This window comes from Falsochrobactrum shanghaiense (genome assembly GCF_003149535.1).
Taxonomy (GTDB): Bacteria; Pseudomonadota; Alphaproteobacteria; order Rhizobiales; family Rhizobiaceae; genus Brucella; species Brucella shanghaiense.
Genome location: NZ_QGDB01000007.1, coordinates 54,789 through 108,458, shown reverse-complemented (window position 1 = coordinate 108,458; position 53,670 = coordinate 54,789). Strand labels below are relative to the sequence as shown.

Sequence of the window (53,670 nt, the reverse complement as noted above, 5' to 3'; positions counted from 1 at the left end):
CGGTCTCGCGATCGTCGAACTGGCGCTCGGGCGGAGTGGTTGGCACCTACGACTTCAGAATCGCGATTGCGGAGGGCTGCAAGCGGTGATGGCGAACGCCGCGTGACCCGTTGCACATACATGGTGCGGGGCGCAGCCAACTCATCTTCAAGAAGATGGAGTGCCAGCAGGATGCGCCAACGCAGGGAGTGATCTTCTCGCCGCGCGACGAAGCTATCCCACCAAAAGATGCCCCATAGCCGGATCTGCTATCACAACCAGCGGGCTCCCGTCGCGAACGTTGTCGGCGAGGTGGATGACATCCTGATTGATCATCCGGATGCATCCTGATGAAACGGCCTGGCCGATGGTCCAGAATTCCGGGTTTCCGTGGATGCGATAGATCGTGTCCCGGTTTCCTTCATGAATGTAGAGGGCGCGTGCTCCAAGTGGATTTTTCAGCCCCGGGTCCATGCCGCCATTGGCGATTGAGTAGGGCTCTAACTCGGGTTGGCGCGCAACCATTTCATCGGGAGGTGTCCAGCGCGGCCATTCCCGCTTGTATGCGATATGACGCCCTCGACCAGCCCACGAAAAACCGTCCCTGCCGACACCCACACCGTATCGGGTTGCGCGGCCGTGAGGCTGAACGTGGTAGAGGTAACGGTTTGGCGTATCGACGATGACGATTCCGGCTCGTTCATCGGTTGGATAGTCGACTTCCGTCCGCCACCATTTCGGATCGACCTTGGAAACGTCGACTTCCGGGATCGGGAAGCGCTCGTTCGGCAGTGCGTAGTACATCGGGGGCGTCGGCGGCGGAGGAGGCATCGAGACCGGCTGCGCGACTTGCGGTGTTTGCCTCGTGGAAACGCATCCGGCGAGAGTCATTGCGCTGGCGCCAATGAGGAAAGCGCGTCGCGCGATTGCGGGTGTCGGTAGCTTGCTCACGTTTCGTACGCTCTCTGCTTTGCGATCAATCAGGCCGCACAGCACGATGCCCATCTTAAGAGCAGCTTAAGGTAAGCGCGGCCGAAGATAGCGAAGCGGCGGGGACTTCAGGCGCCGGCCTGCGGCTCAAGTGATCCGGCCGAACAGGTTTTCGATTGGGTGGGGGCACTTTGTTGGAAACGCGGGCTTGCGTCGCAGGCGAGGAGCACTTTTCCGCCCTTAAGCGGGCCTTAAGGAACGCCCGCTTTGCCGCCGGTCCTGTGAAGGAGACGAGGATGCGGACGCGACTTTTAAGAAACAACGCCGTAGCGTCCGCGGAAGGTGTTGGATGCGGCATCGATGCTGATGCTCGACGCAAGAATGACCAATGGACCCGCCGCGAGCTTCTGCTCGGGGGCCTGGTGGTGCCGGTAGGATTGTTGGCGACTCCCAGCGGGATGGCCGCCGCCAATCCGGCTGCAATGGTCACGGACGTCGCTTCCTACCGGGAGAGACTGGAGCAGATCGCACGAACACATAGCTTCGCGCTCATCGACATCCGTGCGGATTGGTGCGCGGTGTGCCACCGCATTGAGCGGGAAATCCTCGCCCACCCTGCTGTGCTGCAACACCTTGAGGCTGTCCCTCTCGTCAAGGTGGACGTCACGGCGATGGACGAGGGAAACCGCCAGCTCCTCTCCCACCTTCGAGCGAGCGGCCCGCCGACATTCTTCGTCGTGGATGCAGCCACCGGACAGGAATACAACGGCACCCGTTCGGTCGGACCGTTCAGCAGGCGCGATCTCATGCGGCGGTTGCGGCCGTTCACCCGATAGTCCGGAGTCAGGATAAACTGCCGTCGCATCTTCGGCTCAATGCGGTCCTTAAGACTGTCTTAAGCTCGGGAGAGTGCGCTCGCTTCAATATCCATGATCTGGAGCTTTGAGACCATGCACGATCGGCGCCTCTGCACACGTAGACCTCATCCTTTCGCTATGGGTAGGCCGCCGTTCCGCGGTGCATTGAGTCGGCGGACCTTGCTCTCGGGCCTGGCGGCGCTCGCTGCCGCCGGCTTTGCCATGCCCGTGCGTGCCGACGACATGTCAGCCGAGATGATCCTGAACGACCCGGAGGCGCCGGTCGGCGGCAACCCGAACGGCGACCTGACGATCGTCTCGTTCTTTGACTATAACTGTCCTTTCTGCAAGCGCACCGTCGAGCCGCTGAATACGGTGCTGGAATCGGACGGCAATGTGCGTCACGTCTACAAGGACTGGCCGATCCTCGCGCAGTCTTCGGTCTATGGCGCAAAGCTGGCGTTGGCGGCCGGGTATCAGAACCGCTACGAGGAAGCCTATCTGGCGTTGATGGGTATCGAAGGGTCGCGGGTGCCAGAAGAGCAGATGCGACAGGCATTGGAAGGTGCCGGCTTCGACACGGCGGGTCTCGAGACCGAAGCCAACCGCCGCGACGCCGAGATCACCGCCTTGCTTCAGCGCAATAACGCGCAGGCCGAGGGGCTCGGTCTGCGTGGCACGCCCGTGTTTCTGATCGGTCGGTTTCTCGTCGCCTCCGCCCTCGACGAGGACGGCTTCCGCCAGGTTGTCGCAGACGCTCGCGAAGCGTCTTGATGCATCCCGATCGCGATCATCCGAGTAATTTCATGTCCTCAATGCCCATACTCCGCCTCCTTGCTGGCCTGTTCTTCGTCTTCCTGTCGCTGCCCGCCGCGGCGCAACAGGAGGATCTCCTGCAAGCCGAGGAAGCCTTCCGTTTCTCGGTTGAGCGGAATGCGGATCAGCAGATCCAACTCCGGTGGGAAATCGAGGAAGGCTATTACCTCTATCGCGATCATCTGGAAGCGAAGGATGCCGCGACCGGCGAGCCGATCCCGCTGTCGACTGGACCGGGCGTCGTGGAGACAGAGGATGCCAACTTCGGTCCTTCGGAGGTCTATTATCTTGAAGCGGTGGCACGTCTCGGCACTGAAGCGCCCGGGCAGGTCGCAGTCACCTATCAGGGCTGCAAGAAGGATTCGATCTGCTATCCGCCGCTGACCCTGACGGTCAACACGGCAAACCTTCAGGTTTCCGAACCCGTTGTCGGCTTTGGCATAGGTCCAACTCCGGCCGCCCCTGCCGGAGGGACGGGAAACGGCGGCTTCAGCCTGGCTGAGGACACGCAGGACGGCGGCATGGTCGGCTCGCTTCTCGCCAGCGGCGGTGCGATCTGGGTGATCGTGAGTTTCCTCGCCTTCGGGCTGTTGCTCGCCTTCACGCCCTGCGTGCTGCCCATGTATCCGATCCTGAGCGCGACCCTGGCGCGCGAGGGCGAGGCATTGACGGCCCGGCGCGGCTTCATCCTGTCTTTGGCCTATGTGCTGGCAATGGCCGCAGCGTTTGGCCTGCTTGGCGTGGTTGCCGCGTGGTCCGGCCAAAACCTCCAGATGGTGCTGCAATCGCCCTACGCCATTGGCGCCGTCGCAGCGCTGTTCGTCGTGCTGGCGACGGCGATGTTCGGCCTGTTCGAACTGCAACTGCCGACCACCTGGGTCAGCCGGATGGCAGGGGTACAGGCCGGCACGCGCGGCTCGGTGGGCGGAGCCGCCGGAATGGGCTTCCTTTCCGCGCTGATCGTCGGTCCCTGCGTCACCGCGCCGCTCGCCGCGGCACTTCTCTATATCGCACATACGGGCGATGCCTGGATCGGCGCGAGTGCGCTGTTTGCCCTCGGGCTCGGCCAAGGCATTCCGCTGATCGCCTTTGGCACGATGGGGAGCCGCGCTCTGCCGCGTGCGGGGGCGTGGATGGTGCAGGTCAAATACGCGTTCGGCTTCGTCTTTCTCGGCGCGGCGATCTGGATGGTCTCCCGAATCCTGCCGCCGCAAGTGACGCTGGCGCTTTGGGCGGGCCTCCTCTTGATTGTTGCGGTCTTCATCGGCGTCGCTGATCGGCTCCTGGCCGATGCGGGTGCCTGGCCACGTTTCCGCAAAGCCGCCGGACTTGGGGTTTCCCTCGGCGGCGTCATCCTGGCGATCGGGGCGGCGTCGGGCGGGACCGACCCGCTACGTCCGCTCGCCCACTTCGTCATGACCGGTTCGGGCCAGCAGATCGCCCAGTCCGAGATGACATTCATCGAGGCAAACTCGACGCCGCAGGTCGAGCAAGCGATTGCCTCTGCCAACGGACGTCCGACATTGGTCTATTTCACGGCCGACTGGTGCGTCATCTGCAAGACGATCGAACGCGACGTCTTTTCGAGCACGGAAATCGTTGCCGCACTGAACGACTTCCAGCGTGTCAAGGTGGATCTGACCGGACTGGATGAGGCCAGTCAGGGTCTGATGCGCGATCTTGCTGTGGTCGGCCCACCGACCATGATCTTCTTCAACCGAAATGCCTCGGAGGCAAACGGCTCCCGCCTCATCGGCGATGTGACAACCGATACGTTGCTGACATCGGTCTCTCAGGCGAGGCAGTGAGATGAACGCAGTCGCCATCGGGCCTTTCGTCTTCGCACCCGACCGCTTCGCCGCGATCCTCGCCATCGCCGCCTTTCTCCTGCTGAGCGAGATCCTCGCCCGCAAGGTCGATCAGCGCTTTTCGTCCTGGGCCTGGGGCGCGACCGTCGCTTTCGTGGTCGGCGCGCGCGTCGGGCACGTCATCCAGCACGCGAGCAGTTTCCTCGCCGAGCCGCTGCGCGTATTCTACATGTGGCAGGGCGGCTTCATGATCGAAGCCGGCATTGCGCTGGCGTTCGCCTACACGTTCTTTCGCTTCCGGCGCGAATTGCGGCTCACATTGTGGACGGCCCTGCCGAGCGCCGCTGCGGCCTATGTCGCGTTCTTCGTACTGCAGCTCAGCGCCGGCGTGCCGGCGACACCGCTGCCGACCGGAGACATCTACCGCACGCTGGCCGGAGAACGGTTCAATCCAAGTGAACTCGAAGGTCAACCTGTGGTCATCAACCTGTGGGCGACGTGGTGCCCGCCCTGCCGCCGTGAAATGCCGATGATGGCGGACGTTGCCGCAAATACGGACGCTGCCGAACTTGTCTTCGTCAACCAAGGTGAAGGCCAGGAGATCATTCAGCGCTACCTCACAGCCGAGAATCTTGAGCTTGAGCATGTGGTGCTCGACGGACTCGGTGAGTTCGGTCGTCATTACGAGGTACCGGGCCTGCCGGCTACGTTGTTCCTCAAGAGCGACGGGACGCTGCAATCGGTACACATGGGCGAGATCTCAAGAGAAGCCCTCGTGAGCGGCATTCAAGGTCTCGAATAGCCGCCGCAGGTCCGGCACGGCTGGCTTTTGCTGACGACCGTGACGAAGCTGCGACCATCCTCATGATGTTTTGTCATGCAATCCTCATTGAGCCTGCCATTCTCGGACGCTATTGGGCAAGGCAACAGGTCTTAGGGCCTTTGATCGAGACGAGCCTTAATTGTCTCCATCTGCTCGATCTCGCTGCGCTGGGCTGCGATGATTTCTTCGCAAAGCGTCAGCAATTCAGCATCGCGCAGGTCTGCTTCCCGGCACATGAGGATCGCGCCCGAGTGGTGCGGGATCATCGAATCGATGAACTGCCCGTCACCGATCAGGGTTTGGCTTCGTGTGGCTGCGAATGAGGCGATCGTCAAGACGAGGAAGACGGCGTAGAGGGTGATATTGAGCCCTTTTCGCGGAAACATGCCGGGCATCGTTGCCAGCATGAAGATGCCCATCGGCGCCCACATGGTCACGGCCATGTAGAACATGTTGAGATTGTTTCGGAAATCTTGAAATCCGTCGATCATCGAGAACATGACGACGTACATGACGATCAGGCCGAGCGCCATGTTGATCCAGAACATCAGGTAGGGACGTCCTTCGCCGTGATCGGCGTGTTCGTGCTTGCCATTATGGGACGATTGGGTCATCTCGTGGCTCCTTGGTTTTCGCTTAATGTCCGAGACCGATGCCCATGGGCTTGAGTAGCATCCAGATCGCCATTCCGACCATCATCAGGTTCTCCGTCAGCGAGACGAAGCCGAGCGGAACGTTGCTGTCACCGCCAACGCAGGCGCATTTGAGTTCGCGCTTGTCGATATAGACCGCCTTGAAGACCGATACGGCTCCGACAGTGCCGATGAAGAGGGCAACGGGGATCGACAGCCACATCAGCGCGCCGGCCATCATCAGGATGCCCGCCAGCGCTTCGGCGAACGGATAGACGTAGGAGTAGCGCACCCAGCGCTGGGCGAACAGATCGTAGTTGAGGAACATGGTAGCGAAGCTTTCCACGTCCTTGAGCTTCTGCAGGGCGAGCAGACACATGGCGATGGCAATGAACCATTCTGCCGCCGCAACGGTCGCAAGGGTACCGAACGCGGCCCAACTCGTCGCTAGCGCCATCAACGCAGCCATCGCGAACAACGCGATCACCGGCGTATAGGTGGTGGCGTCCTTGTCCTTTACCTCCTTGCCGAAGAAGGCGAGAAGATCGTCGTAGCCGCCGATGCGATTGCCGCCGATAAAGGTCTGCGGTGTGGTGTCGACGCCGTGCGTTTTCTTGAAAGCATCGATCTCGGCGCGCGACGTCAGCTCATGATCGTTGACCTCGTAGCCCTGCCGTTTCAGGAGGTCGAGCGATTTGAGACCGTAGGGACAGGTATGTTCGTGGGTCACCATCCTGTGCAGGTCGGCGCGTTTTGCGGTGGAAGTGGCCATGTCGTCAGTCCTTCGATTTCAGAGTTTTGCTTTTGCGAACACCTCGACCAACTCGCTGAATTTGCGGCGTTGCGCGTCCGCATCACCTGCCGCTATCGCTTCCTCGACACAGCAAGCGGCGTGGGTCTTGAGGATTTCGGTCTCGACCTTGGCCAGCGCCGCCTTGATGGCGTGGATCTGATGCAGGATATCGATGCAGTAACGGTCATCGGCCACCATCTGGCTGACCCCTCGCACCTGTCCTTCGATTCGCTTGAGCCTCGCGCGGAGGGCTTTGTTGTCCTTCTGGCACATGGCCGTAAAATACCCCGTATGGGTATATTTAAGGTTCGAGAGCCATCTTGGTTCCCTCCGATCAAAAAATCTCGCCGGCGCTTTCTGTCTGCTTTGCACCATTGTCGCGATCATCAGTGGGGTTGACCTTCCAATGGTTGGAACCCTCATCTTGGAGGGCCAAACGAAGGAGATGGACATGAAGATCAGAGCCGAGAATCTGATCGCCGCAGTTGGAGAGCTTCGGGTCGGGTTGCTTGCGGTCAGGGATCTGGCCGATACGCTGTTATCCCTGGTCGAGGCCCGCGGACGCATCACCATTTTCGAAACAGGGTTCCAGACGTGGTTCAGCGTCCACGCGAGCCGTTTGCCTTGACCGAAGGCGCACCGATGGGGCGCTTGTCGCCTTCGCGGTGGCAACCGTCCTCGTGCTGATGACCGGCAAAGGAAAAGGGCGGAATTGATCCGCCCTTCACCGTCTCATTGGCTGCGCTTGGCCAGCCATTCCTGCATCTGCGCGATTTCCGCCTCCTGGGCGGAGATGACCTCCTCAGCAAGTGCTCGCACCTCGGGGTCTGATCCGTGTTCGAGAACGACACGAGCCATGTCGATGGCGCCCTGGTGATGGGGGATCATGCCGCGCATGAAATCCTCATCCGCATCGCCCGTAAACTCGATCGCCATATCGGCATGCATCTTGTCGTTGACTTGCTGGTAGGCGCGAATGACAGGGTTATCCGAAGGCGCGGTGGCGCCGTGTCCGGCATGTTCGCCGTGATTCATGGTCGCTCCTTGGCCTTGCTCGTCCATCTGAGACTGTGCGTAGGCGAGTCCGCCAGCAATGACGAACGCGCCGGCAATGAAGATCGGGGTGAGCTTGTTCATGACACAGCTCCTGGTCAGTTTACAGTTGCAGGATAGCCGGCTTCTTCGAGAACCTGCTGAATAGCCCCCGCACTAGCAGTCGTCTCAACCTTGACCGCCCGCGCCTCCGGATTCGTCTCCACCCTGGCGGTGGGGTCGACTGACTGGATCGCCTTGGTGACGGATTTTGCGCAGCCACCGCAGGTCATGTTCTCGATTCTGAGTTCCATGAGAATTCTCCTTGTTTGGTCTCACGTTGCCAAATGTGGGGCTTCCAACCATGGGAAGGTCAATGGCGATTTTTCTCTGTTTGTCCTCTTGACCTTCCCATGGTTGGAAACCCCATCTTCTGTCCGAACTGGAATTTCGGGACAAAAAAGGAGGCGGCTATGAATGCCCCCGTTCGAGCAACAGACCTGTCTGGAACGATATCACTCCCCATTGAGGGGATGACCTGTGCATCCTGCGTAGGTCGTGTCGAAAGAGCCCTCAAGGCCGTGCCTGGCGTCGCCGATGCGGTCGTCAATCTGGCGACCGAAAAGGCGAGCATCACCACGAACGCTGCGGTCGATCCTGCCACTCTCGTCAAGGCCGTGGAGGATGTAGGCTATGAGGTTGCGGCAAGCTTCTCCGCGCCGACGGCAGCCTCGCTTGAAGTGGCGATCGAGGGCATGACCTGCGCATCCTGCGTGGGACGCGTCGAAAAGGCGCTCAAGGCCGTACCCGGCGTCACTAATGCCGTCGTCAACCTCGCGACCGAGAAGGCCACGATCCAGGGCAGCGCCGATGCGGCGGATTTGGTGGCTGCCATCGAGGGCGCGGGATACGACGCCAGGGTGATCGCCACGGCGGCAGGAACCAGCCAGGGCGAGACGGATGATCGTACCGAAAAGAAGGAAGCGGAACGTCGTGAACTGACCCGCGATTTCACCATCGCGGCGGTGCTGACGGTGCCTGTCTTCATCCTGGAGATGGGCTCACACGTCATTCCGGGCATGCATGACCTGATCGCTTCAACCATCGGCATGCAGACGAACTGGTATATCCAGTTCGTGTTGACGACCATCGTCCTGTTCGTTCCGGGTATCCGCTTTTACGACAAGGGGCTGCCCGCCCTGTGGCGGCTCGCCCCCGACATGAACTCGCTGGTCGCGGTCGGCACGCTCGCCGCCTATGGCTATTCGCTGGTCGCGACCTTCGCGCCCGGTTTCCTGCCTGCCGGAACGGTGAACGTCTATTTCGAGGCTGCCGCCGTCATCGTGACGCTGATCCTGCTCGGCCGTTTGCTGGAGGCTCGTGCCAAGGGACGCACCTCCGAGGCGATCAAGCGTCTCGTCGGCCTTCAGGCCAAGATGGCGCGCGTGCGCAGGGACGGCAAGACGATCGAACTGCCGATCGACGCCGTGCTGTCGGGAGACATCGTCGAGGTTCGTCCCGGCGATCGCATCCCGGTGGATGGCGAGGTCATCGAAGGCCAGAGCTATGTCGACGAATCGATGATCACGGGCGAACCGATCCCGGTGTCCAAAACGAATGGCAGCGAGGTCGTGGCCGGAACGGTGAACCAGAAGGGCGCCTTTGCCATCCGTGCGACGGCGGTCGGCGGCAACACGGTGCTGTCGCAGATCATCCGCATGGTCGAGGAAGCGCAAGGCTCAAAGCTACCGATCCAGGCGCTGGTCGACAAGGTCACGATGTATTTTGTGCCGGCGGTGTTTGCGGTAGCGATCCTCACCTTCGCCGCATGGATGTGGTTCGGCCCGTCGCCCGCGCTGACCTTCGCTCTGGTCAATGCCGTCGCCGTCCTGATCATCGCCTGCCCCTGCGCCATGGGTCTGGCGACGCCGACCTCGATCATGGTGGGCACGGGCCGCGGTGCGGAACTGGGCGTGCTCTTCCGCAAGGGCGAAGCGTTGCAGCTGCTCAAGGACGCCAGGGTCGTCGCCGTCGACAAGACGGGCACACTGACCGAAGGCAAGCCTGCGCTCACCGATCTGGAACTGACCATCGGATTCAACCGGGCAAATGTCCTCGGTTTGGTTGCGGCCGTCGAAGCGAAGTCGGAGCATCCGATCGCCCGTGCGATCGTGGATGCGGCCGCCGGGGAGGACATCCCGCTGCCGGCCGTGTCGGACTTCGAGTCGGTGACGGGTTTCGGCGTCAAGGCCATGGTCGGCGGCAGCCAAGTCGAAATTGGCGCTGACCGCTACATGGCAGACCTCGGCCACGACGTAGCTGCCTTCGCCAAGATTGCCGAACGTCTCGGCAATGAGGGCAAGTCACCGCTCTATGCCGCCATCGACGGCAAGCTCGCGGCGATTATCGCCGTGGCCGATCCGATCAAGGAGACGACGCCCGCAGCGATCAAGGCGCTGCACGATCTCGGCCTCAAGGTCGCGATGATCACCGGCGACAATGCCCGCACGGCAAAAGCCATCGCGGCTCGGCTGGGGATCGACGAGGTGGTGGCGGAAGTGCTGCCGGACGGCAAGGTCGACGCTGTACGCCGCCTCAAAGCCCAGCATGGCAAGGTCGCTTTCGTCGGCGATGGCATCAACGACGCTCCGGCGCTGGCCGAAGCGGATGTGGGCCTTGCCATCGGCACGGGTACGGACATTGCCATCGAGGCAGCCGACGTGGTGCTGATGTCGGGCAGCCTGCAAGGCGTGCCGAACGCGATCGCACTGTCCAAGGCGACGATCGGCAACATCCGGCAGAACCTGTTCTGGGCCTTTGCCTACAACACGGCTCTGATCCCCGTTGCCGCCGGTCTGCTCTATCCGGCCTACGGCATCCTGCTGTCGCCGGTCTTTGCCGCCGGCGCGATGGCCCTGTCGAGCGTCTTCGTCCTCGGCAACGCGCTGAGGCTCAAGACCTTCCGCGCGCCCGCGCAGGCGGAAAGCGGCGCAGTCCGGCCCCGTCAGCCTGAACTTGCGCCTGCGGAATGAGAAACAGGCGAGCCTGCTTCGGCAGGCTCGCCACATGTAAAGGAATGAAGCGATGACCAATACGGGAACTCCGTCAGTGGTGCTGTATACCACGCCAACCTGCCCCGATTGCCATGCCGTCAAGCGATGGCTTGCTGACCAGGGTGTCCCATTCGAAGAGCGTGACCTGTCAGATCCGCAGATCGCCGAAGAGGCGAAAGCGCGGACCGGCGTGCGCGTTGCCCCGATCACGATTGTCAACGAACAGGTCTTCTATGGCACCTTTGCTGACCAGAAACCTCGTCTGGCGGAAGCCCTGTCATCGGGCGCCGCCTGAGGGAGATTGTCATGGGAAGACAAATCGAAATTCGGCAGGCGGGGCGCATCATCGACGTGCCGGATGGCCGAACCATTCTGGAGAGAGCGCTAGAAGAAGGGATCGCATATCCTCATGGATGCCGTTCGGGCCGCTGCGGCTCGTGCAAGTCCCGACTGGTCAGCGGCGAGGTCGATCTTCTGCCGCACACGCGCTTTGCCCTGACGGACGATGAGCGGTCTCAGGGACTGATCCTTGCATGCCGCGCGCAGCCGCTCACGGATTGCACGGTCGCATGGCTCGATGAGGAGGAAGAACAGCTTGATCTTCCCGTCCGCACCTATCGCACGCGGGTTGTCGCGATCGATGACGCAACCCACGACATCCGGCAAATCAGGCTGGAGGTCGAAACGGGAGAGGCCGTCGCGTTCAAGGCGGGCCAGTATGCGCAGGTGACGTTCGATGGCGTTCCGGCGCGCGACTATTCGATGGCGAACCAGCCGGGTCGAGACCATCTCGAATTCCACATCAGGCATGTGCCCGGTGGAGCGACGAGCGAACACGTCGCCAGGTCACTCAAGGTCGGCGACGAGGTTTCGGTTCGCGGGCCGCTCGGCAGTTCGTTTCTGCGCGAACAGCATACGGGTCCAATTCTGGCGGTCGCCGGCGGATCGGGACTGGCGCCGATCAAGTCGATTGTCGAAACGGCGCTGGCAAGCGGCCTGCGGCAGCCGATCCATCTCTATTTCGGGGCACGGACGGAACGTGATCTCTATCTCGTCGATCATTTCAGTCTTCTGGCGAGCACCTACGACAACCTCACCTTCATGCCCGTGCTTTCGGAGGTGAGCCGATCCGATCACTTCCGAACCGGCCTGGTAACGGATGCGATCGTGAGTGACGTGCAGGACCTCAATGGCTGGAAGGCATATATGGCCGGACCGCCTGCCATGATCGATGCTTCCGGCATCATGCTTCGCGAACTGGGCTTGCGCGGCGAGGACATACATGCGGACGTGTTTTTTACGCCCGAAGAAGCGCCTACATAAGTCGAAGAAAGGAACCAGCGATGAACATCGGTAAAGCAGCGGCGGCATCAGGCGTCTCGGCGAAGATGATCCGCTACTACGAATCGATCGGATTGATCGCGGAAGCGTCGCGGACGGATAGCGGATACCGGGATTACTCCGATAAGGACGTGCATACGTTGCGTTTTATCAGGCGTGCGCGCGATCTCGGTTTCTCGGTCGAGAAAATGACGGAACTGCTTGCGCTCTGGCGAGACCGAGACCGGGCGAGCGCGGACGTCAAGCGCGTGGCGCTCGAGCATGTCGAAGAACTTGAACGGAAGGCGCGTGAACTCAGGGAGATGAGCATGACGCTCAAGCACCTTGCCGAGAACTGCCGGGGCAATGCCCGGCCGGACTGCCCGATCATCGATGAGTTGGCGACGACTGATGACCCTGAGACCAGCCCCACACACACCCGCGATCGTTCCGGCGCGACAGGGAACAGGTTCGAGCACACGAGGCCCGTCGTGTCGGCGAAGGCGGAAAGAAGCGGTCACGGTGCCAGGGAGCAATAGCCATGACGCTTGCCGGCGAAATCCTGCACCTGTTCAAACGGGCATGTTCGGACGGCGACATGGAAGTTGCCGAGAAGCTATTGCAGGCTCTTGAACTGATTGATGCGCGAGGGCTCGGCGTCGCAGCTTCGCACAAGCCGTTGTCTCAAGCTTATCTGGCTATCGGAGAACTTCCTGTGCCTCCGAAAAAATGTCAGCGGCATCACTAGGACATCATCCGTTCAATGAGGCCCAAGGATGGATGAGCCGGAAACGGGACGGGTCAATGCCGACTTCGCAGGTCAACAACTGCCCGCGTAGGCGGGACTCCGAAACTCAGCGGCGGCGGGAGACCTCCTCCTGATATCCGCGCTCTCGTTCCGGCCAAGTACTCTTAATAAAAGCGAGGACAGCCCGGATCTCGCCGTCGCTCAGGGCATCGGCAAAACCAGGCATGTCGCTCTCATAGCTCCCTCCGACGATGGCCGCTGTACCCTCCTTGACGATGCGGAACAGCATCTCATCGGCATGGTGCCAGGTGTGGCCGCTCTCGTCGTGCGGCGGTGCGGGCAGCCGACCGGAGGGAGGCGGCGAGCGCCAGTCCGGCTGCCCTTCGAGATTCGCACCGTGGCAAGACGCGCATTGATCCGCATAGACTTGTCGGCCCTGCTCGACGACCTCCGCTGATGCCGCAGCGATGGATTCGGAACGGGCGTAATGCCACCCAGCCAATGTCGCCACGATCGCACCTGCGAGGAGCGACCCTGCCCAGAATGTATTTAGGAGCTTCTTTCGCATGGCACGCATGTTCAGTAACGAGGAATTGCAACGCACGAGATGGCAAGGAGGATTTGCCAGTGGTGCGACACCATTTGCAATAGACATTCCGGTGAGTAGTACCTATCGTTCCAGTATGTTTGCGCGCGTTGTCTCCATGCTTGCCATAATCGGCGTCGCCGTCATGACGATGGCATTCTCCGCGCACGCGGCACGAATGAGCATACCGCCGGAACAGGCTGTGCATGTGGGCGAGATTACAAACTCTGCAGCCGGCATTGAGCCTGCATGCACCAGCAAACACTGCGGATCGGCAGACATGGATGCGGGAACCTGTGAACTGGTTTGTGCAGGTTTTTCAATCTTTCTCGTATCACCGAGCGGTGGTTCTGGAAACCAATACACGTCAACCGCCTATGTTCTGCCGCCTGATGCCAGCATTCCCGGTCGGGCGCTCGGACTGAACGAACGCCCTCCGAAGATCCGTCTCCTCTGATCGCGCCCGGGCATTCGGCCCGCGGCCTTCCGACAGCTTTGAGGAACGGGACTGCGGTCCCGAGGAGACGACCATGAATACCCTTTCACGACGCGGCTTTCTCGCCGCTGGCGCGGCCATGCTGGCCTACGCTCAGGTGCCCCGGATGGCGGCAGCGCAGGACGCCACGCCGCTATCGCTTCGCGCCGCCAGCCGCACGCTCGACATCGACGGACGCGCCGCCACTGTCTGGGGCCTTGCCGGGCCATCCGGACAGGGCCTGACACTCGATCCCGGCATGCCGTTCCGGGTGGATCTAACGAACGAACTCGACACCGCCACACTGATCCACTGGCACGGCCAGATCCCGCCCAATGCGCAGGATGGCGTGCCCGACATGCCCTTGCCGATGCTCGCCCCCGGCGAGACTCGCGCCTATGACTTCGCACCGCTGCCCGGCACCTATTGGATGCACGCGCATGTTCCGCTGCACGAGATGCGCCTTCTGGCCGCGCCCCTGATCGTGCGCAGCGCCGAGGATGTCGCCGCTGACCGGCAGGAGGTGGTACTGTTTCTGCATGATTTCTCATTCAAGGCACCCGAAGAGGTGATGGCGGAGATCAAGTCCGGCCATGGTGCCACGGGCAATCACGGAAGCGGCACAGGCACAGGCACGGGCGGAATGTCAGGTATGAACCACGGCGCGATGGGAAACATGCCGATGACTGGCATGGATCACGGCGCCAAGGGCGGCATGATGGGAATGGGGACCATGGACGGCATGACGATGGACCTCAACGACTACGACTGGGACGCCTATCTTGCCAATGATCGTACGCTCTCGGACCCGGAAGTGGTGCAGGTCGAGCGCGGCGGGCGTATCCGCCTGCGGGTCATCAACGCCGCTGCGGCGACGGTGTTCTGGCTCGACACCGGCGAAGCGCAGGCCCGGCTCGTCGCGGTTGATGGCCATGCCGTTCAGCCGCTCTCCGGCACGAGGTTCGGTCTGGCCATGGGCCAACGGCTCGACCTTGAGATCGACCTGCCTTCGGAGGGCGGTGCCTGGCCGATCCTCGCGCTGCGAGAAGGCGCGCGGGAGCGCACCGGTCTGATCCTTGCCACTCCGGGCGCCGAGATACGGCACATTGATGCTTTGGCAGAGACCGAAGCACCGGCCTTTGACACCGACCTTGCGCAGGAGACGCGCCTGATCGCTTCCGAATCCTTGCCGGAGCGGCCGGTGGACCGCAGCCACATGGTGATGCTGGGCGGCTCGATGCAGCCCTATGTGTGGACGATCAACGGTGCCGTCTGGGGCCAGCATCGCCCGGTTACCGCGAGGCGCGGCGAACGGATCGTGCTGTCCTTCCACAATATGTCGATGATGGGTCACCCGATGCATCTCCACGGCCATGTGTTCCAGGTCGTCGGGCTGAATGGACGTGCGGTCACGGGCGCGCAGCGGGACACGGTGTATGTGCCGCCGATGTCGATGGTCGACGTGGCACTCGATGCCGGAGAAGCCGCGCGCTGGATGCTGCATTGCCATCACATGCCGCATCTTGAAACAGGCATGATGACCGAATTCGCGGTCAGCGCATAGGCAGCGTGCTGGCAGGAGGACGCCGGCACCGGCGTCCTCCTGTGCAACAAGGAGGTGAACCCTATGTCAATGTCTCACGGCGGTCATGCCGGCCACATGCCGGCGAGTGGTGATCGCAAAGCGCTCGTCATTTCGGGCTGGCTTACCGGCCTTTACTTCATCGTGGAACTCGGGATCGGCATCTGGACGGGCTCAGTCGCCGTCATGTCGGATGCCTTCCACACCTTCTCGGCCGTGGGCGGCGTGCTCATTGCGCTGGTCGCCATGCGTCTGGGTGAGCGAAAATCCAGCCCCTCGCGCACCTTCGGCTACATTCGGGCGGAGATCCTGGGGGCCCTCTTCAACGGCCTCTTCCTCGTCGCCATGGCTCTCTACGTGCTGTGGATGGGCGCGATGCGCCTCATGGAGCCCATCGAACTGGCCACGACGCCGATGTTGATCGCCGCAGCGGGCGGCATCGCCAACGAGCTTGTCGCGCTCTGGCTCATGTACGAGCGCCAGAAGGACAACCTGAATATGCGGGGTGCGTATTGGCACATCCTGCAGACCTTCGTCGGCAGCTTCCTCATCATCGTCTCGGCGCTGGTGATCCGATTCACGGGCTTTGTGGCCATCGATCCGCTGCTTGGCATGGCCTTCGGACTGCTGCTGCTCTGGGCTTCCTGGGGTATTATGCGCGAGGCATTGCACATCCTGCTGCAAGGCACGCCCGAAGACCTCGACTTGGAGGCCGCCATCGAGGCCATACGGCAGCTAGAGGGGGTTACCGACGTGCACCACGTCCATGCCTGGAGTCTGACATCCGGGCGCAATGTATTCTCAAGCCACGTCTGCGTTGGGGACTTTCAGGAAGGCGAACGGGTGCTGCGACAAGCAAGCAATCTCCTGCGCGAGCGTTTCAACATCTACTTCTCGACGTTGCAGATCGAGGAATACTGCCTCGACGGCGAGGACTCTGCGGCCGAGATTGACATCATGCAGTCTCAGACGGGGCAAGAACGGACCAGCATCGGAAAGATCCACGACAATCACTGATTGGCAGGAACCCCGGATTCCGATCACCTCTTGACCTTCCAACGGTTGGAAGGCGCAGAATAGGCGAAGAGCAAGCTTAGGATAAGACGCCGAGGAGGCGTGAAAATGGCCAGCAAGACCGAACACGATCACCAGAATCAGAGTCACGCTCATTCCGCCCAAGGTCATGCGCATGATCACGGGGCCGTCGCGCAGGACGACACGCACAAGGTCAAGGACCCGGTCTGCGGCATGATTGTCGATCCCCACACGGCCCAGCACAAGGCCGAGCATGCGGGCCGGCCCTATTATTTCTGCTCGGCCGGGTGCCGCGCGAAGTTCCTGGCCGAGCCCGAAAGCTATCTCGATCCGGCGGCGGCGGAGGTAGTACCGATTCTCGAGGGGACGGTCTATACCTGCCCGATGCATCCTGAGATCCGGCAGGACGGCCCCGGATCATGCCCGATCTGCGGCATGGCGCTGGAGCCGGTACTGGTCAGCCTTGAGGCCGAGCCCAATGTCGAACTGATCGACATGACACGCCGCTTCTGGATCGGCCTCGTTCTGGCGATCCCGGTGTTCATTCTCGAGATGGGCGGGCATCTGTTCGGGCTGACTCATGCCATCGGGCAGCAGGTCTCGAACTGGCTGCAACTGATCCTCGCAACGCCGGTCGTTCTCTGGGCGGGCTGGCCGTTCTTCCAGCGTGGCTGGCAGTCGCTCGTCAACCGCAGCCTCAACATGTTTACACTGATCGCCATGGGCACGGGAACGGCGTGGATATACAGCGTCGTCGCCACGCTGGCGCCGGGCATCTTCCCAGATGCATTCCGCCAGCATGACGGCTCGGTCGCGGTCTATTTCGAGGCGGCCGCGGTCATCACTGTGCTCGTGCTGCTCGGGCAGGTGTTGGAATTGCGGGCGCGCGAGAGCACCAGCGGCGCGATCCGGGCGCTGCTCGACCTCGCCCCCAAGACCGCCCGGATCATTCGTGACGACGGCACCGAGGAGGAGGTTCAACTCGACACCGTTCGGGTCGGCGACCGCCTGCGGGTGCGTCCCGGCGAGAAGGTGCCGGTCGATGGCGAAGTTCTGGAAGGACGCAGCGCCGTCGATGAATCGATGGTGACTGGCGAGTCGATGCCGGTCACCAAGGAGGTCGGCGCCACCGCCATCGGCGGCACCATGAACCAGTCCGGCGCGCTGGTGATCGAGGCGAAGAAGGTCGGCCGCGACACCATGCTGTCGCAGATCGTCCAGCTCGTCGCCGAGGCGCAGCGTAGTCGCGCGCCGATCCAGCGCCTCGCCGATCAGGTGTCGGGCTGGTTCGTGCCGGCGGTGATCGTGGTCGCAATCCTTGCCTTCATAACCTGGTCGATCTGGGGTCCGGAGCCGCGCTTCTCCTTCGGTCTGATCGCGGCGGTTTCCGTGCTGATCATCGCCTGTCCCTGTGCGCTCGGGCTGGCAACGCCGATGTCGATCATGGTCGGCGTCGGGCGTGGCGCACAGGCGGGCGTGCTGATCAAGAACGCCGAGGCGCTGGAGCATATGGAGAAGGTCGATACCATCATAGTCGACAAGACCGGTACGCTGACCGAGGGACGACCCGCCGTCACCGCAATCGTGCCGGCGCCGGGGTTCACCGAGGACGAGGCTTTGCGGCTTGCCGCCAGCGTGGAGCGGGCCAGCGAGCATCCGCTGGCGCTGGCCATCGTTCGCGCTGCCGAGGAGCGGGGGATCGTGACCGCACCGGTCGCGGATTTCGACTCGCCGACCGGCAAAGGCGCCTACGGCACGGTCGAAGGCAAGCGCATTCCCCTTGGAAATGCCAAGTTCCTAGCCGAGCAAGGCGTTGATGTCGCCCCACTGGCGGATGAGGCCGACCGGCTGCGCGAGGACGGGGCAACCGCGATCTTCATGGGAGTGGACAACCGCATCGCTGCCATCTTCGCCATCGCCGATCCGGTCAAGCCCTCGACGCCCGAGGCGCTTGCCGCGCTGAAGGCGCAGGGAATCCGCGTTGTCATGCTTACGGGTGATAACTGGACCACGGCCAAGGCGGTCGCCCGCCGGCTCGGCATCGACGAGGTCGAGGCCGAGGTCCTGCCCGACCAGAAAAGCGCGGTCGTGCAGCGTCACAAGGCGGCAGGCGAGGTGGTGGCGATGGCAGGCGACGGCGTGAACGACGCACCGGCGCTGGCGGCGGCCGATGTGGGCATCGCCATGGGCACCGGTACCGATGTGGCAATGGAAAGCGCAGGCGTCACATTGCTCAAGGGCGATCTCACGGGCATCGTCCGCGCGCGCCGGCTCTCGGAGGCTGTCATGCGCAACATCCGCCAGAACCTATTCTTCGCCTTCATTTACAACGCGCTCGGCGTGCCGGTGGCGGCCGGGGTGCTCTACCCGTTCTTCGACATCCTGCTGTCGCCGATCATCGCGGCCGCCGCCATGGCGCTGTCGTCGGTGAGCGTCATCGCGAACGCCTCCCGGCTGCGGGTCACGAGATTGTAGGAGGCTGACGTGGGCGAAGGTCCTCCATCTGGAAAAATTGGTGACGATGGTGGCGCCAACAGCCCGGATACCGTCCCATCCTTGCGCTAAGTCAAAGTCTGCGGCGAAGGGGGCCGCTATGAGTATCTTTGCGACGGAAGGGCAGAACAGGCCATGATGCAATGTCATGATGTCGGGCGGGATGATGTGGGGCATCGTTCTTCTGGTGCTCGTGCTCCTTACCGCCGCCGCTTTGATCAAATACGTATTTTTCCGGTGATCCAGCTTTGACGAAGTTGCGGCCCAGATGGAGGAACTGAGATGCAAACCATCCATATGATCAGCAGGCGCTCCTTCCTCGCCAGCGCCACCGCGTTCCCCCTCCTGCTCTCAACGGCGGGAACGGTTCGCTCGGCAGGACTGCCTCTGGTGACCGTCACCAAGGATACGAATTGCGGGTGCTGCGGCGCATGGGTCGAGCATATCGAGGCGGCCGGCTTCCCGGTGAGCGTCGTGGAATCGAGCGAGGTCGAAAGCCTCAAGCAGCGGCTCGGCGTCCCGGCGGCGTTGTACTCCTGCCATACGGCCGAAGTGGACGGCTATGTCATCGAAGGACATGTGCCGGCCGCCGCGCTTCGCCGCCTCCTGGCCGCGCGCCCGCTCGCGACAGGGCTTGCGGTTCCCGGAATGCCCGCCGGCTCCCCCGGCATGGACTTTCCCGGCGTGGTCCCCGAGCCATACGAGGTGTTCCTGTTCGGCCCTTCCGTCCAGAAAACCTTCGGGCGTTTCCGCGGCGCGCGGGAGATCTGAGTGGAACGGTGCTCATGATCCATCCGGTCGCCATCAGTCCGATCCAGAACCGGGCCTGCGGGGCAGACCCTGCCTTTGTCAGGAGCTCTGGTTGCCTGGGCTCGGATACTGACGGCCGCAAGGATGTCATCTGGTGCGTGGCAACTCTCCATCCCGACCTCGACAAAGAAGCCAAGCCATGAGCAGGAGCTCGACTGCGGCTTTCGGATCGAAAGGCGACTGGCTCCGCCAGTTCCTGACAGGCCTGCTGCTGCTTGCGTTCAGCGCTTTTGTTTTCCTGGCAGCGGCGCATGCCAGCCCGGGCACACACGGCTCGTATCAGGATCAGACCGTTGCGGGTGCACAGCATGAGGCCCATTCGAATTACTCCGACGACCGAAGCAAGGCTGCGGACGAACGATGCTGTCACACTGAAACGGCGCCGGACCGCGATTGCGGCCAGCTCTGCACCATTGTTGCCCTGCTACCCGAGGCGCCGCCTGTGATGCCATCCTCGGACGGCGAGCCATTGCTCGGTTTCCAGGCCAGCGATCTGGGCCGAAATCCTTCAGTCCTCCTGACACCACCGCGTCTGACCGCCCCTGCGTAGTGAACGCATCGGCCGGGAGGTGTTCTTCTCGGCACTCAAGCAGCAAACAGTCAGACGAAGCCACGGTAGGCGCGCGTCCAGAAATTAGACGCGGCTCTCCGGTGCCAAAGGATGAACCATGACGTACCGAACAATAGTTGCCCTTTCTGCCAGTCTCTTGATGGGAGTCTCCGGCGCTGCTCTGGCGCAGCAGGCAGAGCATGACGCCCATCACCCTCAGACGCCGCAGGCCCAGGAGGAACGGGCCCCTGCCTCCATGTCCCCTTCAGGACAGATGCCTTCGATGCAGGACATGCCGAAGGAATGCCGGGCCATGATGGAGACCATGCCCCAAGCGTGCATGGACGCCATGCAGCAGATGATGCAGGGCGGCATGATGCACGGTGGGATGGCCGCTCCCCAAGGCGGAGAGTCGGCTCCAGCCGACGCCGATGTCGCCGACTTCACCAAGGCCTATGTCGATGCGATGGAGGAGATGCACGGTCCGATGATGGAGGGCGTCATGGCCGAGGACCCGGACGTCGCTTTCATCCGGGGCATGATCCCGCACCATCAGGGTGCGGTCGACATGGCGAAGATCGTGCAGCGATACGGAGATGACCCGCAGACAAGAGAGTGGGCGTCTCAGATCATTGAAGCACAGGAACGTGAGATCGCCGAAATGCAGGCGTGGCTGGACAGGAATGCCGGCCAGCAGCCTGCCGGCTTGGTCGAGACAGGCGGAACCGTGTACTCCGCCAACGAGGGCGACAATTCGATCAGCGCCATCGAACTCGGCACGGGTTCGGTCGAGACGGTGCAGATCGGAGTCTCACCGCACAATGTCGATCGGACACCGGACGGGAGGCTGTTGCTCGCCGTCGGGAGCGCTGCCTCCGATCACGCTCACGGATCGGATGACCAGGGACATGCCGATGCCGGCAACGGGCTTCTGGTGGTGCTCGATCCGCAGCAGCTGTCACAACCCGTCGGCACTGTAGAAGTCGGTGCGCATCCGGCGCATGTCGTCGCCGATCGTAGCGGCCGCGCCTATGTTTCGCTGTCCGGCGGGAACGAGATTGCGGTCGTTGATCTCGCAGCGGCTTCGGTGATCGAGCACATCACGACCGGAGCCTATCCGCACGGGCTGCGCCTCAACCCGGATGAGAGCGAGCTCTATGTGGCCAATGTCGAGGACGGCTCGGTCTCCGTCATCGACACGCAGGAGCTGACCGAGGTTGCGCGCATTCCGGTGGGCGCAGCGCCTGTTCAGGTCGGGTTCACGCCCTCGGGCGATCAGGTCTACGTCTCTCTTCGAGACGAGAACCGGGTGGCCGTCATCGACACCGCATCCCGCGAGGTGACGAACAGGATCGACGTCGGGCCGAACCCGATCCAGATGTTCGCCACCCCGGATGGAGCCTACGTCTATGTGGCCAATCAGGGCACCGAGGCGGAACCGAACGACACGGTCTCCGTGATCGAGATTGAGTCCGGAAACGTGATCGAGACGATCACCACCGGGAGCGGCGCCCACGGCGTCTCGGCATCGGCTGACGGGGCATTCGTGTTCGTAACGAACATTGCCGATGACAGCGTTTCGATCATCGACGTGGCGAGCCAGGAAGTGCTCAAGACCGTGCCGGTCGGCGATCGCCCGAACGGCATAGTCTACGCCGGATCGAACCAGTAAGCAGCGCGGCGCCGGAGCGAAACAGCTCTGGCGCCAGACTTGAGAATTGAGAATAGCTATTGGCGTCGATGAGCAGAGCCGGCGTGCATGACGAACTTCGAGGCAGCACGGCATTGGTTGCAGACATCGGAACTGATCTTGTCGCATATGCCGCCCTTTTCGTAAGCGCGTTCACGTCGGCGACCCTCCTACCAGGGTCGTCCGAGGCAGCGCTCCTGACTCTTCTAACAATGGGACAGGCCAACCTCGTCACCCTAGTGGGCGTCGCAACGGCAGGAAATGTGCTCGGCTCCTTGGTGAACTGGGCGCTGGGCAGGTTCCTCTCAGGGTTTCGAGACCATCGCTGGTTTCCGATTGACGACAGGTCATTTAGCCGTGCATCAGATTGGTACGGACGTTATGGCGTGTGGTCTCTACTCTTGTCCTGGCTGCCGATTATCGGCGATCCGCTGACAGTTGTGGCAGGAGCACTGCGAGTTGACCTTTCTCGTTTTCTCATATTCGTGTCGATCGGCAAAGCGGCACGCTATCTCTTTGTCGCCGGCGCATTTCTCTGGTGGAGCGGTTCTTGAGTGTACTTGCACGTCGAGTCGAGCTGTTGAGAATGGCGGAGACGAAGGGGCGCAGCCGAGCCGCCACCGCGCCCAGAAGCCTCACGCGGCCGCCGACTGGTCCTTGCGTTCGGCCGGATAGCCTGCCTCGGTTAAGGCGGCGGGGAGTACCTGCTCGTCCACCTTCGTGGTGACCGTCACTTCGCGGGTGGGTGGATTGGTGGTGACATCAGCCGCCGGATCGACGCTCAGAAGCGCGTTGTTGACCCGGCGCGCGCAGCCGCCGCAAGTCATGTCGGGAGCAGTGAATCGGAACATGCGAACTCTCCTCTGTTGGGCGTTCACGGACAAATCTGGTCCTTGCCACGTTGGCAAGGTCAAGGGTCAACGAGGAAAAATGATATCGCGGCCAAGGCGGCCTTGACCTTCCCATTGTTGGAAGCCCCATCTGGGGTGCAATGGATCAGGAAGGAAGCATGTCAAGACGAACCTTGTTCCGGCGAATTTGCTGCTAGGACCGTCTGACCGCCGCCCGTTCCTGCCGCGCCAGGCCGCTCGGCCCGTCCGTGAACGACGAATCTGGTCATGTCATGGCCAGCTAGACCACTGATCGCCATTGCCTGATCGGCGCTTCTCGCATGCAAAATGTGGGCGATGTGCAGCTCATCGGCTTATAGATCAAGTTTCAGCGGATTTGGGAAGCAATTTGTTCTTGACCTTCCAGCCGTTGGAAGGATTAGGGGTCTGCGACACCTGAACGCCCCATGAAAAATAACAGGAACTCCGGATGTCTACGCTCTCCCCCCAAACGCCGAAGCCTCCGGTGGCTTCGTCACCTGCAAGCACGACATTGCCGCTGGCCGTCATTGCGACGGCTCAGCTCATGGTGGTGCTTGACGATACCATCGCGAACATCGCCCTGCCGACACTCCAGAACGAACTCGGAATGTCGGCTGCGAGCCTGCCTTGGGTGATCAACGCCTACGTTCTCGCCTTTGGTGGACTGCTGCTGTTCGGCGGCAGGTTGGGCGATATCTATGGCCGGCGGCGCATGCTGCAGGCGGGCATGGCGATCTTCACCATTGCTTCCCTGTTCGTCGGGCTTGCCCAGGACAGCATGAGCATAATCGCGTCACGCGGTCTACAGGGCGTGGGTGCGGCGCTGACGGCCCCCAATGCTCTTGCCTTGATCGCGACGACCTTCCCCGAAGGCAAGGCGCGCAACGGAGCGATGGCCGTTTACGGAGCAATGTCCGGCCTTGGTATCATCGCCGGGCTGATCCTCGGCGGGCTGCTGACGGGGCTGCTGGGCTGGCGCTGGGCCTTCTTCATCAACATTCCCATCGGCCTGGCTGTGCTGGCGGGGTCAAGAACGCTTGTCGAGGCGGAACTGCACAAAGGCCGCCCGGACTTCACCGGCGCGCTCACCAGCATTGTGGGCATGGCCGCGCTCGTCTATGGGATCACCCGTGGCGGCGAACATGGCTGGACGGACAGCATCACGCTCGCCTCGTTCGCTACCGCCGCGATCCTGCTGCCGCTGTTCCTGATCTTGCAGTCGCGCAGCAAAGACCCGCTTCTGCCGCCACGTCTGTTCAAGGAGCGCAACCGGGCGGGTTCCTACCTCGCCATGCTGCTGCTGGGCTTCGGTCCGATGGGGATGATCTATCTGCTGACGCTCTATTTGCAGCACATCCTCGGCTACAGCCCGATCATGACCGCGCTGGCGTTCCTGCCATTCGGTGCGGGTATTATCGTTGGGGCCATTGTCAGTTCCAAGCTTGTCACGCGGTTTGCGCCGCGCGAGGTGGCAGCGCCCGCCGCACTAATAGGCGGCGCTGCCTTGTTCTGGCTCGCCAATATCGGACAGGAACTCAACTATATGTGGCACTTCATGCCCGCGGCCTTCCTCACCGCTTTCGGTTTCGTGGGGGCCGTGATTGCACTGGCGCTGACCGCCGTCAAAGGCGTGCAGACACAGGAGACGGGCATCGCATCGGCGCTCTTCAACGCCTCGCAACAGATCGGCGTCGCCTTGGGGCTGGCCGTCCTTTCGACCATCGCAGTCTCTGCCACGGCTGGCAGGTTGCCGGGTGCACTCGCCGCCCTCTATCGCGGGCGGGAGACGGGTGACGCCGGGCTAGTGAGATCGGCCAGCGATGCGCTGATCCACGGTTATGGTCTTGCGCTTGCGGGAGCTGGAGCTGCCCTCGTGATTGCCGCAGTCATTGCCGCGGTTCTGGTCAACGCTAAGAGGGGACAGGTTTCTACCGGCACGATCGCTGTCCATTGACAGGATAGTCATTAAGCCTACGGCGCGGTTCCGTGGCGCGCTACCCGCCGTAGGCCTTGCGCAGACGCCTGCTTGGACGAATTGCAAGCGGAGCGGTTGACATACAACATATGAACACATATTCATGTGTTGTATGTCAACCGCATGAGCCCTGAAATGTCCCATTCACACAGCCATGGTCATTCTCATGATGACCATTCCCATGATCACTCCCATGCGCCGACCGTCACGAGCGATAATGAGCGCAAGGTCCTTCTCTCGTTCTTCCTGATCCTCACGTTCATGATCGTGGAGGTGATCGGCGGTCTGATCTCAGGATCGCTGGCGCTGCTCGCCGACGCTGGACATATGCTGAGCGACGCGGCTGCGCTGGCGCTAGCTTATGCCGCCTTTCGGTTCGGACGGCGGGCGGCAGACTCCAAGCGGACCTTTGGCTATCTGCGTTTCGAGGTCCTTGCCGGTTTTATCAACGCAATCACGCTATTCGCGATCGTCGTCTGGATTGTCTATGAAGCCTGGCAGCGCTTTCAGGAACCGCATGTTATCCTCGCGGGTCCGATGCTTGGCGTCGCCATTGCGGGGCTCCTCATCAATATTCTCGTGTTCTGGATTCTGACGCGCGGAGATACCGAGCACGTGAACATCAAGGGTGCCATCCTTCATGTGTTGGGCGACCTCCTCGGCTCTGTGGCAGCGGTTTCAGCCGCCATCGTGATCATGTACACGGGTTGGACGCTGATCGATCCTATCCTCTCGGTGTTTGTCTCCCTGCTGATCCTGCGCGCCGCGTGGAATCTCCTCGGCAAGTCGATACATATCCTGCTTGAAGGTGCGCCAGATAACGCGACGCCCGAGAAGATCGAACGCCATCTTGTCGAGAACATCGCTGGCGTGGCGTCGGTGAGCCACATCCATGTCTGGTCGATCACGTCCGGGCGGACCTTGGCCACCCTACATGTGCGGCCGAAAGCCGATGTCGATGCTCGCTCGGTGATGCGCGCGGTCGAGCGTGAGTTGAAGTCACAGTTTAAGATCGAACATCCGACCATCGCCATCGACTGGAATGACGATGCGGACGCGTGCAGCCTGTCGCAAGCCTCTGCCTTGACGGGGCACGCGCATGGGGATCGACACGACCATGATGGGCATCACCACAACCATGGGCCTGAGCATGTCCACAGCAAGCAGGAGCATGAACGTTGAAGCAAGCCCCGTCCCTGTCGCAGAACGACGTAACCGTACTGGCAGAGACTTTTCGCCTGCTGGGCGATCCTACACGGCTGAGAATTCTGCTCTTTTGCCTGCCGGGTCCAAAGTCCGTCGGCGACATTGTTGAGAGCCTGGGACTGTCGCAGACACTGGTTAGCCACCATTTACGCCTGCTCAGAGGTGCACGGCTCGTCAGGGGGGAGCGTCGGTCAAAGCAGGTTTTCTACGAAGTGGCAGACAGTCACGTGAGCGACATGCTGATCGACATGGCAACCCACATCGACGAGGAGCACTTTGATGACTGACAAACAAGGCTTCTTGGCGATGTGATGCCTGTACCGCTGAAGAGCGGGCCGCTAATGCGTTCGTTGAAGCAGGCAGCAGCACTTATCGCCGACACGGCAATCTTCACGCTGCGGTTAAGACCGGGACTTAAGCAATTTCGGTCTTGACCTTCCAATGGTTGGAGGCTGCACGATCTTGCTTGATACCCGTTTCGTCAATGCAAGGCGGCAGAAATGAAGGACCAAGCGAAGAACCGTTCGTCCGTCGACAAATTATTCGGCTCGCTGATCGCGGAAGGGTACGTTTATGCAGATGATGCCGCGGACCTCGATGATGGTGCCGACATACGGATTCGTTTGGGCTTTCTCCAGACATTGATGTTGGCGACCAGAAGCAAGGTGGCCGCATAATGCGGAAAGGGGTCAAGTGTTCGGATAAAGTCGAGCTTCGCCATCTCCGCTATTTCGTGGCTGTGGTCGAGCATGGCAGCTTTCGCAAAGCAGGAGCTGCGGTTGGACGGTCGCAAGCTGCAATCAGTCGGTCCATTGCCAAGCTGGAAGACGAGATTGGCGCCTCCTTGTTTCACCGGCATACATGGGGCGTATCGCAAACCTATGCCGGCCAGCGATTCCTCGTACACGCCCGCAGGGTCATCAGGACTGTTGGAGAAGGCGCTCGAGAGGTTGCCTCCGCAGGTCGTTCTGAAAAGGGACGTGTCCGGATCGGTATTTATTCCTCGATCGCTTCCGGCTTTTTGGCGGAGTTGCTGGAAGTTTACGGCAGGCGACATAGCGCGGTGAGAATCGAAGTGGCTGACGGGAACCCCGCAGAGCATGTCGCAGCGATCCGGCAACTCAATCTCGACGTCGCCTTCATCACTGGAACACGAGACTGGCCGGATTGCGAACGCGTCCTCTTGTGGTCGGAGCGTGTGTTCGTGGTCTTGCCTGACCATCATGCCTTAGCCAACAGGGAGGAAGTCGTATGGCGCGATCTGGCCGACGAGTCCTTTATCGTCAGCGAGACTGCTCCGGGACAGGAAATTTACGATCATCTGGTGCGGCGGCTGGCGGATCTCGGCAGGCATCCCGAGATCCAGGTGCAATATGTCGGTCGGGATAATCTGGTGCCGCTTGTCGCCCTCGGCCGAGGGCTGACTTTGGTGAGCGAAGCCATCACCGTCGCACAATTTCCGGGTGTGGTTTACCGACCGATCCTCGGCGAGGTTCTGCCCTTTTCGGCCGTCTGGTCGGCGAGCAACGACAATCCCGCCTTCCGTCGCTTTCTCAGTCTGGCGAAAGCAATGGCCGTCAGACCTGCGACTTCGGAGACAGGACGGAGCGCCGTGCTTTCGTGAACCCCCTGTCAGTGGCGATAAAGCGCTCCAACATTGGCACGATCAGCCTGACAGGATCAGCGGCGGGTTGGCCGGTCTCGCGGGCCAGCACCTCGGCATAGGTCGCAAGATCGCGATGAAGCGGCCCCGGCAGCTCTACCGTAACCTTGACGGGCTTGTCCTCGACGATGGGACCGAGTTTCAGTTTTGTCATGCTCAACCTCCTGCGGGCTCGAATACCAGGTCGCGGGTCACAATAATCCTGACCGGAAAGCCGGGCCGGATGGTGAGCGTCGGCGCGACCTGCAATTGGCGCTGGACGATCTGCTGCCCGGCCTGATTGACGGTATCCTGTGCGCCGTCGCGAATGGCGCGGATCAACCGGTCCTCGTCGCTGGTCGCCAGCTCTGTACCGACCGCGAGCAGTGTGGAAAGCCCTGCCGCTTTCATCAGATCCCACCAGTGATAATCGACGCCATCCTCAAGCCCGGCGTAACCGGAAGCGTCCGCGCCCGGCAGGCGCTCCAGAACGATGGAGCGGCCGCCCGGCAGGATCAGGCGATTCCACACCAGCAGGACGCGGCGCTGGCCGAAGGTCACGCCGTCATCATATTGGCCGATGATGCGCGTTCCCTGCGGGATCAGAAGCAGCGAGCCGGTCGGGCTGTCATAGACGTTTTCGGTGACCTGCGCGGTGATCTGGCCCGGCAGATCGGAGCGGATTCCGGTGATGAGTGCGGCCGGAATGACGGCTCCAGCCTGAAGGATGTAGGGCGATGCCGGCGGCGTGACGCGATCTGGCGCAACCGTCTGTCGGTCGACCGGGCTATTGAGGAAAGCCGCGTGCCTGTTCTGCCCTGTGCCGTCCGGCTGCAAGCCTATCCCGGCTATTCCTGGCATGGCCGTTCCCGCTGTCCCGCCAGAACGCGACCCGGACTGGAAGAACACGTTGCTCAAGCGCGCGGCCTCTTCCTCGGCGCGGCGGCGCTCCTCTTCGGGATCGACGGCTGGTGTGGTGATTGCCGGAGGCGCGACTGGCTGCCCCCGGTTCTGCGCGTCGAGGATCGGACGGCCAAGGTCGCCCGGCAATGCCGGTCCCAGGACGGGGCCGGTATAGTCGCGCGGCAGACCGGCGAGGCCGTCAGCCGTGGGTCGGTTTTCGGTCGAATAGAGTTCGCCGCCACCCGGCCCCGCATCGCGGGTCTGGAGCGCATAGATCAAGGTTCCGGCGATGCCGAGAAGCGCGACCGCGCCAACGCTTGCCAGCAACTTTCGGGACAGGCGGGTGACACGAGGCGGCTCGGCGCGCAGGCGCATGGGGGCGGCGGTATCGGTATCGCTCATGACGACGATCCTCCCGTGGTCGTGCTGGCTGGTTCTGCTGCGGCCTGCGTCGGGTTGATGCGGACGATCCTGACCACTTGCTGCCGATCGCCGCTGCCAAGGCGCAGTTCGGCCGCACCGAACAGGCGGTCCACGATCAGGACATTCTGGTGGACACGGCTGTTGACGATCTGCGTTTCTCCGTCCGACCCGATGACGAACAAAGGCGGCATTTCGCCCTGCACGATGCCGCGCGAGAAAATGACATAGACGCGGCGGCCATCGTCGAAGACGGAGAGCGGCCGCCATGGCGGGCTGTCGCCCCGCACCTGCAATCCGTAGCGATAGTTCCGCGCCGCCTCGGCGGGGATGATGGGCGCGGCGGGCGTGGTGGCACGGCTTCCCGCCGGCGCCGCGGGATAGGCCCATGCGACGGAAGGCATGTAGAGCGATTCCCGCGCGCGCAGCTCGATCATGTAGGTGCGCCGGTCGGTGGTCACGACAAGGTTGGTGGAAATGTCCGGGCGTGTCGGCTTCACGAGGATGTGGACGCGGCGGTTCGCGCCCGAACCGGATTCGGTGTCGCCAATGATCCATCGTGTCGTATCCCCGGCCGCAATAGGTCCCGCGCCGGTCAGGCTTTCGCCCGGCGCCAGCGCGATATTTGTGATCTGGCCGGGGGCCGCATAGACCTGATAGAGCGCGCCTTCGCTCCACGGATAAATCTGGATGGCGTTGTAATAGCCCTCACGGCGAGGTTCGACACGGGCGGCGGCATTGGCGTTTTCGACACGGCCGTCCGGAGTGCTGGCAGCAGTTCCGCCCCGCGCGACCGTCCAGGCCGGCGGCGTGTGAAGCGGCCGGGGCCGGTCGTCGGTGGCGACCGTCTGCACGGTGGGCAGCGGCGGCACGTCGGCGTCATAGTTGAATTGCGGCGTCCGGTTGGTCGCGCAGCCGGCCAACATGGTCGCGGAAAGCAGCAAAGCCGCGAAAGCGGGTTTACGGAAAACCGGAAAACCGGCTCTACGGAAAGTCGTGCGGGTCATTGGCTCATCTCCCGCGACCATGAAATTGCGTTGATGTAGATTCCCAGCGGATTGGCGCGTAATCGTTCGGCATCGCGCGGGGGCTGGATCACGACAGTCAGGATCGCGGTCCATCGCTCGGTCGTGGAAAGCTGGCCGTTCTCGAAATGGCGTTCGGTCCAGGCGACGCGGAAACTGTCCGGCGAAGCCCGGATGACGCTCGACACCTCGACGGCGATCTGCTGGCGGCCGACCTTGGTGAAGGGATCGTTGGCCCGCGCATAATCGTTCAAGGCCGCCGCGCCCCGGTCGGTGGTGAACTCGTAAGCCCGAAGCCAGTTCTGCCGGACGATGATCGCGTCCGCCGGGATCGCGCGGACCTGCTCGATGAAGCGGCCGAGATGGAAGGCGATCTGCGGATCGGTCGGGCGATAATCGGCGTTCGCGGGCGCGACAGCCTGCGCCTGACCGAGATTGTCCACCTGCACCACCCAGGGCACGACGGTTCCACGCGCCGATTGCCAGACGAGCGCGGCGGCAAAGCCGGCCGAGAGGATCAGACAGCCGAACGCCATATAGCGCCAGTTCTTCGCCTGCACGCGGGCCGAGCCGATGCGTTCGTCCCAGACCTGTGCGGCTTTTTGATAGGGAGTCTCGGGTTCCGGCACCTTGCCGTAATGGGTCGTCGGTCGTTTGAAGATGTTCATGTGCGGTCACTTTCGGAAAGGCTGACGGAGGAGCCGCCGCCGTGGCTGTCGCCGGATCGGACAGCATGAGCAGCAGCCGTGACGCCGTGGCTCATGGCCCGGCCACGCCGCATCTGCTGCGCCCAGGCCGGCGGCCCATCAGGGGTTGAGGGGGTTGACGGCGCAGGCGACGAATCTCTGCCGACGGTGCCCATGGTCGACGTGCCGCCGGATGCCGCGAATCCGGCTTTCGCACCATCGGAATAGCTGGATTTCAGGCTGTCGCTGGCGCGGGAGGCGGCGCGCTTGAGTGGTGAAACGGCGGCGGAGGCTCCGGCGCGCGCCACACCGCCAAGGCCGGAGGCGACCCCGGCCGTGCCGGACCCGCCCAAGGAGCCGAGGGTATAGGCGGACGAAGCCGCACCGGCGGCCGAGGCACCGCCGCGGGCAAGTGCTGCCCCGCCCGAGAGTGCGGCTGCGCCACCCCGCGCCGCGAGCATGGTCGCGCCACCGGCTGCGATCGCAGCGCCGCCAACCGCAAGGCCAGTCCCGACGGCGGCGCCGGCACTGAGTTGCGGGCCTCCGGAGACGAGGCCGGTGGCGATGCCGGGGCCGAAGATGCCGAGGCCGAGAAGGGAAAGGGCTGCCAGCACGATCGCCATGGCGTCGTCGATTGTCGGGGTCGCACCGCCGAAGCCTGCGGTAAACTGGCCGAAGAGCGTGGAGCCGATGCCGATGATGACGGCGAGGACCAGCACCTTGATACCGCTGGAGATCACATTGCCCAGCACCCGCTCGGCCATGAAGGCGGTCTTGCCGAACAGGCCGAATGGAATCAGCACGAAGCCGGCCAGCGTGGTCAGCTTGAACTCGATCAGCGTGACGAAAAGCTGGATTGCCAGGATGAAAAAGGCCAGCACCACCAGCGCCCAGGCGAACAACAGGCACGCGATCTGGATGAAGTTCTCGAAGAAGGCGATCCAGCCCATCAGGTCCGAAATAGATTCCAGCAGCGGGCGACCGGCGTCCAGCCCGGTTTGGGCAACGCGGCCGGGGCGCAGCAGATCGGCAACCGAGAAGCCAGTGCCGGACGCCATGAGCCCGAGCCCGGCGAAGCTCTCGAAGACGATCCGTGCGAGATTGTTCCAGTTGCTGATGAGATAGGCGAAGACGCCGACGAACAGCGTCTTTTTCACCAACCGCGCAATGATGTCGCCGTCGGCGCCCCAGGCCCAGAACAGTGCGGCGAGCGTCACGTCGATGACGATCAGCGTCGTGGCGATAAACGCCACCTCGCCGCCGAGCAGGCCGAAGCCGGAGTCGATATAGCTGGTGAAGATGCCGAGAAAATTATCGATGACCCCCGTTCCGCCCATGGCTCACGGTCTCCCGTTCTGTGCGGGGGTCGCTGGCGCGGGTGTCTTGCCGAGGAAGCGATCGCGGGTCTCGGCCCAGGTTCGGAGGCAGTCGGCATCATTGGCCGCCGCCTCGCCCAATGCCTGGCAACGCCGCTGTTCCAGACGCAGCGGATCGGTGGCGGGCTGAAGCGCTGGGACGGAAGGTGCTGGCGCGGGGCCTTCCTCACGCGACATCTCGATGATCGCCGCCGTGATGGCCACGGCCACGAACACAATGGCCGCGATCCGGGCCAGCACCTTCCCCTCCATACTCCGCCTCCTTTCCTCAGTTGAACATTCGCGCGTTGCCGGGCTGATAGCCTGACCCCGGCGTCAGGAAACGCTCGCGCTGAATGCGTCCCTGTTCGGCTGCCGTGGCGCGTTCGGCCTCGGTCAAGGCATTCGCCCGGCCATTGGCCGAGATGACAGCGATCAGGTCCGAAAGCTGCTGCGACTGGAGGGCGAGAAGCTGGTTGCCAGCCTGGGTCGCCTGAAGCGCGCCGGTCGCCCCCTGGCTTTGGCCGACAAGCTCCGACATTTGCGTGCGATTGCTGTCGATATTGCCGACGACGCCGGCCTGGACGCGCATGGCGTCCTGCAGGCCGCCGACGGTGTTTTCCCAGCGCGAGCGCGCATCGGCGATCATCTGGGTGTCGGTCGCGGTCAAAGACAGCTTGCCGTAGTCCTGCTGGAACATCTGATCGATGTTCTGAACGTCGAACGCAATGTTCTGGGCCTGCCCGAGAAGCTGCTGGGTCCGCTGGACGTTCTGCTGAAGCGCCTGAAGCGAGCTGTGAGGCAGGCTCGCGAGATTGCGGGCCTGGTTGATCAGCATCTGCGCCTCGTTCTGAAGCGAGGTGATCTGGTTGTTGATCTGCTCCAGCGTACGGGCGGCGGTCAGCAGATTCTCCGCGTGGTTGGTCGGATCATAGACGATCCGGCCGAACCCGCCGAAGAAGGCATGGGCCGGGGTGATGAAGTCCGGCGCGAGCGCCAGCGGCGCGGCAAGCGAAAGGGCGAGCGCCGAAGCGCTGGCCATGCGGGAAATCCGGGTCTTTGTGCGCGTCATGGGGTACTTTCCTCTTCTTCCAGGGTGAGCTCGAACGCGTCCTCATCGAAAATGACGGACGGCAGATCCTCGCTTTCGGTCGCGAGATTGCTGAGGTCCGGGATCAGTTCTGCGGCCCATTCGACGCCACGCGCCTTGAGCCAGGCGGCGAGGAACCCGTCGCGGCCATGCTCGGTGAGGATTTCGCTGATCAGGGCCTGATCGGATTTGGCCGATGCGGCGCAAAGCGCCAGCCCGACTTCCGACAATCCGAGGTCAAACAGGCGGTTGCCGCGCCGCGACTGGCAGTAGTAGTCCCGCTTGGGCGTGGCCCGTGCGAGGATCTCGATCTGCCTGTCATTGAGGCCGAAACGGCGATAGATCGCGGTGATCTGGGGTTCGATGGCGCGCTCGTTGGGCAGCAACAGCCGCGTTGGGCAGCTTTCGATGATCGCCGGCGCGATGGCTGAATTGTCGATGTCGGACAGTGACTGCGTGGCGAAGATGACGCTGGCGTTCTTCTTTCGCAGGGTTTTGAGCCATTCCCTGAGTTGGTCCGCGAAGCCTTCGTCGTCGAGCGCCAGCCAGCCCTCGTCGATGATCAGCAGCGTGGGCCACCCGTCTAGCCGGTCGCCGATGCGGTGGAAGAGATAAGAGAGGACCGCGGGCGCCGCGCCGGTCCCGACAAGGCCCTCGATTTCGAATGCCTGCACGTCTGCTGAACCAAGATGTTCGGTCTCCGCATCGAGCAGCCGGCCATAGGGACCACCGACGCAATAGGCGCGGAGCGCCTGTTTCAGATCATTCGACTGGAGCAGCACGGCGAGGCCGGTGATGGTGCGTTCCCCGACCGGGGCGGAGGCGAGCGAGGTCAGGGCCGTCCAGATGTGCTCCTTCACCTCCGGGGTGATCTGGATGTTCTCGCGCGTCAGGATCGCCACGATCCAGTCGGCGGCCCAGGCGCGTTCGGCCGTCTCGTGAATGCGCGCCAGAGGTTGCAGCGAGACGGATGTTTCGGAAGCGTCGGTCAGCTCGCCACCAAGATCGTGCCAGTCACCTTGCATCGCGAGGGCGCAGGCCCGGATCGAGCCGCCGAAATCGAAGGCAAAGACCTGTGAGCGCGCGTAGCGCCGGAACTGCAAGGCCATTAGCGCCAGCAGCACCGATTTGCCGGCACCCGTCGGCCCGACGACAAGCGTATGGCCGACATCGCCGACATGGAGGGAAAACCGGAACGGGGTCGATCCTTCGGTCCTGCCATACAGCAGCGGGGGCGCGCCGAAGTGATCGTCCCGTTCCGGTCCCGCCCACACGGCGGACGAAGGGACCATGTGGGCAAGGTTGAGCGTCGAGACCGGCGGTTGCCGGACATTCGCATAGGCATGTCCGGGCAAGCTGCCGAGCCAGGCGTCGACGGCGTTGACCGTTTCGACCATGACGCTGAAATCGCGGGACTGGATGATCTTCTCGACCAGCCGCAGCTTTTCGTCGGCGCGGCGGGCGTCCTCGTCCCAAACGGTGACGGTCGCCGTGACATAGGCCATGCCCGCCATGTCGGCGCCAAGTTCCTGCAGGGCCATGTCGGCATCGGCCGCCTTGTTGGCGGCGTCGGTGTCGACGAGCGCGGATTGCTCGTTGGTCATCACCTCTTTCAGGATGGCGGCAATCGACTTGCGCTTGGCGAACCACTGGCGCCTGATCTTCGTCAGCAGCCGGGTCGCATCGGTCTTGTCCATGAGGATGGCGCGGGTCGACCAGCGATAGGGAAAGGCCAACCGGTTCATTTCGTCGAGCAGGCCGGGGGTGGTGGTTGCCGGAAAGCCGGTGATCGTCAGCACCCGGAGATGCTGATTGCCCAGGCGCGGCTCCAGCCCGCCGGTCAGCGGCTGATCGGCCAGCAGCGCATCGAGATAGGTCGGGGTTTCGGGCACGCGGACGCGATGCCGGTTGATCGAAATCGTCGAATGCAGGTAAGTCAGCGTCCCGGCGTCATCGAGCCAGCGGCATTCCGGCATAAAACCGTCGAGCAGCGCCAGCACGCGGTCGGTGCGGTCGGCAAAGCCGCGCACCAGTTCCCAAGGGTTCACGCTCGACGTTTCGCGGCCCTCGTAAAGCCAGGACTCGGAGCGGGCGGCATCCTCGGCGGGCGGAAGCCAGAGGAAGGTCAGGAAATAGCCAGAGACGAAATGGCTGCCTTTCTCCTCGAAATCGGCCTTGCGCTCGGCATCGACCAGCGCCGATGCGGGATCGGGGAAGCGGCTCGCCGGATAGGTGGCGGCTTCCGACCGCTGTGCTTCGACGAAGATCGCCCAGCCGGAGCCGAGGCGACGGAAGGCATTGTTAAGGCGGCCAGCGACCGCGACCAGCTCGGCCGCGACGGCGGAATCCAGATCGGGACCGCGAAACTTCGCGGTGCGCTGGAACGAGCCGTCCTTGTTGAGGACAACGCCGAAGCCGACCAGCGCTACCCAGGGAAGGTAATCGGCGAGGCGGGATGCGGTACGGCGGTATTCGGCGAGATTCATCATGGGCTTCCTCACACCGAAAGATGACCGGGGATGCGGAGGTGGCGGCGCGCGACCTCGACGAAGAGCGGATCGCGCTTGGCGGCCCAGACGGCGGCGATGTGACCGACGGCCCAGATCAGGATGCCGGCCAGCCAGAGCTGGAGGCCGAGGCCCACGGCTCCGGCCAGCGTGCCATTGAGGATCGCGACGGAGCGTGGCGCTCCGCCAAGCAGGATCGGTTCGGTCAGGGCGCGGTGAACCGGCACACTGAATCCCGGAACCGCGTCGAGCGCCTCGAAACTCACCGCCATCAGACCAGCGCTCCGCCGCCGAAGCTGAAGAACGAGAGGAAGAAGCTGGACGCCGCGAAGGCGATGGAGATACCGAAGACGATCTGGATGAGGCGACGGAAGCCGCCGCCGGTATCGCCGAATGCGAGCGTCAGGCCGGTGACGATGATGATGATCACTGCCACGATCTTGGCCACCGGGCCTTCGACGGATTCAAGGATGGATTGCAGCGGCGCTTCCCAGGGCATGGAGGAGCCAGACGCTTGGGCGGGGGCAGTCATCAGGCTCGCCCAGGTGAAGGCGGCGGCGGTCGCCAGATGATGACGGATACGAACGGCGCAACGGATCATGCAGGTTCTCCTGGAACGTGAGGGATTGAGGTGTCGGGAAAAGCGAGGGAAATCCGGTAATCGCCGTCGGGGCCGAGCCCTTCGACGCAGGCAAGTTCGGCCAGCCGGCGCGCGGAGCCGCGGCCAGCGAGGACGGCCACGAGGTCGATGGTCTCCGCGATCATCGCGCGCGGCACAGTGACGACGGCTTCCTGGATGAGTTGTTCGAGGCGGCGCAGGGCGCCGATGCCGGAACCAGCATGGATGGTGCCGATGCCGCCCGGATGGCCGGTGCCCCAGGCTTTGAGGAGATCGAGCGCCTCGGCGCCGCGCACCTCACCGATCGGAATGCGGTCCGGACGCAGGCGCAGCGAAGACCGCACCAGTTCCGACAAGGTGGCGACACCATCCTTGGTGCGCATCGCCACGAGATTCGACGCTGCGCATTGCAGTTCGCGGGTGTCCTCGATGATGACGACCCGATCCTGCGTCTTCGCCACCTCGGCGAGCAGCGCATTGGTCAGCGTCGTTTTACCGGTGGACGTGCCGCCTGCGACAAGGATGTTGGCGCGGGACGCGACGGCCGCGCGGAGCGTTTCCGCCTGATCGGCGGACATGATGCCGGCGGCCACATAGTCGTCTAGCGTGAATACTGCGACCGCGGGCTTGCGGATGGCGAAGGCGGGTGCGGACACGACCGGCGGCAGCAACCCCTCGAAGCGCTCGCCGGTTTCGGGCAGTTCGGCCGAGACGCGCGGGCTGCGCGCATGGACTTCGACGCCGACATGGTGGGCGACCAGCCGCACGATGCGCTCACCGTCAGCGGCGGACAGTATTTCGCCCGTATCGGCCAACCCTTCGGACAGCCGGTCCACCCAGATGCGTCCGTCCGGGTTCAGCATGACCTCGACGACAGACGGGTCTTGCAGCAGGGTTGAGATGGCAGGCCCGAGCGCTGTCCGGAGCATGCGCGCGCCGCGGTCCACATTTGCCTGTTTGTGGTTGATGCCTGGCATCTCGTCCCCGTTCCACCGGGGAGGCGAGAGACGATCCCCGGATGGGGATCACTAAAAGAGACACAAAACAGGTCGTTTCAACAAGTTTCGGTCGTCGTAGTAGTGTGGGATAAAATTACAGGAGAACGGCGGTGTGCCTGACCAGTCGGATGATCTGCAGGCACACCGGCATGCTCTCGACTGATTCGACCGGCCCGTGGCGTCAGGCCGCCTCGCCGGGACCGAGCCGACGTTCGCCCCAGGTGGTCCGCTCTCGGAAATCATGTCGCAAGTGGCTTAGCACTTGCGATAAAGTCTTGTGAAACGAATAGCTGCGACTTTCCGGGTGCAGCCGATCTATTGCGGGTTTCAGGAATTGCGCGAGATTGAGGCGCGCGCGCTCCATCTATAAGCAATAATTTCAACAAAACATGAAACGTTGAAATGATATGGACGAAAACGACGCGCTCGCGGGCTTCGCCGCGCTCTCTCACAAGGACCGCTTGCGGATAATCCGCATGTTGGTCGTCGCGGGGGCTGACGGCATGGCCGCTGGTGCCATCGCCGGCGCGCTCGATGATGCGCCGCCGTCGCGCGTCTCCTTCCATCTCAAGGAACTGGAGCGTGCCGGACTCGTGCAGGGGCGGCGAGATGGCAAGTCGATCATCTACAGCGCCAACTGGCCGGCGCTCTCCGATCTCGTCGCCTTCCTCATGCACGACTGCTGCCAAGGTCACTGCAAATATTGCGATCAAGCGATTGCCCTGTTCGCGAAATGCGAGGGCCGCCCAACCGGTACGATCCGCTGCGAATAGGACTGCCGATGCAGAAAGCCCTCGCCTTTGTTGAAAACAATCTCCTGCTGCTGGCCGTTGTAACGGCCGCGCTTGGCCTGCTCGTCCCTTCGCTCGGCATGGTCCTTGAAAGCGGCATAAGCCCGCTTCTGGCATTGCTGATGCTGGTCATCAGCCTGACATTCGACGCTCACGCCGTGAAGCTGGTTTTCCGGAAGCCGAGCCGGCAGCTTTGGGCGCTTGGCCTCGTCTATGGTCCCATGTCGCTCGCCGGATGGCTCACCGGGCGGCTGTTCTTCGGCTCTGGGCCGCTGGCCGCCGGTCAAACCCTTGTCGGCACTCTGCCGACTGACGTTTCCGCTCCGTTGCTGGTCCTGCTCGCACGCGGCAATGTCGCCCTCGCGGCGGTCCTCAATGCGGTCAACACAGTGCTTTCGCCCTTCATCGTGCCGATCCTGTTCCTGCTTCTCACCGGAATCGAGCTGCAAGTTCCCATCGGGGCGATCATCATGGAATTAGTGCTGATCGTGGTGCTGCCGACCGTGATCGGGGTCTACCTACGCACGCGATACCCGGAAGCGGTCGGCCGACACGATGGCCTCTATCCCTCTCTTGGTTCGGTGCTCTACCTGCTCCTGCTTCTGGCGGTCGTGGGTCCAAACGCCGAAACAATCCTCGGCTATGGCTGGTTCGCCCTCCTAATCGCGCTGGCCGCGCTCACGCTGAACCTGATCGGCTATGCGGTCGGGTCCATCGCAAAAGTCTTTGTGGCCGACCGGCAAGAGCTGATCGCCTACCTGTTCACGGTGAGCAAAAAGGAGTTCTCCATTGCGGCGGCGTTCGTAGCGGCGTCCGGGTTGCCCTCGGAAATCGCCGTGCCTGCCGCCTTCTTCGCTGTGATCCAGATGATTACGTCACCGATCGCCGCAAAGATTTTGGCATCGAGAGGCCCGGCGCTGCGGTGAGCAGTCATTAGGTTCTGGCTGGCAGCGGAGACAGGCTCTCTATTATCCTACAATCTGCGACCAGCCCGCATCCACACTGGTCTATCATCCTGTCCAGTTCCGACTTGAGCGCAGTTAGGTCTTCGATTTTTCGCTCGACTTCCTTCCGGTGCTCCTTTGCAATCGCATCAATCGCCGCGCAGGACTGCGAACGATCGTCGGCCAGCTTGAGAAACTCCCTGATCTGATCGAGCGAGAAACCAAGCTCGCGCGCACGCCTGATGAAGCTGAGGCGGTTGAGGTGGCCCGGCTCATATGCACGGTAGTTGCCATCGGTACGCGAGGGTGCGGGCAGGAGACCGTTCTTCTCGTAGAACCGGATCGTCTCGACCTTGGTCCCCGTTCGTCTAGCCAATTGGCCGATCATCAGAATTCTGTCGTTCATCTCTTGACCCTATAGTTACTACAGGGTCTATCTACAATGTCACATCGGGAAAGTCGAGGTGACATCATGGCGGCAGCGAGCCCTTACAGACTGCGTGTAGAAGGCATGGACTGCGCCTCCTGCGCGTTGAAAATTGAAACGGTGATGCAACGCCTGCCGGGCGTTAGCGACATTCATGTCAGCTACGCCAACGAGACGCTCGCATTGCAACTGGATGAGGACCGTACGGCTCTCGGCACCATTGAGCAAAAGATCCGAGCGCTCGGCTACACACCAGTGATCGAGCAGACCGAGGCAAAGGCGAGCCCACCTCGGAAACGCAGCACGGAGGCGTGGTGGAAAGGCAGCAAGGGTCGGCTTGTGCTCCTTACCGGCGCGTTGTTCATCCTTGCCTTCGCCCTCGCGCGTGTCCTGCCCGAATCGGAGCAATGGCTATACTCGGGCGCTGCATTGATCAGCATCATCCCGTTCGCGAGGCGGGCGGTCGCCGGCGCGATGTCCGGCTCCCCCTTCACCATCGAGACGCTGATGACGGTCGCGGCACTCGGCGCGGTCGCCATCGGCGAGGCCGAAGAAGCTGCTGTCGTGATCTTTCTGTTCGCAGTGGGCGAATTGCTTGAAACCGTGGCGGCCGGCCGTGCGCGCGCTGGCATTGAAGCACTGATCGATCTCGTGCCTCGGGCCGCGTTCCGCGAGCGTGATGGTGTTGTTGAGAAGGTCGCCGCAGAAGATCTGGCCGTCGGTGATGTTGTCGTTGTTCGGCCTGGTGACCGTGTGCCGTCTGACGGCACGGTGATTGACGGCGTTTCTGAGGTCGATGAGGCCCCGGTGACAGGCGAATCCGTGCCCGTGCTGAAAGAAGCCGGCGCAAACGTCTATGCCGGCAGCATCAATGCAAATGGCGAGTTGCGGGTGTCGATCAGCCATGTCGCGGCCGACAACACCATCGCCCGTATCATCCACATGGTCGAGGAAGCCCAGGAATCAAAGGCCCCGACGGCGCGTATGATCGACCGTTTCAGCCGCTGGTACACGCCGGGCGCGATGGTCGTCGCGGCTCTGATCGTTGTCGTGCCGCCGCTCGCCTTCGGCGGTGACTGGATGACATGGGTGTATCGGGGTCTCGCGACGTTGCTGATTGCTTGTCCCTGCGCGCTCGTGATTTCCACACCGGCGGCTATTGCTTCGGGTCTTGCCGCCGGTGCGCGTCAGGGACTGTTGATCAAGGGCGGCGCGACGCTGGAAACACTTGGCAAGGTCGTAACCGTTGCCTTCGACAAGACGGGAACGCTGACGCGTGGCCACCCCCAGGTGACGGACATTGTGCCGATCAATGGTGATGAGAACTCCGTCCTTGCCATCGCGGCGGCCGTCGAGCGCAGCACCAGCCATCCTCTCGGGATTGCAATCGTGGAGGCGGCAAAGGTGCGGGGGCTCGAACTGCCCGCCACCTTCGGGGGCGGCGTTGCCACACCCGGCAAAGCGGTCACAGCGCGGTTGAAGGACGGCTTCGCTTCGGTCGGGTCTCCCCGTCACGCCGCCGAACAAACGGGCCTCGAAGAGAGCATCGTTGACACGATCACCGGGCTGGAGAGCCAGGGCAAGACGGTCGTCGTGCTCATCAAGGGCAAGACCATCGAGGGATTGATCGCCTTGCGCGACGAGCCGCGCGACGACGCTATCGAAGGTGTGAAGCGGCTGACAGATCGCGGCGTGCGCCCTCTGATGCTGACCGGCGACAACAAGCGCACGGCCGACGCCATTGCGGCTCATCTCGGCCTTGAGGCGAGCGCCGAACTTCTGCCCGACGCCAAGCTCGCCGAGATCGGCCGCCTCAGGGCTGATGGACCGATTGCCATGGTGGGAGACGGTATCAACGACGCTCCGGCGCTCGCTGCTGCCTCCGTTGGCGTTGCCATGGGTGCGGGCACCGACGTCGCGCTGGAAACCGCTGATGCCGCGCTGCTCAGAAACCGGGTGACGGGTATCGCTGATCTCATCGGATTGTCGCAGGCGACGCTCGGCAATATCTGGCAGAACATCGCAATAGCGCTTGGTCTGAAGGCTGTCTTCCTCGTGACGACTCTATTCGGCATTACCACGCTCTGGATGGCCATCCTCGCCGATACGGGCGCTACTGTCCTCGTTACGGCCAATGCGCTGCGCCTGCTGACCTGGCGCGGCACCCGCGACAAATGAGCTTGAACAGTGCGCACATGCAGGTCGCGGCTTCCACTTCTCGCCAAGAAAGCCGAGGTATAATTTATGAGTAATCAGTCCCAGGGCAGTGCCAATTCATCCGAGAAGAGCGAACAATGGGCGCTCGCATGGGTACTTGCGATTAATACTGCCCAGGCAGCCATTGTGGGAGGATTAGGTTGGTGGGCTCAGTCAACAGGATTGATGGGCTCTGCACTCGATAATCTTGGCGATGCCGGTGTCTACGCCATCAGCCTTTTCGTCGTAGGTCGCGGTTTGGCGGCGAAGGTTCGCGTTGCGCGGCTGTCGGGTATGCTCCTGATAGTATTCGCCGGTTTGCTTCTGTTTGAGGTTGGCCGACGCTTCTTCACTGGCTCCGATCCGATCGGGCCGGTCATGATCGCCGTGGCAATCGCGAGCGCGCTTACGAATATGATCTGCATGTGGTTCCTGAAATCACATCGGGAAAGTGGCGTGCATCTGCAAGCCTCATGGATATTCACGACAAACGATATGCTCGTGAACTCGGCGATCGCTGTTTCTGGTCTTGCAGTAATTCTTTTCAATTCGCCTTATCCGGATCTGATCATTGGCTTGGGTGTGGTTGTAGTCGTTGTCAGAAGCGGCTTCGAAATCCTTGAGAAGGCCGGCGAAGCTGGAAAAGGAGAAAAGGAACATGACTAGTTTGCGAGCCCTATCCGCCGCCTTCCTTGCCCTTGCAGTGTCGATCTCTCCTGCTGTGGGTCACGACTTCCAAGCTGGTTCGATCACCATCAATCACCCGTGGTCACGCGCGACTCCGCCGGTCACGCCGGTAGCCGGCGGCTATCTGACGCTGACAAACGATGGCGATATGGCCGATCGCCTGGTTTCAATCTCATCACCTCTGTCAGACCGGGTGGAAATCCATGAGTCGACCGTGAGCGATGGGGTTGCCAGCATGAGGCCTGTGCAAAATGGCATCGAAATTGGAGCTGGCGAGACCGTCGAGCTTCAACCTGGCGGTATGCACATCATGTTCTTGAAGCCATCGCGCCCTTTGAAGGATGGGGAGCGGTTTGCCGCGACTCTTGTGTTCGAGCAGGCCGCTGCGATCGACGTTGAGTTCGTTGTGCAGAACATGGGCGCTCGTCCGGAATCTGCGAACGAACATGACGGACACGGAGAGGCTGTCCAATGAGCGGCGTCAAACTTTTCCGCCTTGTTGCATGGGTTGCCGTCGCCGCTGTCGGCGGGCTTTTCATCGGCCTGTCCGTATCCAAGCCTTGGCAACAGCAAACCGTGGCGGTCGCGTCCTCGACAGGCACGGCAGCCATCGGCGGCCCGTTCCAGCTCACATCCCATCGAGGCGAAACGATCGACAATGCTGCGCTGGCCGGAAAGCCTTATCTCGCCTTCTTCGGCTTCACCCATTGTCCCGATGTGTGCCCGACGACGCTCTATGAACTGAGCGATCTCATGAACGAGCTCGGGCCGGTGGCCGACCAGTTCAACGTCCTGTTCTTCACCGTCGATCCCGAACGGGACACACAAGAATTGCTGGCTCAGTACATGACAGCCTTTGATAACCGCATCCTCGCACTGCGGGGAAATCGACAGGAAACGGACGCTGTGGTGAAGGCCTTTGCGGCCTATGCGCGAAAAGTGCCTCTGGAAGGGGGCGAATACACAATGGATCATACCGCCGGCGTTTACCTAATGGATGCCGAGAGCCAATTCGTCGGCACGCTCGACATGCACGAGCCGCGTGAGATTCGATTGCAGAAGCTCCGCCGCCTGGCGGGCGAGATTGGCTGATGGAGTTCTCCAGTATCGGAATAGCGACGGCTTTCGCCGCAGGTGTCGTATCCTTCCTGTCGCCCTGCGTCCTTCCGCTGGTGCCGGGCTATATCTCCTACGTCGCAGGCCGCACGATTAGCCCGGATGGCACTGCGGCCGATGCCGAATTCAAGGCGGCAAGCCGAACTCTCGGCCTCAGCCTCTGCTTCGTGCTCGGCTTTACGACCGTGTTCGTCCTCCTTGGGGCCAGCGCAACCGTGTTGAGCCGGCTCCTGCGCATGTATCTTTTCGAAGCGAACCTGATCGGAGGCGTAATCGTCGTCCTCTTCGGTCTGTTCACGACAGGCCTCGTACCAATGCCCTGGCTCAATCGTGAAGCGCGGTTCCATGCCAATCCGGGCAGCGGAAGCGCCGGCGCGGCTTATCTCCTCGGTCTCGCTTTCGCGTTCGGCTGGACTCCCTGCATCGGACCAGTGCTGGGCGCGATTCTGACCCTGTCCGCCGCCAACGCCACGGTCGCAAGCGGAACGACGCTGCTCGCCGTCTACTCGCTCGGCCTTGGCCTCCCTTTCATCTTGGCCGCTTTGTTCATGCGCGGGTTCATGGCGCGGATGATGTCGATGCGCCGTACTGGCCGGGTGCTCAAAATCGTCGCTGGTGGGGTGATGGTGGTGATGGGCATCGCCATGATCACCGGCCATCTAACCAGCTTTGCGATATGGCTGCTCCAGACTTTCCCGGCCCTCGGCCGGATCGGCTAAGCCGGAGTTTAAAGGACATTTGGACATGCTCAGGCTCGGCCTTCCCATCGCCCTTGGCGGATTTTTCCTTGATCAGGCGACGAAGTGGTGGGTCCTGAACCATGTTATGAACCCGCCTCAGGTCATCCCCGTCACCGGCTTCTTTAATCTCGTGCTCGGCTTCAATACCGGCGTGAGCTTCGGATTGTTCGGCCAGGCGCCGGCTTGGCTCCTGATGGCGTTCACGCTCGCTATAGTCGCTGGCCTCCTTGTCTGGATCCATCGAAGCGACAGCCGCCTGACGGCATCCGCCCTCGGGCTCGTGGTTGGGGGGGCGCTCGGCAATCTGCTCGACCGGCTGCGGCAGGGTGCGGTGGCGGATTTCCTGGATTTTTACATTGGCAGCTATCATTGGCCCGCCTTCAACCTTGCCGACGTGGCGATTGTCTGTGGGGTCGGGCTTTTGCTGGTGGAGAGCGTTCTGGCACGAGGCAAAACAAAGGCTGCATGAACAGAAGTCCTCGCCAGCTATCCGAAACTATCGCCGCAAAATTCCCGGAACCTGCAACGTAGCGGGATTTAGAAGTAGTGCGACATGGCAATGGCTCGGGCGGGCTTAGCCGCAGCAGGCAGACGCTCTCGTCTGCTGCGCGCGATGCCTCGGCTTGCAGATTGCGGGGCGCGGGCTGAGACGCACAATCGTCCGGTCTTTCTCGATCTCGATTCCGGCCCCGTCATAGACCTGCATCGGCTCACCGGGCCGGCTCACCTCCCATGTCAACCGCGCGTCCGTGTCAAGCTGGACCCTGCTGCCGACCTTTCCCAAGATTGACCGGAACTTGGCGACGGTCATCGGCATGCTGCCTTCGGTCGGGGGAATATCCTCGACCTGCAAGACCGTCTCCCGCCACGCATCGGGATTGCCGCCGCAATCGAGCGTGACGAAGGAACCGGCCTTGACCTCCGTGATGTGATAGCCGGCCTGCACCTGCTGCCCGTCGCCATAGGCGAGCACAAGAACCTTGTCGGCATGGCCCTCCAAAATATCGAGGATCGCCCCGAGCGAGGCAACATCAGGAAATTCTGTGATTAAGGGGCTGGCGTAAGCGTTCATGTCCGTGTATCCATGATTCAACTACTCTTGAGATGTTGAGGCATACATGAACGAAAAGCAAGCCCTCTCTGCCTTCGCGGCGCTCTCGCAGGAAACCCGGCTGCGCATCGTGCGCCTGCTGGTGACGGCCGGCCCGGAAGGGATGCCGGCCGGCGCGATCGGGGAAGCGATGGACGGCGCATCGTCGTCGCGCATGTCCTTCCACCTGAGCCACCTTGAACAAGCCGACCTCATCGAGTCGCGGCGCGACGGGCGCTCGATCATCTACAGCGCCTCCTATCCGGCGCTGTCCGGCCTGCTCGAATTTCTCATGCGCGATTGCTGCCAAGGCCACCCGGACGTGTGCAACCCGGCAGTCGCCGCGCTGTCCTGCTGCAAACCGACGAAAGGCGTCACCCATGCCTGAGCCTATGGCCAATCACTCCGATAGAATCTTCAACGTGCTGTTTCTTTGCACCGGAAATTCCGCCCGCTCGATCCTTGCCGAAAGCATCTTGAACAAGGATGGTGCGGGTCGCTTCCGGGCCTATTCGGCTGGAAGCCAGCCCAAAGGCGAAGTGAACCCGCTCGCCCTGAAGGTACTCGAAAGCTACGACTACCCGGCTGAAGGCTTCCGATCGAAAGGATGGGAAGAATTCTCCGGCCCCGACGCGCCGGTGATGGATTTCGTGTTCACCGTCTGCGACAACGCGGCCGGCGAAGCCTGTCCGGTCTGGCCGGGCCAGCCGATGACCGCGCATTGGGGTATCGAAGACCCCGCCACCGTCGAGGGCACCGAGATTCAGCGCATGGCGGCTTTTGTCACGGCGTTTCGCTACATGAAAACCCGGATTTCGGTCTTCGTGGCCTTGCCCGTCGCCAGCCTCGATAAATCGTCGCTCAATATGAAGCTCAACGAAATCGGTCAATCCGAAGGGGCAGCCTCGCCCCGCTCTGGCGCGGCGTGAGGCAATCCATGGATGTCATTGTCTACCACAATCCCGATTGCGGCACCTCGCGCAATACGCTCGGCCTGATCCGCAATTCCGGCGTCGAGCCGCATATCATCGAATATCTGAAAACCCCGCCCTCACGGGCGCTGCTCGCGCAACTCATCGAGCGCGCCAGCCTGACGGCCCGCTCGATCTTGCGGGAGAAAGGAACGCCCTATGCCGACCTCGGCCTTGGCGATCCAGAATTGAGCGATGACGCATTGCTCGACGCCATGATGGCGCACCCGATCCTCATCAATCGCCCCCTCGTCGTCACCCCCCAAGGGGTCAAGCTCTGCCGACCGTCCGAAGCCGTTCTTGATCTGCTGCCCCCACAACGGGGCGAGTTCGTCAAAGAGGATGGCGAGCGGATCATTGACGAACATGGACGGCGCGTTGCTTCCGCCTGACTTTCAGCCTGCGATTGGAGAATACTGATGGCTTCCCTCAAGCCAGCTTCCCGCCTTGGTTTCCTCGACCGCTATCTGACGGTGTGGATTTTCGCCGCGATGGCACTCGGCGTCGTGCTGGGCACGATATTCACCGGCTTGCCGGAAGCTCTCAACGCCATGTCGGTCGGCACCACCAACATACCGATCGCCATCGGCCTGATCCTGATGATGTATCCGCCGCTCGCCAAGGTGCGCTACGAAGAACTGCACCGGGTCTTTTCCGACAAGCGAGTGCTGATCCTTTCGCTGGTACAAAACTGGATCATCGGCCCGACGCTGATGTTCGCGCTGGCCGTGATCTTCCTGCGCGACCACCCGGAATACATGACAGGACTGATCCTGATCGGACTCGCCCGCTGCATCGCTATGGTGCTGGTCTGGAACCAACTCGCGCGCGGCGACAATCAATATGTCGCCGGTCTGGTTGCCTTCAACTCGATATTCCAGATTCTGTTCTTCTCCACCTATGCGTGGTTTTTCCTTTCCGTCTTGCCACCCCTCTTCGGCCTTGAGGGCAGCGTCATAGACGTGAGCTTCTGGACCATTACCGAAGCGGTGCTGATCTATCTCGGCATTCCCTTCCTCGCCGGGTTCCTGACGCGCCGCATCCTCATCGCTCGCAAAGGCGCGGGCTGGTATGAGCACGAATTTCTGCCGCGCATCAGCCCCATAACGCTAGCCGCGCTGCTGTTCACCATTGTCGCCATGTTCAGCCTCAAGGGCGCGGACGTGGTGTCGCTGCCTCTCGATGTCCTGCGCATAGCCATTCCCCTGGCGCTTTATTTCGTCATCCAGTTCCTCATCAGCTTCGCGATGGGCCGGCTGATCGAGGCGGATTATCCGCGCACCACGGCCATCGCCTTCACCGCTGCCGGCAATAATTTCGAGTTGGCCATCGCGGTCGCCATCGCGGCATTCGGTCTCGCATCGCCGGTGGCCTTCGCCGCCGTCATCGGCCCGCTCGTGGAAGTGCCCGCACTGATCCTGCTCGTTCATGTCGCGCTCAGGCTCGGCGCGAAGTGGTTTCCCGAGAAAGGGACGCCCGTTGCCGTTCCGGCCGAGGCCAAGCCATGACGGTTTCCGACCTTCCTAATGTGGTCCGCGCGGTGCTCGACAGCCCATCGGCTGAACGCCTACGAACGACGCCCTCTGCTCATCCGCCGCGCATTCTCCTGCTCTACGGCTCGTTGCGTGAACGCTCCTATAGCAAGCTGCTCACGCTCGAAGCCGAACGGCTCCTCAACCACTTCGGCGCGGAAACCCGTGTGTTCGATCCGCACGGCCTGCCGCTGCCTGATGGTGCGCCCGTTGATCATCCGAAGGTGCAGGAGCTTCGGAAACTTTCGGAATGGTCCGAAGGGCAGGTCTGGACCAGCCCCGAACGTCACGGTGCCATGAGCGGAGTCCTCAAGGCGCAAATCGACTGGATACCGCTCGCGGTTGGCGCAGTTCGCCCCACCCAGGGCCGCACATTGGCCGTGATGCAAGTCTCTGGCGGCTCGCAGAGTTTCAACGCCGTCAACCAACTTCGCGTCCTCGGCCGCTGGATGCGGATGATCACCATCCCCAACCAGTCCTCGGTCGCCAAGGCATATCAGGAGTTCGACGAAGCGGGTCGAATGAAGCCTTCATCCTATTACGACCGGGTGGTCGATGTGATGGAGGAACTGGTGAAGTTCACGCTTCTGACCCGCGACGTCGCTCCTTACCTCACCGACCGCTACAGCGAGCGCAAGGAAACCGCCCAAAAGCTGGAAGAGCGTATGGCGCTCAAGCGCGTCCGGTGACGACAAACCTGCCGGCTCAAACGGGCCTGTCTCCCGACGCGAGAAGGTGGCCCGTCATCTCCGCGCTCGGCATCGTACAGATATTTGCATGGGGCAGCTCCTATTACCTGCTCGCCGTTCTCGCCGCCCCGATCGCGGCCGATACGGGTTGGCCGCTTTCATGGATCGTCGGCGCTCTCTCCATTGGCCTGCTCGCGGCCGGCGTCGTTTCCCCGCGCGTGGGTGACGCCATTGGCCAGCACGGCGGGCGTCCCATCCTTGCTCTGGCTTGCCTGCTGTTCGCTGCCGGCCTCGTCATCCTTGCGGCTGCGCCGTCCCTATGGGTATTCGTCGCCGGATGGATCGTGCTCGGTATCGGCATGGGGGCCGGCCTTTATGATGCGGCATTTGCCACGCTCGGGGGCTATTATGGCCGTTCCGCGCGATCCGCCATCACTACACTGACCTTGTGGGGCGGCTTCGCAAGCACGGTCTGCTGGCCGCTCTCGGCCTTGTTTCTGGAGCATCTGGGATGGCGCGGGGCCTGCATGGCCTATGCCGGCATTCATCTCGCGATCTGCCTGCCGCTCGTGCTGCTGGTCCTTCCGAGCAACGGCAAGCCCAGGCCGATCGGTGGCAAAGACCAAGCTCCTGCGATCAAGCTGCGCGACCATGAGCGCCGGGCCTATCTGATCATGATGGCGATCGTGGTGCTGGCCGGATTGGGCGTCACCATCATATCGGTGCATCTGCTGACCCTGTTGCAGCAACGCGGGCTGTCGCTGGGCGAAGCTGTAGCCCTCGGCGCGCTGATAGGCCCGGCCCAAGTCGCCGGCCGAATTGGCGAAATGGCGAGCGGGGGGAGGCATCATCCCTTCTGGACACTCGCGGCCGCCTCCGTCCTGAGCGCGGCAGGGGTGACGATGCTCGCGGCAGGTTTTCTCATCATCGGCCTGTCGCTCATCCTCTACGGGGCCGGCAATGGCATCTTCTCGATCGCCAAGGGTGCGCTCCCGCTCGCCCTGTTCGGACCTTCCCGCTATGCGCCGATCATGGGGCGGCTTGCCCGGCCCAGTCTCGTCGCCCAAGCTGCCGGCCCAACCGTGGGTGCGATCCTGCTTTCGGTCGGGGGCACCGATCAAACTCTTGTGGCGCTGGCAGCTCTCGCCATCGCCAATCTCGCCCTCGTCGCGCTGTTATGGGGGCCGATCAAAGGAGAAGCGGGAAGCAACGATAAGTTTTGAGAAGCCGTCACGAAGATCCCTGATTTTTGTAGCAGGTCAGGCCAACGTTGAATTTTCAGGGGAATTTCTGTCGCAAATGTCGCGTGCGAAAGTCAAAATTGTGCGACTGATTTTTGCGACACGTCGCGGCCCGGAATCCGGGCCGCAATGGATTACCGCTCTTCCCGCTGCTGTGGTGCTGGACCGATTGTAGCGGGTTCCCCTTCGATGATGCGGATCGGCACGCCCAAAGCAGCCGAAAGGGATGCTTCGCTGCCACCGGCAAGCTCTGTTCCGGGGAGAACCGTAAGAACCACATATCCGGTGCGCTCATCGACATATCCGCCGTAGCCATCGGGAAGAACGCGCGTAATCATCTGGCGGTCATCCAACGCGGCGACCAGTTGATCGACGGTATGGGATGCGCCTGTCAGGACTTCGACACGCACCCGATCTTCGCCCAATTGGTACTGAAGCGTGCCCGCATCCCGGTCTCCCGTTAGCCTGACGACGACATGGAAATCGGGCTCGCGCTCGATGAAGATACCGGCGATACGGTCGCGGAAACGCTCCTGTAGGGCGGCCGAAAGCGGGCCGGTGTCCGGCTCCATCTCATGCGAGGGGATTTCAGGAACATAGTTCTCAGGCAACCCGGCCTGTCTGGCGGACGTGGGCGCCTCCGCGCCTGCCACGGATGCTGCCGCGACAAACACCGTTGCGCCAAAAGCCCCCGCCCATACCCTATTCATTTGTGGTTTTGCCGCGTGCTTCGAAGAGCGCGGCCTTGTCTTCCGCGGGGCTGATGAAACCGTCGCCATCGGTGTCGATCTGGTCGAAGACTTCATCGGTCATGTTCGGATTCCCGGCTTTCGCCTCTTCCCGGCTCAGCTTGCCGTCGCCATCCGTGTCGCCCGCGTCCCATTCGGCCTGCCATGCGGCTTCGTCAAAATCTGCGGGCGGTTCCGTCTGGGCGAAGGCAGGGACGGCGAGACCGATGGCGAACAGGCTGGCAATGGCAAGTCTCAAGGCTGTTCCTCCAAAGTCGAGTGAATATACAGCCATCACCTTAGGATAATTCGCGAAAATCCCAAAGACCGCGACAGTCGCGAAGGCCGCTTCCGGCGGATCCTTGTTACTGCTCAGCCAACCGGGAGCGGGAACTCGTGTCAACGACTAAGGCGGCCAAATTCAACTCTCTGATCCGTCACATCCTCCGACACCTCCTGCCGCAGCTTCGGTCCCTGTGCGAGGCGGCGACCGAGCGCGGTGATGAACGCCTCGTATCGCTCCGCTGATTTGGCCTTCGCGGCCTTTGCCGCCGGCTCAGGCAAGGCCGGTGTGGTGTTGACCCAGAAGCGGATGAAGACCGCCAGGCTTTCGACGGCGATGCCGACGTCTCGTTCAAGCCGGTCCATGCGGCGATCGAGTCGATCGAGGCGCTTGGCGATTATCGCCTCTCGGCGTTCGGCATCGTCGGGAGACAGGAATGAGGCGATGGCCGCCTCGCCGATCATCGACTGCGACCGGTCCCGCCGCGCGGCAAACTCGGTCAGGGCTTTTTCGACATCGGGGTCCAGATAGACGGTGAGTTTTTTCTTCTTCCGGAGATTGGCCATGGCGCTACAGCTCCATGCCGTCGTTCGGGTCCATGGCAACCTGCCGGGCAATGCCCTGCACCTGGCGGATCATGCGCCGATTTTGCATGGCCTCTTCCTCAACTTCATCGGGCGGCGCGATCTCGAATTCGTTCTCGAGGGGCTTTTTCTTCTCCACGGGCTTTACGCGGCTGAGTTCAGGCTGCAATCGGCGTTCGGATTCGGTCGGATCTTCGTCATTGGTTCTCTGGTCGCCGTGATCCGTGGCGCCTTCCGGTCGCGCCGGGATCGGAAGCTTGGTCCAGTCGTCGGGCCGCGTTTCTTCGGGACCTTTCAATTCAGGCGGTGACAGAACGCGCTCGCGAAACCGGGCGTCCTCGTAATAGCGCGCCTTCGTCGCCCGGATCGGGGGGATGCCCGCCACCATGACGATCTCCTCATGTGGGGGAAGCTGCATGATCTCGCCCGGCGTCAGCAACTGGCGCGCGGTTTCCGAGCGCGAGACCATAAGGTGCCCGAGCCAGGGCGACAGGCGATGGCCGGCATAGTTCTTCATCGCCTTCATCTCGGTGGCGGTGCCGAGCGCATCCGACACCCGTTTCGCCGTGCGCTCGTCGTTGGTGGCGAAGCTGACGCGGACATGGCAGTTGTCGAGGATCGAGTTGTTCGGCCCGTAGGCTTTCTCGATCTGGTTCAGCGACTGCGCGATCAGGAATGATTTCAGACCGTAGCCGGCCATGAAAGCCAGCGCGGTCTCGAAGAAATCGAGCCTGCCCAGCGCCGGAAACTCGTCCAGCATCAGAAGGAGCCGATGCCGCCCGGCGTTCGCCTGCAGGTCTTCGGTCAGGCGACGGCCGATCTGATTGAGCAGCAATCGCATCAGCGGCTTGGTGCGGTTGATGTCGGAGGGCGGCACGACGAGGTAAAGCGTGACCGGCTGATCGCCTCCCACAATATCGCTGATGCGCCAGTCGGAGCGGCGTGTGACTTCGGCCACGACCGGATCGCGATACAGGCCGAGAAACGACATCGCCGTCGACAACACGCCGCTGCGCTCGTTCTCGGACTTGTTGCGCAGCTCGCGCGCGGCGCTGGCAACGACCGGGTGCGGCCCCGCTTCGCCCAGATGCGCGGTCTTCATCATGGCGCGCAACGTGGAATCCACCGGGCGCTTCGGATCGGACAGGAATTTGGCCACACCTGCCAGGGTCTTGTCGGGTTCGGCGTAAAGCACATGCAGGATGGCGCCCACCAGCAGCGAATGGCTGGTCTTTTCCCAATGGTTGCGCTTGTCGAGACTGCCTTCCGGATCGACGAGGATGTCGGCGATGTTCTGGACGTCGCGCACCTCCCACTCGCCGCGGCGCACTTCCAGCAGCGGATTGTAGGCCGAGGATTTCGGGTTGGTCGGGTCGAAGAGCAGCACGCGGCCGTGCTGCGAGCGGAAGCCGGAGGTGAGCTGCCAGTTCTCACCCTTGATGTCGTGGACGATGGCCGACCCCGGCCAGGTCAGCAGCGACGGGACGACGAGGCCGACGCCTTTGCCCGAACGTGTCGGGGCAAAGCACAGGACATGCTCCGGCCCGTCATGGCGTAGATAGTCCTTCTCGTAACGGCCGAGAACAACACCATCGGGATCGAGCAGGCCCGCCGCCTTGATCTCTCCTTTCCCGGCCCATCGCGCCGAGCCATAGGTGGCGACGTTTTTCGCCTCGCGCGCCCGCCAGACCGACATGCCGATGGCGACGGCAATGGCGATGAAGCCGCCCGATGCCGCGATGATCCCGCCCTTGGCGAAGATCGGCGGCGCATAGGCTTCGTAGAAATACCACCACCAGAAGATCGCGGGCGGATAATAGATCGGCACGCCGAACATCACGAACCAGGGCGGCCCGAGTTGCGCCTGATAACCGAGGCTCGAGGCGACATACTGGGTCGCGCCCCAGGTGGTGGCGAGGATGATGAGGAAGACGATGGTGATCTGTCCCCAGAGGATCTTGGTCGCGGACATTGCGATGGTCCTTTCTGGTTGAGGCTAAAGGCCGAGGGAGCGCTTGCGCCCGAAGTCCCAATCTACGCCGCCATCATCGCGGGCTACGCCGGAGACGTGACGGCCGATCTGTTTTTCGAGAGAGGGCGACCAGGGCACGAGCTGGAAGCCGAGGCCGTCGTCGATCATGGCGAAGCGGCCGGAGGCGAGCGCGAAACGCTGGCGATAGGAGCCGGCGACATATTCGCCGCTGGCTGCGCGCTCGAAGGACATGCCGGTCTCGGTTGCGAGCTTCTCGCCGAGGTTGTCGAGTTCGCGTTGGCGCAAGGTGCTGAGCAGCCGGCGCGCGAAGACGACGCGACCGCCCTGCCGCTCGGCAAAGCCCTCGCC

General features: G+C 62.4%; 64 protein-coding genes (2 of these 64 running past the window's edge). 38 read left to right on the top strand and 26 right to left on the bottom strand.

Annotated features, from left to right (window positions below):
- Positions 1-106: the final stretch of an ATP-binding protein gene (locus tag DKP76_RS16255; RefSeq protein WP_012092694.1), read on the top strand. The gene continues 1,235 nt to the left of window position 1, outside the view; the window shows 106 of its 1,341 coding nt (coding positions 1,236-1,341); the start codon falls outside the window, past its left edge; the stop codon is at positions 104-106.
- A 107-nt stretch (positions 107-213) separates the two neighbouring features.
- Here DKP76_RS16255 and DKP76_RS16250 read toward each other — a convergent pair whose 3' ends face one another.
- A complete protein-coding gene (locus DKP76_RS16250) occupies positions 214-870 on the bottom strand; it encodes a L,D-transpeptidase (RefSeq protein WP_109707754.1) in 657 nt (218 codons plus the stop codon).
- Between the two features lie 335 nt (positions 871-1,205).
- On the opposite strand from DKP76_RS16250, the gene DKP76_RS16245 reads away from it, so the two are divergent.
- From DKP76_RS16245 to DKP76_RS16230, 4 genes are all read left to right on the top strand, one after another.
- A complete protein-coding gene (locus tag DKP76_RS16245) occupies positions 1,206-1,745 on the top strand; it encodes a thioredoxin family protein (protein ID WP_012092692.1) in 540 nt (179 codons plus the stop codon).
- Between the two features lie 186 nt (positions 1,746-1,931).
- Entirely contained in the window at positions 1,932-2,540 is a 609-nt protein-coding gene (locus tag DKP76_RS16240; protein ID WP_037092232.1) for a DsbA family protein, read from the top strand.
- On the top strand, positions 2,540-4,390 hold the full coding sequence (gene dsbD / locus DKP76_RS16235) for a protein-disulfide reductase DsbD (RefSeq protein ID WP_012092690.1): 1,851 nt from the start codon (positions 2,540-2,542) through the stop codon (positions 4,388-4,390). Before DKP76_RS16240 ends, dsbD begins: the two co-directional genes overlap by 1 nt.
- Position 4,391: 1 nt before the next feature.
- Positions 4,392-5,192, top strand: a complete 801-nt coding sequence (locus DKP76_RS16230; protein ID WP_012092689.1) for a TlpA disulfide reductase family protein — start codon at positions 4,392-4,394, stop codon at positions 5,190-5,192.
- A 131-nt stretch (positions 5,193-5,323) separates the two neighbouring features.
- Here the strand turns inward: DKP76_RS16230 and DKP76_RS16225 are convergent, their stop codons facing one another.
- From DKP76_RS16225 to DKP76_RS16215, 3 genes are read right to left on the bottom strand one after another with little or no spacing between them, the layout of a single operon-like run.
- Positions 5,324-5,827, bottom strand: coding sequence for a DUF305 domain-containing protein (locus DKP76_RS16225; RefSeq protein ID WP_012092688.1), 504 nt, complete (start codon positions 5,825-5,827; stop codon positions 5,324-5,326).
- Positions 5,828-5,849: 22 nt separating this feature from the next.
- The gene (locus DKP76_RS16220) at positions 5,850-6,617 is read right to left on the bottom strand and encodes a glutaredoxin family protein (protein WP_012092687.1); all 768 of its coding nucleotides are present in this window, start codon (positions 6,615-6,617) and stop codon (positions 5,850-5,852) included.
- Positions 6,618-6,635: 18 nt separating this feature from the next.
- Positions 6,636-6,911, bottom strand: coding sequence for a metal-sensitive transcriptional regulator (locus DKP76_RS16215; RefSeq protein ID WP_028034411.1), 276 nt, complete (start codon positions 6,909-6,911; stop codon positions 6,636-6,638).
- A 178-nt stretch (positions 6,912-7,089) separates the two neighbouring features.
- Between DKP76_RS16215 and DKP76_RS19240 the strand changes: the two genes are divergently transcribed.
- A complete protein-coding gene (locus DKP76_RS19240) occupies positions 7,090-7,266 on the top strand; it encodes a hypothetical protein (RefSeq protein WP_156122387.1) in 177 nt (58 codons plus the stop codon).
- 104 nt (positions 7,267-7,370) lie between these two features.
- On the opposite strand, the gene copM (DKP76_RS16205) is transcribed toward DKP76_RS19240, so the two are convergent.
- Both copM (DKP76_RS16205) and DKP76_RS16200 read right to left on the bottom strand, forming a co-directional pair.
- Positions 7,371-7,775 (bottom strand): CopM family metallochaperone, encoded by a 405-nt coding sequence (copM, locus tag DKP76_RS16205; RefSeq protein ID WP_012092685.1) that lies wholly within the window; start codon positions 7,773-7,775, stop codon positions 7,371-7,373.
- 14 nt (positions 7,776-7,789) lie between these two features.
- Positions 7,790-7,984: a heavy-metal-associated domain-containing protein gene (locus DKP76_RS16200; protein ID WP_012092684.1), complete on the bottom strand. Its 195-nt coding sequence runs from the start codon at positions 7,982-7,984 to the stop codon at positions 7,790-7,792.
- A gap of 159 nt (positions 7,985-8,143) precedes the next feature.
- Here DKP76_RS16200 and DKP76_RS16195 point away from each other — a divergent pair, with 159 nt between their 5' ends.
- Genes DKP76_RS16195 through DKP76_RS16175 form a run of 5 tightly spaced genes read left to right on the top strand, consistent with a single transcriptional unit; the run spans position 8,144 to position 12,791 of the window.
- Complete coding sequence (locus DKP76_RS16195) at positions 8,144-10,702, top strand: heavy metal translocating P-type ATPase (protein WP_109707751.1); 2,559 nt, start codon at positions 8,144-8,146, stop codon at positions 10,700-10,702.
- A 52-nt stretch (positions 10,703-10,754) separates the two neighbouring features.
- On the top strand, positions 10,755-11,018 hold the full coding sequence (locus DKP76_RS16190; RefSeq protein ID WP_012092682.1) for a glutaredoxin family protein: 264 nt from the start codon (positions 10,755-10,757) through the stop codon (positions 11,016-11,018).
- Positions 11,019-11,029: 11 nt separating this feature from the next.
- Positions 11,030-12,046 (top strand): 2Fe-2S iron-sulfur cluster-binding protein, encoded by a 1,017-nt coding sequence (locus tag DKP76_RS16185; protein ID WP_012092681.1) that lies wholly within the window; start codon positions 11,030-11,032, stop codon positions 12,044-12,046.
- Positions 12,047-12,066: 20 nt separating this feature from the next.
- Complete coding sequence (gene cueR, locus DKP76_RS16180) at positions 12,067-12,582, top strand: Cu(I)-responsive transcriptional regulator (RefSeq protein ID WP_012092680.1); 516 nt, start codon at positions 12,067-12,069, stop codon at positions 12,580-12,582.
- 2 nt (positions 12,583-12,584) lie between these two features.
- On the top strand, positions 12,585-12,791 hold the full coding sequence (locus DKP76_RS16175) for a hypothetical protein (protein WP_028034408.1): 207 nt from the start codon (positions 12,585-12,587) through the stop codon (positions 12,789-12,791).
- 106 nt (positions 12,792-12,897) lie between these two features.
- Here DKP76_RS16175 and DKP76_RS16170 read toward each other — a convergent pair whose 3' ends face one another.
- On the bottom strand, positions 12,898-13,302 hold the full coding sequence (locus tag DKP76_RS16170; RefSeq protein ID WP_244471115.1) for a c-type cytochrome: 405 nt from the start codon (positions 13,300-13,302) through the stop codon (positions 12,898-12,900).
- 55 nt (positions 13,303-13,357) lie between these two features.
- Between DKP76_RS16170 and DKP76_RS16165 the strand changes: the two genes are divergently transcribed.
- The 8 genes from DKP76_RS16165 to DKP76_RS16130 all read left to right on the top strand — a co-directional run bounded on the left by DKP76_RS16165 (position 13,358) and on the right by DKP76_RS16130 (position 22,566).
- Complete coding sequence (locus DKP76_RS16165) at positions 13,358-13,834, top strand: hypothetical protein (RefSeq protein ID WP_197057541.1); 477 nt, start codon at positions 13,358-13,360, stop codon at positions 13,832-13,834.
- A 73-nt stretch (positions 13,835-13,907) separates the two neighbouring features.
- The gene (locus DKP76_RS16160) at positions 13,908-15,416 is read left to right on the top strand and encodes a multicopper oxidase family protein (protein ID WP_012092678.1); all 1,509 of its coding nucleotides are present in this window, start codon (positions 13,908-13,910) and stop codon (positions 15,414-15,416) included.
- Positions 15,417-15,479: 63 nt separating this feature from the next.
- Entirely contained in the window at positions 15,480-16,451 is a 972-nt protein-coding gene (locus tag DKP76_RS16155) for a cation diffusion facilitator family transporter (protein WP_199224828.1), read from the top strand.
- 105 nt (positions 16,452-16,556) lie between these two features.
- Complete coding sequence (locus DKP76_RS16150; protein ID WP_012092676.1) at positions 16,557-18,944, top strand: heavy metal translocating P-type ATPase; 2,388 nt, start codon at positions 16,557-16,559, stop codon at positions 18,942-18,944.
- A 300-nt stretch (positions 18,945-19,244) separates the two neighbouring features.
- Positions 19,245-19,733 carry a DUF411 domain-containing protein gene (locus tag DKP76_RS16145; RefSeq protein WP_012092675.1) on the top strand — a complete coding sequence of 163 codons (489 nt, stop codon included), beginning with the start codon at positions 19,245-19,247 and terminating at the stop codon, positions 19,731-19,733.
- 178 nt (positions 19,734-19,911) lie between these two features.
- Positions 19,912-20,322 carry a hypothetical protein gene (locus DKP76_RS16140; protein ID WP_028034404.1) on the top strand — a complete coding sequence of 137 codons (411 nt, stop codon included), beginning with the start codon at positions 19,912-19,914 and terminating at the stop codon, positions 20,320-20,322.
- Positions 20,323-20,635: 313 nt separating this feature from the next.
- Positions 20,636-21,994, top strand: a complete 1,359-nt coding sequence (copM, locus tag DKP76_RS16135; protein ID WP_231771507.1) for a CopM family metallochaperone — start codon at positions 20,636-20,638, stop codon at positions 21,992-21,994.
- A gap of 83 nt (positions 21,995-22,077) precedes the next feature.
- The gene (locus DKP76_RS16130; protein WP_231771508.1) at positions 22,078-22,566 is read left to right on the top strand and encodes a YqaA family protein; all 489 of its coding nucleotides are present in this window, start codon (positions 22,078-22,080) and stop codon (positions 22,564-22,566) included.
- Positions 22,567-22,647: 81 nt separating this feature from the next.
- Here DKP76_RS16130 and DKP76_RS16125 read toward each other — a convergent pair whose 3' ends face one another.
- Positions 22,648-22,863 carry a heavy-metal-associated domain-containing protein gene (locus DKP76_RS16125; protein ID WP_012092671.1) on the bottom strand — a complete coding sequence of 72 codons (216 nt, stop codon included), beginning with the start codon at positions 22,861-22,863 and terminating at the stop codon, positions 22,648-22,650.
- A gap of 469 nt (positions 22,864-23,332) precedes the next feature.
- On the opposite strand from DKP76_RS16125, the gene DKP76_RS19655 reads away from it, so the two are divergent.
- The 5 genes from DKP76_RS19655 (at position 23,333) to DKP76_RS16105 (ending at position 27,689) form a co-directional block, all read left to right on the top strand.
- Positions 23,333-24,838: an MFS transporter gene (locus DKP76_RS19655; RefSeq protein WP_012092670.1), complete on the top strand. Its 1,506-nt coding sequence runs from the start codon at positions 23,333-23,335 to the stop codon at positions 24,836-24,838.
- Positions 24,839-24,994: 156 nt separating this feature from the next.
- Entirely contained in the window at positions 24,995-26,041 is a 1,047-nt protein-coding gene (locus DKP76_RS16115; RefSeq protein WP_034658511.1) for a cation diffusion facilitator family transporter, read from the top strand.
- The gene (locus DKP76_RS16110; RefSeq protein ID WP_012092668.1) at positions 26,038-26,352 is read left to right on the top strand and encodes an ArsR/SmtB family transcription factor; all 315 of its coding nucleotides are present in this window, start codon (positions 26,038-26,040) and stop codon (positions 26,350-26,352) included. The genes DKP76_RS16115 and DKP76_RS16110 overlap by 4 nt, the downstream gene beginning before the upstream one ends.
- A 213-nt stretch (positions 26,353-26,565) precedes the next feature.
- Positions 26,566-26,742 carry a hypothetical protein gene (locus tag DKP76_RS19235; protein WP_012092667.1) on the top strand — a complete coding sequence of 59 codons (177 nt, stop codon included), beginning with the start codon at positions 26,566-26,568 and terminating at the stop codon, positions 26,740-26,742.
- Positions 26,742-27,689, top strand: coding sequence for a LysR family transcriptional regulator (locus DKP76_RS16105; protein ID WP_012092666.1), 948 nt, complete (start codon positions 26,742-26,744; stop codon positions 27,687-27,689). The genes DKP76_RS19235 and DKP76_RS16105 overlap by 1 nt, the downstream gene beginning before the upstream one ends.
- On the opposite strand, the gene DKP76_RS16100 is transcribed toward DKP76_RS16105, so the two are convergent.
- The 11 genes from DKP76_RS16100 to trbB are packed head-to-tail and all read right to left on the bottom strand — an operon-like array spanning position 27,643 to position 37,289.
- Positions 27,643-27,882, bottom strand: coding sequence for a DUF2274 domain-containing protein (locus DKP76_RS16100; protein WP_012092665.1), 240 nt, complete (start codon positions 27,880-27,882; stop codon positions 27,643-27,645). The two genes, DKP76_RS16105 and DKP76_RS16100, sit on opposite strands and share 47 nt — an antisense overlap.
- Before the next feature lie 2 nt (positions 27,883-27,884).
- Positions 27,885-29,012, bottom strand: coding sequence for a TraB/TrbI/VirB10 family type IV secretion system protein (locus DKP76_RS16095; protein ID WP_012092664.1), 1,128 nt, complete (start codon positions 29,010-29,012; stop codon positions 27,885-27,887).
- Complete coding sequence (gene trbG / locus DKP76_RS16090; RefSeq protein ID WP_012092663.1) at positions 29,009-30,037, bottom strand: P-type conjugative transfer protein TrbG; 1,029 nt, start codon at positions 30,035-30,037, stop codon at positions 29,009-29,011. Before trbG ends, DKP76_RS16095 begins: the two co-directional genes overlap by 4 nt.
- Positions 30,034-30,723, bottom strand: coding sequence for a conjugal transfer protein TrbF (gene trbF, locus DKP76_RS16085; RefSeq protein ID WP_012092662.1), 690 nt, complete (start codon positions 30,721-30,723; stop codon positions 30,034-30,036). The genes trbG and trbF overlap by 4 nt, the downstream gene beginning before the upstream one ends.
- Positions 30,720-32,078: a P-type conjugative transfer protein TrbL gene (gene trbL, locus DKP76_RS16080; RefSeq protein ID WP_012092661.1), complete on the bottom strand. Its 1,359-nt coding sequence runs from the start codon at positions 32,076-32,078 to the stop codon at positions 30,720-30,722. The genes trbF and trbL overlap by 4 nt, the downstream gene beginning before the upstream one ends.
- 3 nt (positions 32,079-32,081) lie before the next feature.
- Positions 32,082-32,369: a putative entry exclusion protein TrbK-alt gene (gene trbK-alt, locus DKP76_RS16075; RefSeq protein WP_012092660.1), complete on the bottom strand. Its 288-nt coding sequence runs from the start codon at positions 32,367-32,369 to the stop codon at positions 32,082-32,084.
- A gap of 16 nt (positions 32,370-32,385) precedes the next feature.
- Positions 32,386-33,168, bottom strand: a complete 783-nt coding sequence (gene trbJ, locus DKP76_RS16070) for a P-type conjugative transfer protein TrbJ (RefSeq protein WP_012092659.1) — start codon at positions 33,166-33,168, stop codon at positions 32,386-32,388.
- On the bottom strand, positions 33,165-35,675 hold the full coding sequence (gene trbE, locus DKP76_RS16065; RefSeq protein WP_012092658.1) for a conjugal transfer protein TrbE: 2,511 nt from the start codon (positions 35,673-35,675) through the stop codon (positions 33,165-33,167). Before trbE ends, trbJ begins: the two co-directional genes overlap by 4 nt.
- 8 nt (positions 35,676-35,683) lie before the next feature.
- Positions 35,684-35,965 (bottom strand): VirB3 family type IV secretion system protein, encoded by a 282-nt coding sequence (locus tag DKP76_RS16060; RefSeq protein WP_012092657.1) that lies wholly within the window; start codon positions 35,963-35,965, stop codon positions 35,684-35,686.
- A complete protein-coding gene (locus DKP76_RS16055) occupies positions 35,965-36,294 on the bottom strand; it encodes a TrbC/VirB2 family type IV secretion system protein (protein WP_012092656.1) in 330 nt (109 codons plus the stop codon). The genes DKP76_RS16060 and DKP76_RS16055 overlap by 1 nt, the downstream gene beginning before the upstream one ends.
- Positions 36,291-37,289 carry a P-type conjugative transfer ATPase TrbB gene (trbB, locus tag DKP76_RS16050; protein ID WP_012092655.1) on the bottom strand — a complete coding sequence of 333 codons (999 nt, stop codon included), beginning with the start codon at positions 37,287-37,289 and terminating at the stop codon, positions 36,291-36,293. The genes DKP76_RS16055 and trbB overlap by 4 nt, the downstream gene beginning before the upstream one ends.
- A gap of 428 nt (positions 37,290-37,717) precedes the next feature.
- Between trbB and DKP76_RS16045 the strand changes: the two genes are divergently transcribed.
- Positions 37,718-38,083, top strand: coding sequence for an ArsR/SmtB family transcription factor (locus tag DKP76_RS16045; protein ID WP_012092654.1), 366 nt, complete (start codon positions 37,718-37,720; stop codon positions 38,081-38,083).
- Between the two features lie 8 nt (positions 38,084-38,091).
- Complete coding sequence (locus tag DKP76_RS16040) at positions 38,092-39,027, top strand: bile acid:sodium symporter family protein (RefSeq protein WP_012092653.1); 936 nt, start codon at positions 38,092-38,094, stop codon at positions 39,025-39,027.
- A 7-nt stretch (positions 39,028-39,034) separates the two neighbouring features.
- Here DKP76_RS16040 and DKP76_RS16035 read toward each other — a convergent pair whose 3' ends face one another.
- Entirely contained in the window at positions 39,035-39,451 is a 417-nt protein-coding gene (locus tag DKP76_RS16035; RefSeq protein ID WP_012092652.1) for a MerR family transcriptional regulator, read from the bottom strand.
- 66 nt (positions 39,452-39,517) lie between these two features.
- On the opposite strand from DKP76_RS16035, the gene DKP76_RS16030 reads away from it, so the two are divergent.
- The 6 genes from DKP76_RS16030 (at position 39,518) to lspA (ending at position 44,680) form a co-directional block, all read left to right on the top strand.
- Positions 39,518-41,650, top strand: coding sequence for a heavy metal translocating P-type ATPase (locus DKP76_RS16030; RefSeq protein WP_028034401.1), 2,133 nt, complete (start codon positions 39,518-39,520; stop codon positions 41,648-41,650).
- 66 nt (positions 41,651-41,716) lie between these two features.
- A complete protein-coding gene (locus DKP76_RS16025; RefSeq protein WP_012092650.1) occupies positions 41,717-42,334 on the top strand; it encodes a cation efflux transmembrane domain-containing protein in 618 nt (205 codons plus the stop codon).
- Positions 42,327-42,830, top strand: coding sequence for a copper chaperone PCu(A)C (locus DKP76_RS16020; RefSeq protein ID WP_012092649.1), 504 nt, complete (start codon positions 42,327-42,329; stop codon positions 42,828-42,830). Before DKP76_RS16025 ends, DKP76_RS16020 begins: the two co-directional genes overlap by 8 nt.
- Complete coding sequence (locus DKP76_RS16015; protein ID WP_012092648.1) at positions 42,827-43,447, top strand: SCO family protein; 621 nt, start codon at positions 42,827-42,829, stop codon at positions 43,445-43,447. The genes DKP76_RS16020 and DKP76_RS16015 overlap by 4 nt, the downstream gene beginning before the upstream one ends.
- Positions 43,447-44,190: a cytochrome c biogenesis CcdA family protein gene (locus DKP76_RS16010; RefSeq protein WP_012092647.1), complete on the top strand. Its 744-nt coding sequence runs from the start codon at positions 43,447-43,449 to the stop codon at positions 44,188-44,190. The genes DKP76_RS16015 and DKP76_RS16010 overlap by 1 nt, the downstream gene beginning before the upstream one ends.
- 25 nt (positions 44,191-44,215) lie before the next feature.
- Positions 44,216-44,680, top strand: coding sequence for a signal peptidase II (lspA, locus tag DKP76_RS16005; RefSeq protein ID WP_012092646.1), 465 nt, complete (start codon positions 44,216-44,218; stop codon positions 44,678-44,680).
- Between the two features lie 105 nt (positions 44,681-44,785).
- Here the strand turns inward: lspA and DKP76_RS16000 are convergent, their stop codons facing one another.
- Entirely contained in the window at positions 44,786-45,283 is a 498-nt protein-coding gene (locus DKP76_RS16000) for a DUF6428 family protein (RefSeq protein WP_012092645.1), read from the bottom strand.
- A 46-nt stretch (positions 45,284-45,329) separates the two neighbouring features.
- On the opposite strand from DKP76_RS16000, the gene DKP76_RS15995 reads away from it, so the two are divergent.
- The 6 genes from DKP76_RS15995 to DKP76_RS15970 are packed head-to-tail and all read left to right on the top strand — an operon-like array spanning position 45,330 to position 49,716.
- The gene (locus DKP76_RS15995) at positions 45,330-45,689 is read left to right on the top strand and encodes an ArsR/SmtB family transcription factor (protein WP_012092644.1); all 360 of its coding nucleotides are present in this window, start codon (positions 45,330-45,332) and stop codon (positions 45,687-45,689) included.
- Entirely contained in the window at positions 45,682-46,230 is a 549-nt protein-coding gene (locus tag DKP76_RS15990) for an arsenate reductase ArsC (RefSeq protein WP_012092643.1), read from the top strand. The genes DKP76_RS15995 and DKP76_RS15990 overlap by 8 nt, the downstream gene beginning before the upstream one ends.
- Before the next feature lie 8 nt (positions 46,231-46,238).
- On the top strand, positions 46,239-46,664 hold the full coding sequence (gene arsC / locus DKP76_RS15985; protein ID WP_012092642.1) for an arsenate reductase (glutaredoxin): 426 nt from the start codon (positions 46,239-46,241) through the stop codon (positions 46,662-46,664).
- Between the two features lie 27 nt (positions 46,665-46,691).
- Positions 46,692-47,780: an ACR3 family arsenite efflux transporter gene (arsB, locus tag DKP76_RS15980; protein ID WP_012092641.1), complete on the top strand. Its 1,089-nt coding sequence runs from the start codon at positions 46,692-46,694 to the stop codon at positions 47,778-47,780.
- On the top strand, positions 47,777-48,493 hold the full coding sequence (gene arsH, locus DKP76_RS15975; protein ID WP_012092640.1) for an arsenical resistance protein ArsH: 717 nt from the start codon (positions 47,777-47,779) through the stop codon (positions 48,491-48,493). The genes arsB and arsH overlap by 4 nt, the downstream gene beginning before the upstream one ends.
- 26 nt (positions 48,494-48,519) lie before the next feature.
- The gene (locus DKP76_RS15970; protein WP_049768451.1) at positions 48,520-49,716 is read left to right on the top strand and encodes an MFS transporter; all 1,197 of its coding nucleotides are present in this window, start codon (positions 48,520-48,522) and stop codon (positions 49,714-49,716) included.
- Positions 49,717-49,868: 152 nt separating this feature from the next.
- Here the strand turns inward: DKP76_RS15970 and DKP76_RS15965 are convergent, their stop codons facing one another.
- From DKP76_RS15965 to DKP76_RS15945, 5 genes are all read right to left on the bottom strand, one after another.
- Entirely contained in the window at positions 49,869-50,444 is a 576-nt protein-coding gene (locus DKP76_RS15965; RefSeq protein ID WP_109707749.1) for a hypothetical protein, read from the bottom strand.
- Positions 50,437-50,721: an EF-hand domain-containing protein gene (locus DKP76_RS15960; protein ID WP_036749074.1), complete on the bottom strand. Its 285-nt coding sequence runs from the start codon at positions 50,719-50,721 to the stop codon at positions 50,437-50,439. The genes DKP76_RS15965 and DKP76_RS15960 overlap by 8 nt, the downstream gene beginning before the upstream one ends.
- A gap of 140 nt (positions 50,722-50,861) precedes the next feature.
- Entirely contained in the window at positions 50,862-51,311 is a 450-nt protein-coding gene (locus DKP76_RS15955; protein WP_012092637.1) for a ribbon-helix-helix domain-containing protein, read from the bottom strand.
- 4 nt (positions 51,312-51,315) lie between these two features.
- On the bottom strand, positions 51,316-53,301 hold the full coding sequence (locus DKP76_RS15950; RefSeq protein ID WP_012092636.1) for a conjugal transfer protein TraG: 1,986 nt from the start codon (positions 53,299-53,301) through the stop codon (positions 51,316-51,318).
- A gap of 24 nt (positions 53,302-53,325) precedes the next feature.
- On the bottom strand, positions 53,326-53,670 hold the final stretch of the coding sequence (locus DKP76_RS15945) for a relaxase/mobilization nuclease domain-containing protein (RefSeq protein ID WP_012092635.1). Its footprint extends 1,395 nt past the window's final position; 345 of the gene's 1,740 nt are visible here — the last part of the coding sequence; the start codon falls outside the window, past its right edge; its stop codon occupies positions 53,326-53,328.

What these genes read in the sequence shown, in the direction of transcription:
- DKP76_RS16195 (WP_109707751.1), top strand. Translation starts at nt 8,144, where the DNA reads ATGAATGCCCCCGTTCGAGCAACAGACCTGTCTGGAACGATATCACTC.
- dsbD (WP_012092690.1), top strand. Translation starts at nt 2,540, where the DNA reads ATGCATCCCGATCGCGATCATCCGAGTAATTTCATGTCCTCAATGCCC.
- DKP76_RS19655 (WP_012092670.1), top strand. Translation starts at nt 23,333, where the DNA reads ATGTCTACGCTCTCCCCCCAAACGCCGAAGCCTCCGGTGGCTTCGTCA.
- DKP76_RS19235 (WP_012092667.1), top strand. Translation starts at nt 26,566, where the DNA reads ATGAAGGACCAAGCGAAGAACCGTTCGTCCGTCGACAAATTATTCGGC.
- DKP76_RS16030 (WP_028034401.1), top strand. Translation starts at nt 39,518, where the DNA reads ATGGCGGCAGCGAGCCCTTACAGACTGCGTGTAGAAGGCATGGACTGC.
- arsH (WP_012092640.1), top strand. Translation starts at nt 47,777, where the DNA reads ATGACGGTTTCCGACCTTCCTAATGTGGTCCGCGCGGTGCTCGACAGC.
- DKP76_RS16220 (WP_012092687.1), bottom strand. Translation starts at nt 6,617, where the DNA reads ATGGCCACTTCCACCGCAAAACGCGCCGACCTGCACAGGATGGTGACC.
- DKP76_RS16165 (WP_197057541.1), top strand. Translation starts at nt 13,358, where the DNA reads ATGGCACGCATGTTCAGTAACGAGGAATTGCAACGCACGAGATGGCAA.
- DKP76_RS19240 (WP_156122387.1), top strand. Translation starts at nt 7,090, where the DNA reads ATGAAGATCAGAGCCGAGAATCTGATCGCCGCAGTTGGAGAGCTTCGG.
- DKP76_RS16015 (WP_012092648.1), top strand. Translation starts at nt 42,827, where the DNA reads ATGAGCGGCGTCAAACTTTTCCGCCTTGTTGCATGGGTTGCCGTCGCC.
- DKP76_RS16060 (WP_012092657.1), bottom strand. Translation starts at nt 35,965, where the DNA reads ATGGCGGTGAGTTTCGAGGCGCTCGACGCGGTTCCGGGATTCAGTGTG.
- cueR (WP_012092680.1), top strand. Translation starts at nt 12,067, where the DNA reads ATGAACATCGGTAAAGCAGCGGCGGCATCAGGCGTCTCGGCGAAGATG.
- DKP76_RS16250 (WP_109707754.1), bottom strand. Translation starts at nt 870, where the DNA reads ATGACTCTCGCCGGATGCGTTTCCACGAGGCAAACACCGCAAGTCGCG.
- trbE (WP_012092658.1), bottom strand. Translation starts at nt 35,675, where the DNA reads ATGATGAATCTCGCCGAATACCGCCGTACCGCATCCCGCCTCGCCGAT.
- trbB (WP_012092655.1), bottom strand. Translation starts at nt 37,289, where the DNA reads ATGCCAGGCATCAACCACAAACAGGCAAATGTGGACCGCGGCGCGCGC.
- DKP76_RS16100 (WP_012092665.1), bottom strand. Translation starts at nt 27,882, where the DNA reads ATGACAAAACTGAAACTCGGTCCCATCGTCGAGGACAAGCCCGTCAAG.
- trbG (WP_012092663.1), bottom strand. Translation starts at nt 30,037, where the DNA reads ATGACCCGCACGACTTTCCGTAGAGCCGGTTTTCCGGTTTTCCGTAAA.
- DKP76_RS15990 (WP_012092643.1), top strand. Translation starts at nt 45,682, where the DNA reads ATGCCTGAGCCTATGGCCAATCACTCCGATAGAATCTTCAACGTGCTG.
- DKP76_RS16190 (WP_012092682.1), top strand. Translation starts at nt 10,755, where the DNA reads ATGACCAATACGGGAACTCCGTCAGTGGTGCTGTATACCACGCCAACC.
- DKP76_RS15965 (WP_109707749.1), bottom strand. Translation starts at nt 50,444, where the DNA reads ATGAATAGGGTATGGGCGGGGGCTTTTGGCGCAACGGTGTTTGTCGCG.
- DKP76_RS16175 (WP_028034408.1), top strand. Translation starts at nt 12,585, where the DNA reads ATGACGCTTGCCGGCGAAATCCTGCACCTGTTCAAACGGGCATGTTCG.
- DKP76_RS15955 (WP_012092637.1), bottom strand. Translation starts at nt 51,311, where the DNA reads ATGGCCAATCTCCGGAAGAAGAAAAAACTCACCGTCTATCTGGACCCC.
- DKP76_RS16225 (WP_012092688.1), bottom strand. Translation starts at nt 5,827, where the DNA reads ATGACCCAATCGTCCCATAATGGCAAGCACGAACACGCCGATCACGGC.
- DKP76_RS16200 (WP_012092684.1), bottom strand. Translation starts at nt 7,984, where the DNA reads ATGGAACTCAGAATCGAGAACATGACCTGCGGTGGCTGCGCAAAATCC.
- DKP76_RS16020 (WP_012092649.1), top strand. Translation starts at nt 42,327, where the DNA reads ATGACTAGTTTGCGAGCCCTATCCGCCGCCTTCCTTGCCCTTGCAGTG.
- arsB (WP_012092641.1), top strand. Translation starts at nt 46,692, where the DNA reads ATGGCTTCCCTCAAGCCAGCTTCCCGCCTTGGTTTCCTCGACCGCTAT.
- DKP76_RS16245 (WP_012092692.1), top strand. Translation starts at nt 1,206, where the DNA reads ATGCGGACGCGACTTTTAAGAAACAACGCCGTAGCGTCCGCGGAAGGT.
- DKP76_RS16215 (WP_028034411.1), bottom strand. Translation starts at nt 6,911, where the DNA reads ATGTGCCAGAAGGACAACAAAGCCCTCCGCGCGAGGCTCAAGCGAATC.
- DKP76_RS16035 (WP_012092652.1), bottom strand. Translation starts at nt 39,451, where the DNA reads ATGAACGACAGAATTCTGATGATCGGCCAATTGGCTAGACGAACGGGG.
- DKP76_RS16095 (WP_012092664.1), bottom strand. Translation starts at nt 29,012, where the DNA reads ATGAGCGATACCGATACCGCCGCCCCCATGCGCCTGCGCGCCGAGCCG.
- DKP76_RS16185 (WP_012092681.1), top strand. Translation starts at nt 11,030, where the DNA reads ATGGGAAGACAAATCGAAATTCGGCAGGCGGGGCGCATCATCGACGTG.
- DKP76_RS16055 (WP_012092656.1), bottom strand. Translation starts at nt 36,294, where the DNA reads ATGATCCGTTGCGCCGTTCGTATCCGTCATCATCTGGCGACCGCCGCC.
- DKP76_RS16160 (WP_012092678.1), top strand. Translation starts at nt 13,908, where the DNA reads ATGAATACCCTTTCACGACGCGGCTTTCTCGCCGCTGGCGCGGCCATG.
- DKP76_RS16125 (WP_012092671.1), bottom strand. Translation starts at nt 22,863, where the DNA reads ATGTTCCGATTCACTGCTCCCGACATGACTTGCGGCGGCTGCGCGCGC.
- arsC (WP_012092642.1), top strand. Translation starts at nt 46,239, where the DNA reads ATGGATGTCATTGTCTACCACAATCCCGATTGCGGCACCTCGCGCAAT.
- copM (WP_012092685.1), bottom strand. Translation starts at nt 7,775, where the DNA reads ATGAACAAGCTCACCCCGATCTTCATTGCCGGCGCGTTCGTCATTGCT.
- DKP76_RS16155 (WP_199224828.1), top strand. Translation starts at nt 15,480, where the DNA reads ATGTCAATGTCTCACGGCGGTCATGCCGGCCACATGCCGGCGAGTGGT.
- DKP76_RS16010 (WP_012092647.1), top strand. Translation starts at nt 43,447, where the DNA reads ATGGAGTTCTCCAGTATCGGAATAGCGACGGCTTTCGCCGCAGGTGTC.
- copM (WP_231771507.1), top strand. Translation starts at nt 20,636, where the DNA reads ATGATGGAGACCATGCCCCAAGCGTGCATGGACGCCATGCAGCAGATG.
- trbF (WP_012092662.1), bottom strand. Translation starts at nt 30,723, where the DNA reads ATGAACATCTTCAAACGACCGACGACCCATTACGGCAAGGTGCCGGAA.
- DKP76_RS16150 (WP_012092676.1), top strand. Translation starts at nt 16,557, where the DNA reads ATGGCCAGCAAGACCGAACACGATCACCAGAATCAGAGTCACGCTCAT.
- DKP76_RS16115 (WP_034658511.1), top strand. Translation starts at nt 24,995, where the DNA reads ATGTCCCATTCACACAGCCATGGTCATTCTCATGATGACCATTCCCAT.
- DKP76_RS16025 (WP_012092650.1), top strand. Translation starts at nt 41,717, where the DNA reads ATGAGTAATCAGTCCCAGGGCAGTGCCAATTCATCCGAGAAGAGCGAA.
- trbJ (WP_012092659.1), bottom strand. Translation starts at nt 33,168, where the DNA reads ATGACGCGCACAAAGACCCGGATTTCCCGCATGGCCAGCGCTTCGGCG.
- trbL (WP_012092661.1), bottom strand. Translation starts at nt 32,078, where the DNA reads ATGGGCGGAACGGGGGTCATCGATAATTTTCTCGGCATCTTCACCAGC.
- lspA (WP_012092646.1), top strand. Translation starts at nt 44,216, where the DNA reads ATGCTCAGGCTCGGCCTTCCCATCGCCCTTGGCGGATTTTTCCTTGAT.
- DKP76_RS16040 (WP_012092653.1), top strand. Translation starts at nt 38,092, where the DNA reads ATGCAGAAAGCCCTCGCCTTTGTTGAAAACAATCTCCTGCTGCTGGCC.
- trbK-alt (WP_012092660.1), bottom strand. Translation starts at nt 32,369, where the DNA reads ATGGAGGGGAAGGTGCTGGCCCGGATCGCGGCCATTGTGTTCGTGGCC.
- DKP76_RS16000 (WP_012092645.1), bottom strand. Translation starts at nt 45,283, where the DNA reads ATGAACGCTTACGCCAGCCCCTTAATCACAGAATTTCCTGATGTTGCC.
- DKP76_RS16140 (WP_028034404.1), top strand. Translation starts at nt 19,912, where the DNA reads ATGAGCAGGAGCTCGACTGCGGCTTTCGGATCGAAAGGCGACTGGCTC.
- DKP76_RS15995 (WP_012092644.1), top strand. Translation starts at nt 45,330, where the DNA reads ATGAACGAAAAGCAAGCCCTCTCTGCCTTCGCGGCGCTCTCGCAGGAA.
- DKP76_RS16145 (WP_012092675.1), top strand. Translation starts at nt 19,245, where the DNA reads ATGCAAACCATCCATATGATCAGCAGGCGCTCCTTCCTCGCCAGCGCC.
- DKP76_RS16230 (WP_012092689.1), top strand. Translation starts at nt 4,392, where the DNA reads ATGAACGCAGTCGCCATCGGGCCTTTCGTCTTCGCACCCGACCGCTTC.
- DKP76_RS15950 (WP_012092636.1), bottom strand. Translation starts at nt 53,301, where the DNA reads ATGTCCGCGACCAAGATCCTCTGGGGACAGATCACCATCGTCTTCCTC.
- DKP76_RS16105 (WP_012092666.1), top strand. Translation starts at nt 26,742, where the DNA reads ATGCGGAAAGGGGTCAAGTGTTCGGATAAAGTCGAGCTTCGCCATCTC.
- DKP76_RS16045 (WP_012092654.1), top strand. Translation starts at nt 37,718, where the DNA reads ATGGACGAAAACGACGCGCTCGCGGGCTTCGCCGCGCTCTCTCACAAG.